Annotated in this window: 48 protein-coding genes and 1 tRNA gene (1 of these 49 running past the window's edge); 28 read left to right on the forward strand and 21 right to left on the reverse strand. The window is 62.7% G+C overall.

From position 1 onward, the window contains the following. Window position 1: 1 nt before the first annotated feature. A tRNA-Arg gene (locus ABNT42_RS00960) sits at window positions 2–78 on the reverse strand. A gap of 215 nt (window positions 79–293) precedes the next feature. After that, window positions 294–509, reverse strand: a complete 216-nt coding sequence (locus tag ABNT42_RS00965) for a hypothetical protein (protein ID WP_348692787.1) — start codon at window positions 507–509, stop codon at window positions 294–296. Window positions 510–827: 318 nt separating this feature from the next. On the opposite strand from ABNT42_RS00965, the gene ABNT42_RS00970 reads away from it, so the two are divergent. Together ABNT42_RS00970 and ABNT42_RS00975 are read left to right on the forward strand one after the other, a co-directional pair. Beyond that, on the forward strand, window positions 828–1,931 hold the full coding sequence (locus ABNT42_RS00970) for a PAS domain-containing sensor histidine kinase (protein ID WP_348692789.1): 1,104 nt from the start codon (window positions 828–830) through the stop codon (window positions 1,929–1,931). A gap of 190 nt (window positions 1,932–2,121) precedes the next feature. After that, window positions 2,122–3,081 carry a diguanylate cyclase gene (locus ABNT42_RS00975; protein ID WP_348692791.1) on the forward strand — a complete coding sequence of 320 codons (960 nt, stop codon included), beginning with the start codon at window positions 2,122–2,124 and terminating at the stop codon, window positions 3,079–3,081. Between the two features lie 15 nt (window positions 3,082–3,096). On the opposite strand, the gene ABNT42_RS00980 is transcribed toward ABNT42_RS00975, so the two are convergent. Next, window positions 3,097–3,549 carry a hypothetical protein gene (locus ABNT42_RS00980; RefSeq protein ID WP_348692794.1) on the reverse strand — a complete coding sequence of 151 codons (453 nt, stop codon included), beginning with the start codon at window positions 3,547–3,549 and terminating at the stop codon, window positions 3,097–3,099. A gap of 169 nt (window positions 3,550–3,718) precedes the next feature. Between ABNT42_RS00980 and ABNT42_RS00985 the strand changes: the two genes are divergently transcribed. Continuing rightward, entirely contained in the window at window positions 3,719–4,438 is a 720-nt protein-coding gene (locus ABNT42_RS00985) for an ATP-binding protein (protein ID WP_348692796.1), read from the forward strand. 1 nt (window position 4,439) lies between these two features. On the opposite strand, the gene ABNT42_RS00990 is transcribed toward ABNT42_RS00985, so the two are convergent. Next, window positions 4,440–5,192: a transporter gene (locus tag ABNT42_RS00990; protein WP_348692799.1), complete on the reverse strand. Its 753-nt coding sequence runs from the start codon at window positions 5,190–5,192 to the stop codon at window positions 4,440–4,442. 116 nt (window positions 5,193–5,308) lie between these two features. Then, window positions 5,309–5,821: an Lrp/AsnC ligand binding domain-containing protein gene (locus ABNT42_RS00995; RefSeq protein ID WP_348692801.1), complete on the reverse strand. Its 513-nt coding sequence runs from the start codon at window positions 5,819–5,821 to the stop codon at window positions 5,309–5,311. 101 nt (window positions 5,822–5,922) lie between these two features. On the opposite strand from ABNT42_RS00995, the gene ABNT42_RS01000 reads away from it, so the two are divergent. Together ABNT42_RS01000 and ABNT42_RS01005 are read left to right on the forward strand one after the other, a co-directional pair. Further along, complete coding sequence (locus tag ABNT42_RS01000; RefSeq protein WP_348692803.1) at window positions 5,923–7,206, forward strand: D-amino acid dehydrogenase; 1,284 nt, start codon at window positions 5,923–5,925, stop codon at window positions 7,204–7,206. A 161-nt stretch (window positions 7,207–7,367) separates the two neighbouring features. Beyond that, window positions 7,368–8,225, forward strand: a complete 858-nt coding sequence (locus ABNT42_RS01005) for an HDOD domain-containing protein (RefSeq protein ID WP_348692806.1) — start codon at window positions 7,368–7,370, stop codon at window positions 8,223–8,225. Between the two features lie 58 nt (window positions 8,226–8,283). Here the strand turns inward: ABNT42_RS01005 and ABNT42_RS01010 are convergent, their stop codons facing one another. The 4 genes from ABNT42_RS01010 to ABNT42_RS01025 all read right to left on the reverse strand — a co-directional run bounded on the left by ABNT42_RS01010 (window position 8,284) and on the right by ABNT42_RS01025 (window position 13,262). Continuing rightward, a complete protein-coding gene (locus ABNT42_RS01010) occupies window positions 8,284–8,796 on the reverse strand; it encodes a hypothetical protein (protein WP_348692808.1) in 513 nt (170 codons plus the stop codon). Window positions 8,797–8,914: 118 nt separating this feature from the next. Further along, entirely contained in the window at window positions 8,915–11,557 is a 2,643-nt protein-coding gene (locus tag ABNT42_RS01015) for an EAL domain-containing protein (protein WP_348692811.1), read from the reverse strand. Beyond that, window positions 11,554–11,997, reverse strand: coding sequence for a phosphate ABC transporter substrate-binding protein (locus ABNT42_RS01020; RefSeq protein WP_348692814.1), 444 nt, complete (start codon window positions 11,995–11,997; stop codon window positions 11,554–11,556). The genes ABNT42_RS01015 and ABNT42_RS01020 overlap by 4 nt, the downstream gene beginning before the upstream one ends. Window positions 11,998–12,008: 11 nt before the next feature. Further along, window positions 12,009–13,262 (reverse strand): hypothetical protein, encoded by a 1,254-nt coding sequence (locus ABNT42_RS01025; RefSeq protein ID WP_348692816.1) that lies wholly within the window; start codon window positions 13,260–13,262, stop codon window positions 12,009–12,011. A gap of 360 nt (window positions 13,263–13,622) precedes the next feature. Between ABNT42_RS01025 and ABNT42_RS01030 the strand changes: the two genes are divergently transcribed. The 3 genes from ABNT42_RS01030 to ABNT42_RS01040 all read left to right on the forward strand — a co-directional run bounded on the left by ABNT42_RS01030 (window position 13,623) and on the right by ABNT42_RS01040 (window position 16,953). Further along, window positions 13,623–15,212 carry a methyl-accepting chemotaxis protein gene (locus tag ABNT42_RS01030; protein WP_348692819.1) on the forward strand — a complete coding sequence of 530 codons (1,590 nt, stop codon included), beginning with the start codon at window positions 13,623–13,625 and terminating at the stop codon, window positions 15,210–15,212. Window positions 15,213–15,346: 134 nt separating this feature from the next. Next, entirely contained in the window at window positions 15,347–16,297 is a 951-nt protein-coding gene (locus tag ABNT42_RS01035) for a 5'/3'-nucleotidase SurE (protein WP_348692822.1), read from the forward strand. Between the two features lie 8 nt (window positions 16,298–16,305). Next, window positions 16,306–16,953, forward strand: a complete 648-nt coding sequence (locus ABNT42_RS01040) for a hypothetical protein (protein WP_348692825.1) — start codon at window positions 16,306–16,308, stop codon at window positions 16,951–16,953. Here the strand turns inward: ABNT42_RS01040 and ABNT42_RS01045 are convergent. The 3 genes from ABNT42_RS01045 to ABNT42_RS01055 form a co-directional block, all read right to left on the reverse strand. Next, entirely contained in the window at window positions 16,941–18,125 is a 1,185-nt protein-coding gene (locus tag ABNT42_RS01045) for a hypothetical protein (protein ID WP_348692828.1), read from the reverse strand. The two genes, ABNT42_RS01040 and ABNT42_RS01045, sit on opposite strands and share 13 nt — an antisense overlap. Before the next feature lie 218 nt (window positions 18,126–18,343). Beyond that, on the reverse strand, window positions 18,344–18,604 hold the full coding sequence (locus ABNT42_RS01050; RefSeq protein WP_348692831.1) for a helix-turn-helix transcriptional regulator: 261 nt from the start codon (window positions 18,602–18,604) through the stop codon (window positions 18,344–18,346). Further along, the gene (locus ABNT42_RS01055; RefSeq protein ID WP_348692834.1) at window positions 18,601–19,662 is read right to left on the reverse strand and encodes an HD domain-containing phosphohydrolase; all 1,062 of its coding nucleotides are present in this window, start codon (window positions 19,660–19,662) and stop codon (window positions 18,601–18,603) included. The genes ABNT42_RS01050 and ABNT42_RS01055 overlap by 4 nt, the downstream gene beginning before the upstream one ends. Before the next feature lie 215 nt (window positions 19,663–19,877). On the opposite strand from ABNT42_RS01055, the gene ABNT42_RS01060 reads away from it, so the two are divergent. The 4 genes from ABNT42_RS01060 (at window position 19,878) to ABNT42_RS01075 (ending at window position 24,994) form a co-directional block, all read left to right on the forward strand. Continuing rightward, window positions 19,878–20,507, forward strand: coding sequence for a response regulator (locus tag ABNT42_RS01060; protein WP_348692836.1), 630 nt, complete (start codon window positions 19,878–19,880; stop codon window positions 20,505–20,507). Window positions 20,508–20,616: 109 nt separating this feature from the next. Continuing rightward, a complete protein-coding gene (locus tag ABNT42_RS01065) occupies window positions 20,617–22,311 on the forward strand; it encodes an ATP-binding protein (protein ID WP_348692839.1) in 1,695 nt (564 codons plus the stop codon). Further along, entirely contained in the window at window positions 22,308–22,688 is a 381-nt protein-coding gene (locus ABNT42_RS01070) for an Hpt domain-containing protein (RefSeq protein WP_348692841.1), read from the forward strand. Before ABNT42_RS01065 ends, ABNT42_RS01070 begins: the two co-directional genes overlap by 4 nt. Beyond that, the gene (locus ABNT42_RS01075) at window positions 22,685–24,994 is read left to right on the forward strand and encodes an ATP-binding protein (RefSeq protein ID WP_348692844.1); all 2,310 of its coding nucleotides are present in this window, start codon (window positions 22,685–22,687) and stop codon (window positions 24,992–24,994) included. Before ABNT42_RS01070 ends, ABNT42_RS01075 begins: the two co-directional genes overlap by 4 nt. Before the next feature lie 26 nt (window positions 24,995–25,020). Here the strand turns inward: ABNT42_RS01075 and ABNT42_RS01080 are convergent, their stop codons facing one another. Further along, window positions 25,021–26,775: an alpha/beta fold hydrolase gene (locus ABNT42_RS01080; RefSeq protein ID WP_348692846.1), complete on the reverse strand. Its 1,755-nt coding sequence runs from the start codon at window positions 26,773–26,775 to the stop codon at window positions 25,021–25,023. A gap of 171 nt (window positions 26,776–26,946) precedes the next feature. On the opposite strand from ABNT42_RS01080, the gene ABNT42_RS01085 reads away from it, so the two are divergent. From ABNT42_RS01085 to ABNT42_RS01110, 6 genes are all read left to right on the forward strand, one after another. Beyond that, window positions 26,947–28,482: an efflux transporter outer membrane subunit gene (locus ABNT42_RS01085; protein ID WP_348692849.1), complete on the forward strand. Its 1,536-nt coding sequence runs from the start codon at window positions 26,947–26,949 to the stop codon at window positions 28,480–28,482. Then, on the forward strand, window positions 28,479–29,552 hold the full coding sequence (locus tag ABNT42_RS01090; protein WP_348692852.1) for an efflux RND transporter periplasmic adaptor subunit: 1,074 nt from the start codon (window positions 28,479–28,481) through the stop codon (window positions 29,550–29,552). The genes ABNT42_RS01085 and ABNT42_RS01090 overlap by 4 nt, the downstream gene beginning before the upstream one ends. Continuing rightward, complete coding sequence (gene rbbA, locus ABNT42_RS01095; RefSeq protein WP_348692854.1) at window positions 29,549–32,365, forward strand: ribosome-associated ATPase/putative transporter RbbA; 2,817 nt, start codon at window positions 29,549–29,551, stop codon at window positions 32,363–32,365. The genes ABNT42_RS01090 and rbbA overlap by 4 nt, the downstream gene beginning before the upstream one ends. Further along, window positions 32,365–33,492 carry an ABC transporter permease gene (locus tag ABNT42_RS01100; RefSeq protein WP_348692856.1) on the forward strand — a complete coding sequence of 376 codons (1,128 nt, stop codon included), beginning with the start codon at window positions 32,365–32,367 and terminating at the stop codon, window positions 33,490–33,492. Before rbbA ends, ABNT42_RS01100 begins: the two co-directional genes overlap by 1 nt. Window positions 33,493–33,615: 123 nt before the next feature. Beyond that, window positions 33,616–34,443, forward strand: coding sequence for a universal stress protein (locus ABNT42_RS01105; protein ID WP_348692858.1), 828 nt, complete (start codon window positions 33,616–33,618; stop codon window positions 34,441–34,443). A 25-nt stretch (window positions 34,444–34,468) separates the two neighbouring features. Further along, complete coding sequence (locus ABNT42_RS01110) at window positions 34,469–35,890, forward strand: bifunctional enoyl-CoA hydratase/phosphate acetyltransferase (protein ID WP_348692860.1); 1,422 nt, start codon at window positions 34,469–34,471, stop codon at window positions 35,888–35,890. 10 nt (window positions 35,891–35,900) lie between these two features. Here the strand turns inward: ABNT42_RS01110 and ABNT42_RS01115 are convergent, their stop codons facing one another. After that, complete coding sequence (locus ABNT42_RS01115; protein ID WP_348692863.1) at window positions 35,901–36,956, reverse strand: sodium-dependent bicarbonate transport family permease; 1,056 nt, start codon at window positions 36,954–36,956, stop codon at window positions 35,901–35,903. Window positions 36,957–37,040: 84 nt separating this feature from the next. Here ABNT42_RS01115 and ABNT42_RS01120 point away from each other — a divergent pair, with 84 nt between their 5' ends. Further along, the gene (locus ABNT42_RS01120) at window positions 37,041–37,937 is read left to right on the forward strand and encodes a LysR family transcriptional regulator (protein ID WP_348692866.1); all 897 of its coding nucleotides are present in this window, start codon (window positions 37,041–37,043) and stop codon (window positions 37,935–37,937) included. Here ABNT42_RS01120 and ABNT42_RS01125 read toward each other — a convergent pair. Genes ABNT42_RS01125 through ABNT42_RS01135 form a run of 3 tightly spaced genes read right to left on the reverse strand, consistent with a single transcriptional unit; the run spans window position 37,934 to window position 40,422 of the window. Continuing rightward, entirely contained in the window at window positions 37,934–38,425 is a 492-nt protein-coding gene (locus ABNT42_RS01125; protein WP_348692870.1) for a hypothetical protein, read from the reverse strand. The genes ABNT42_RS01120 and ABNT42_RS01125 overlap by 4 nt on opposite strands. 48 nt (window positions 38,426–38,473) lie before the next feature. Beyond that, window positions 38,474–39,622, reverse strand: a complete 1,149-nt coding sequence (locus tag ABNT42_RS01130) for an MFS transporter (protein ID WP_348692872.1) — start codon at window positions 39,620–39,622, stop codon at window positions 38,474–38,476. A gap of 17 nt (window positions 39,623–39,639) precedes the next feature. Then, a complete protein-coding gene (locus tag ABNT42_RS01135; RefSeq protein WP_348692875.1) occupies window positions 39,640–40,422 on the reverse strand; it encodes a DeoR/GlpR family DNA-binding transcription regulator in 783 nt (260 codons plus the stop codon). Window positions 40,423–40,683: 261 nt separating this feature from the next. On the opposite strand from ABNT42_RS01135, the gene ABNT42_RS01140 reads away from it, so the two are divergent. From ABNT42_RS01140 to ABNT42_RS01160, 5 genes are all read left to right on the forward strand, one after another. Further along, window positions 40,684–43,131, forward strand: a complete 2,448-nt coding sequence (locus ABNT42_RS01140; RefSeq protein WP_348692878.1) for a PAS domain S-box protein — start codon at window positions 40,684–40,686, stop codon at window positions 43,129–43,131. After that, entirely contained in the window at window positions 43,128–43,754 is a 627-nt protein-coding gene (locus tag ABNT42_RS01145; RefSeq protein ID WP_348692881.1) for a response regulator, read from the forward strand. Before ABNT42_RS01140 ends, ABNT42_RS01145 begins: the two co-directional genes overlap by 4 nt. 174 nt (window positions 43,755–43,928) lie before the next feature. Further along, the gene (locus ABNT42_RS01150; RefSeq protein WP_348692885.1) at window positions 43,929–45,545 is read left to right on the forward strand and encodes a methyl-accepting chemotaxis protein; all 1,617 of its coding nucleotides are present in this window, start codon (window positions 43,929–43,931) and stop codon (window positions 45,543–45,545) included. Window positions 45,546–45,553: 8 nt separating this feature from the next. Beyond that, window positions 45,554–45,715 (forward strand): hypothetical protein, encoded by a 162-nt coding sequence (locus tag ABNT42_RS01155; RefSeq protein WP_348692887.1) that lies wholly within the window; start codon window positions 45,554–45,556, stop codon window positions 45,713–45,715. Between the two features lie 14 nt (window positions 45,716–45,729). Continuing rightward, window positions 45,730–47,454, forward strand: coding sequence for an EAL domain-containing protein (locus tag ABNT42_RS01160; protein WP_348692890.1), 1,725 nt, complete (start codon window positions 45,730–45,732; stop codon window positions 47,452–47,454). Here ABNT42_RS01160 and ABNT42_RS01165 read toward each other — a convergent pair. After that, a complete protein-coding gene (locus ABNT42_RS01165; protein WP_348692893.1) occupies window positions 47,445–49,415 on the reverse strand; it encodes a methyl-accepting chemotaxis protein in 1,971 nt (656 codons plus the stop codon). The two genes, ABNT42_RS01160 and ABNT42_RS01165, sit on opposite strands and share 10 nt — an antisense overlap. A gap of 302 nt (window positions 49,416–49,717) precedes the next feature. Between ABNT42_RS01165 and ABNT42_RS01170 the strand changes: the two genes are divergently transcribed. Then, on the forward strand, window positions 49,718–50,737 hold the full coding sequence (locus ABNT42_RS01170) for a sensor domain-containing diguanylate cyclase (protein ID WP_348692895.1): 1,020 nt from the start codon (window positions 49,718–49,720) through the stop codon (window positions 50,735–50,737). 74 nt (window positions 50,738–50,811) lie between these two features. Here the strand turns inward: ABNT42_RS01170 and ABNT42_RS01175 are convergent, their stop codons facing one another. Beyond that, complete coding sequence (locus ABNT42_RS01175; protein ID WP_348693281.1) at window positions 50,812–51,588, reverse strand: sulfite exporter TauE/SafE family protein; 777 nt, start codon at window positions 51,586–51,588, stop codon at window positions 50,812–50,814. Between the two features lie 97 nt (window positions 51,589–51,685). Between ABNT42_RS01175 and ABNT42_RS01180 the strand changes: the two genes are divergently transcribed. After that, window positions 51,686–52,588: a LysR family transcriptional regulator gene (locus tag ABNT42_RS01180; protein ID WP_348692898.1), complete on the forward strand. Its 903-nt coding sequence runs from the start codon at window positions 51,686–51,688 to the stop codon at window positions 52,586–52,588. 6 nt (window positions 52,589–52,594) lie between these two features. Here the strand turns inward: ABNT42_RS01180 and ABNT42_RS01185 are convergent, their stop codons facing one another. Then, window positions 52,595–53,827, reverse strand: coding sequence for an NADH:flavin oxidoreductase/NADH oxidase family protein (locus tag ABNT42_RS01185; protein WP_348692901.1), 1,233 nt, complete (start codon window positions 53,825–53,827; stop codon window positions 52,595–52,597). A 132-nt stretch (window positions 53,828–53,959) separates the two neighbouring features. Between ABNT42_RS01185 and ABNT42_RS01190 the strand changes: the two genes are divergently transcribed. Beyond that, window positions 53,960–54,373, forward strand: a complete 414-nt coding sequence (locus ABNT42_RS01190; RefSeq protein ID WP_348692904.1) for a MerR family transcriptional regulator — start codon at window positions 53,960–53,962, stop codon at window positions 54,371–54,373. Here ABNT42_RS01190 and ccoG read toward each other — a convergent pair. Then, window positions 54,357–55,775, reverse strand: a complete 1,419-nt coding sequence (gene ccoG / locus ABNT42_RS01195) for a cytochrome c oxidase accessory protein CcoG (protein WP_348692906.1) — start codon at window positions 55,773–55,775, stop codon at window positions 54,357–54,359. The two genes, ABNT42_RS01190 and ccoG, sit on opposite strands and share 17 nt — an antisense overlap. A gap of 110 nt (window positions 55,776–55,885) precedes the next feature. Here ccoG and ABNT42_RS01200 point away from each other — a divergent pair, with 110 nt between their 5' ends. Beyond that, a protein-coding gene (locus ABNT42_RS01200; protein ID WP_348692908.1) for a PLP-dependent aminotransferase family protein crosses the window boundary here: on the forward strand, window positions 55,886–56,849 show its 5' portion. The gene runs 461 nt beyond the window's last position; 964 of the gene's 1,425 nt are visible here — the first part of the coding sequence; the start codon lies at window positions 55,886–55,888; the stop codon falls past the right edge of the window.

Consider the following 56,849-nt stretch of genomic DNA (forward strand, 5'->3'; position numbering starts at 1 on the left):
TTGGTGCGGCTGGCAGGAATCGAACCCACGACCCCTTGGTTCGTAGCCAAGTACTCTATCCAGCTGAGCTACAGCCGCGTTGTAGTTCACATTATAAAGCATTAATTTCGTTTTGCAAAGCTTGATATTTCTATCATTTTATTCGCTCGTTACAAAAAGTGCCGAATGAACTATTTGCAAAACTGTTGACTGCCTTATTAACTACATGCTTTTGCACAGCATGCCGTGCGAAAGAAGCAGCATTATAGGGAGCGCGGGGAGACTTGTCTAGTGCTGCATAGCAAGCGCCAGACTCACACGCCGAATTCGGCCGCGGCCTTGGACGACCACAGCGCTTCGTTATACGACGCAAACGGTTCACCATAACAGTCCACCTGCCCGCCCTCGCCGACGAACTTGATCCACCAGCCTTCCTGGTCATTGAGGATGGCGATATCGCCAGCCTTGCAATGCTCGGTCAGTTGTTCGTCGTCTTCCAGCACCACGATATTCACTTTTCTGTGCCGCACCACTGTCACCATATCCGCTTCCCTCCCTGCCAATTATGGGCGCCACGCCCCTTAACCCTAGTGTACTGCAGAGCTTCATTCATGCCAGTGATTTCACTCATCACAACATAGAATTTGCAAACGTTTGCGCAATGCAGCATCATTCACCTGTCTCCTCTATTCTCCTCCAAGGAAATAGATTTAGCCCGCTCCCGTAGCGGGCTTTTTTTTATCCGCAGTTTGCCTGTGTCTATCGTGCGCGGGTATCCTCGCGGCCAGTCATAGAATGGCGCCATAGACGAATTTCATGTGTGCCTCGCCACGCCCGTAATACTCCCGATGAAACCCGTGTTTTGCAACGCTCACGAGTCCAGCCAGCAAACGCTGCATGCGCTGCTGGATTCCATGTCCCAGCCGGCCTGGATTACCGAGCACGATGGCGGTGCAATCTGGCATAACCAGCCATGGTATCGCTACACGGGAGCCAGTCCCGCCCCCACCCATGCCGATAGCTGGCGTCAGGTGTGCGCACCGGAAGCGCTGGATGCGCTGCTGGCACGCTGGGAACAGGCACGCCGCACAGGCCAGCCGTATGAACTGGAAGTCCCCATGCGCAGCGCTAGCGGCGAGTTCCACTGGTTTCTGACCAGAGCACAGCCCGTCATGCTGCCCAATGGCCGTGTGCTGCGCTGGCTGGGCACCTGCACCGATATCGACCAGCTACGCCGACTGCGTAGCGAAGCTGCCGGCTATGCCCGTATCAAAGACCAATTGCTCACTAGCCTGTCGCACGAACTGCGTACACCGCTGAGCGCAATTCTGGGCTGGGCCCAGTTATTGCGCCGTGGCGGGCGCGAAGCGGCCGACCTGCAACGAGGACTGCAGACCATCGAGCGCAATGCCCGCCTGCAAGCCCAGCTAATTGAAGACTTGCTGGACATGAGCAGCCTGTCCGGTGGCCGCCTGCCACTGCAATTGCGAACCATGGCCGTGCTACCCATGCTGACCACCGTGCTGGGCAAGCTGGCCAGTCAGGCGAGCAGCGCCAGCGTCGAGCTGGAACTGCTAGCGGTCGACGACAAGCTGAAAGTGCTGGGCGACAGCACCCGCCTGCAGCAATTGCTGGGCAAACTGCTGCACAACGCCATCAAGTTCAGCACGCCCGGCTCGCACGTCCGGCTACAGGCGCAACGCGAAGGCAGCACGGTCTGCATCAGCGTGAGCGACCAAGGCATAGGCATCATGCCGAGCGCACTGCCCCACCTGTTCGAACCTTTCCGTCAGGCCGACGACGGCATGGCGCGCCGCCATGGCGGGCTGGGACTGGGGCTGGCCATTGCGCGCCAGCTGGCCGAACTCCATCACGGCATGCTGAGCGCCGAAAGTGCCGGCCTGGGCCAGGGGGCACGCTTCACCCTGCGCCTGCCCGCCTTGCCGGCGTGAGCAGAAAAACAAGCCTATTCATTGCAGATTAATTTCTTTGGATAAACTACCAAATCTCGCCAGAAACATGTACAATAAATTTCCATGCGGCAATATATTGCATGTGTGCGACGTGCAAAATCACCTTGCGCTAACATGGTTTTAACTGAAGTGGCCTGCGGGCCAGCAGAACTTATCGACCGGGATCCTTATGCCAAGCCGAGAAGACATCCTCAACGCCCGAATACTGGTGGTGGATGATAACGCTGACAACCTAGAACTGATGTGCGAAATCCTGCACGACGGCGGCTATCGCGACGTCAGTGCCACTTCACAGCCGCAGCAGGTGTGCGCCATGCACCGCCAGCATAGCTATGACCTGATCCTGCTGGACCTGCAGATGCCTGAATTTAACGGCTTTCAAGTCATGCAGGGTCTGAAGGAAATCGAACAGGGCGGCTATCTGCCCGTGCTGGCACTAACGGCCCAGCCCAGCTTCAAAATCGCTGCGCTGGAAGCCGGTGCGCGCGACTTCATCAGCAAGCCTTTCGATCTGATGGAAGTCTACAAACGCATCCACAACATGCTGGAAGTGCGCCTGCTCTACCGCGAACTGGCCCAGTACAGCCGCCAGCAGCAGGCACTGGCCCTGCACGATCCCCTCACGGGCCTGCCCAACCGGCGCCTGCTGGAAGACCGCATCGGCCATGTGCTGCAACATGCCAGCCGCCAGCAGAACAAGGCTGCCGTCATGTATCTGGACCTCGATGGTTTCAAAGCCATCAACGACACGCACGGTCACGCGGCCGGCGACGCCGTGCTCAAGCAGGTAGCCCAGCGCCTGACGGGCAGCGCTCGCAAGGAAGACACGGTGGCCCGTGTGGGCGGCGATGAATTCGTCATCGTCATGGGCAGCCTGAACCAGCTAGACGATACCCGCGAGCCCGCCGCCAAACTGATCGAAGCGGTGGCCCGCCCGTATCTGGTGGACGGGCTGGAACTGAAACTCTCAACCAGCATCGGCATCGCCCTGTATCCCGACGATGCAACGGAAGTCAGCCCGCTGATCGCCGCAGCCGACGCTGCCCTGTACACGGCCAAACGTAGCGGCAAGAACTGTTGCTGCACCGCCCAGAAAGTCCGGACGCACGAGGCCGTACCCCATCTCTAGCACGGACTGGCCTGCCTAGTGCGGGCGGGCTGTGCCACGCTTGCCGCTGCGGGGCGGCTGCGCCGCATCACGCAAGCCCGTTTCCGTACTTTCCGCTACCTGTCCCGCATGCTGGTGGTCATCGTGGGCATCCACCATTTCCGGCGCCACCTCGATACGGGTGACACCGGCATCGATGGCCACTGGATCGCTGGCGGGAAAAGTCATTTCCAGCCCGTCGTCTATCAGGTGTTCCTGCGCCTGCGCCAGCGGCTCCGGCAATTCCTGATCCGCCAATGTGACGATGGCCTGCGCCCATTGCACCAGCCTCAGTGCCGCCAGATCGCGCACGCTATGCACGTTAAACGCCTGTGCCAGCAAGCGTGCATCGCGCCGGCTCAGACCGCGCAAGGCGCTGACGGGGGCTGCGGCCAGCGCGCGGAAACTCAGATCGGCATATTCCTTGTCGACGATGCTATCGATATTCATGGCTGGCTCTCCTGCGCTGCGCTCGAACAGCTAGTGTGGCGTGCCGGCCCGCAGCCGTCTGTACGCTAGCCAACGCTGGTGAGGGGGTGACGCACGCACGCCACAGTGCGCCACATTTGCGCTGGCTCGGGTATGATCGGCGCAACCTGTCTCTGCCCGCGAGTCCGTCATGTCCGCCCATCCCGCTCCTGCGTCGCCACCACCACCGGCCCAGCACCCTGCTGCCCTGCGCAATGCCGAGTTGAGCGATCTGCTAGGCCATCTGCATAACTGCTGGGATAACGAGCGGCGTTCGCTATCGCGCCAGTTGCACGACAGTCTAGGTTCTACCCTGACCGCCCTGACCATGCATCTGGGTCTGCTGACCCAGAAGATGCCCCCCGATCCGGCCCTGCAGGAGCGCGCCGCGCAAATGAAACAGCTGCTACTGCAAGTGGTGGAAACCAATCGCCAGATGCAGATGCGGCTGTGGAACGACAGGCTGGAGTTTCTCGGCGTGCGCGTCGCCCTGTGCGAAGCCGTGGAACAGTTCGGCGCCCAGCAGCACATCAGCGTGCGCTGCCGCCTGCCCGAACAGGAACTGCAATGTCCGCGCAGTCATAGCGTGGTGCTGCTGCATGCACTGGAAGAAGGCTTGCGCAATATTGCCACCCATGCCCATGCCAGTGCCATCGACGTACAGGTTGACGAGACGCCCGATCGCATCACACTGCGGCTGAAAGATAATGGTGTGGGGCTGGTCGACGGTAACGACCAGAGTAGCGGCAAATTCGGCTTACGCACGGTGCGCGAACGGGCGGCCTATCTGGGCGGCACGCTCAGCCTGACCAGCCACCCGGATGGCGGTACGCTGCTGACAGTAGCACTACCGAAACAGGTCGCCAGCTAGTTCACCACAGCCGCGCCAGCGGCAGCACGGCACCGCTGAATACTGACCAGTGTGGCGTGGCGGAGGTCAGGCCATGTGCCACCCCCAGATCGAGCGTGACGAGCTTGCTAGGGCTGTAGCTCAGGGCCAGCAGCACTTGCGCCGTGCTTGCGCTGCCGCGACGACGGCTGCCCGACCATTCAGCCGTCACGCCCCAGCGCTCATCGAGCGCGCTGGAAAATGCAGTGGATATGCCGGTCTGATGGCGTCCGCTGCCCGCCTCGATGGCACCGATGCGTGTCAGGTTCAGGTTGGCATCCAGATGGAGCGCCCCCAGATCCTGACTGACGATGCCGTTGAGGCTGTAATCAGCCTTGCCGCTGCCGATGCCACGCCGCGCCGTCGGTGCTTTGGCACCCAGTTCCAGCCCCAGTGCACTGTCGTCGCTCAGTACGAAGGCGCGCTTGAGCACCAGCTGGGTGTCGCCCATGCCACGCTGGCGGCCATGCTCCAGCGGGGCCCAGACCAGCCCCTCACCGCCCAGCACCAGCCCCCACTCGCTATCGAGCGCCAGCTTCAGGCTGTAGGGCAAGCTATGGCGGCGCGCGCCATCGCTACTGGCCGATAGAGCGCCCAGTTCTAGTTCCAGCTGACCGGCAGCGGGCAACTGGGCAGGACTCGATACAGATGGGCGGTAAGGCGTGACAGGCGCCAGTTCCTCGCTGTGCGCGCTGGGCGCCAGCAAGCTAGCCAACAGCAGTATCAATGCTTTCATGGTTCGCTTCCGGTGGAATGCTACGGCCTTACAAAGAGTTTTTGCCAGCCTAGCAGCTTCATGCCGCCACGCCTAGTCTACCCGCCACCGCGCGACTCTCCTGCGCAACAGGGGCGCTAGCGCGCGCCCGACTGGCCGCTGGGCAGCTCGGTCGGCAGGCTCAGGGTTTCCTTGATTTCTTCCATCACCACATAGCTTTTCGACTGCGCGGCACCGGGCAGACTAAGCAGCATATCGCCCAGCAGCTTGCGGTATTCCGCCATTTCATGGATGCGCGCCTTGATCAGGTAATCGAAATCGCCCGATACCAGATGGCATTCCAGCACTTCCGGTATGCGCAGCACTTCGCGCCGGAACTGCTCGAAGGCGGGGCCGGACTTCTGGTTCAGAGTGATTTCCACGAACACCAGCAGCTTGGCGCCCAGCGCCGGCGGGTGGATGCGCGCATGGTAGCCGGTGATCACACCATCACGCTCCATGCGCTTGACGCGCTCGATCGCGGGCGTGATCGACAGCCCCACCTGTTCACTCAGGTCTTTCATGGAGATACGCCCGTCATCCTGCAGGATGCGCAGTATCTTCCTGTCAAGCTTGTCAAGTGTACGTACCGATTCTTTTTGAATTCTCATGAAAATCCACTGAAATATGCAAGTTATACAGTAACAAATGCTAGTTAAGTGAGAATACCATAGCGGAATATCTGGCATGAACAAATAATGGGGAGACTGCAATGCGCGTTGTTATCTTGGGTAGCGGTGTTATCGGCGTCACCAGTGCTTACTATCTGGCCCGCGCCGGCCACGAAGTCACCGTGCTCGACCGTCAACCCGGTCCCGCACTGGAAACCAGCTTTGCCAATGCCGGCCAGATTTCGCCCGGCTATGCCTCGCCATGGGCGGCGCCCGGCATTCCCCTGAAAGCCATGAAATGGATGTTGCAACGCCACGCCCCACTGTCCATCACGCCGGACGGCACCCTGTTCCAGCTGCAATGGATGTGGCAGATGCTGCAAAACTGCAACGCCGAACGCTATGGCGTGAACAAGGAACGCATGGTGCGACTGGCTGAATACAGCCGCGACTGCTTCAAAGCCTTGCGCGCCAGCACCGGCATCGAATACGAAGGCCGCCAGCAAGGCACCACCCAGCTGTTCCGCACCCAGAAGCAGCTCGACGATGCGGCCAAGGATATCCGCGTACTGGAAGAAACGGGCGTGCCCTACGAACTGCTGACGCGCGAGCAGCTGGTGGCCGCCGAACCGGGTCTGGACCAGAATAAACTGGTGGGCGGTCTGCGCCTGCCGAACGATGAAACGGGCGATTGCCAGCTGTTCACTACGCGCCTGACGGCCATGGCCGAAGAACTGGGCGTGAAGTTCCGCTACAACGTCGACATCAACCGCCTGATCACAGCCGGCGACGAAATCCGCGGCGTGCAGTGCGGCGCCGAGGTGGTCACGGCCGATTCCTACGTGGTGGCACTGGGCGCCTATTCCACCGCCTTCCTCAAGGATCTGGTGAAGATCCCCGTGTATCCGCTCAAGGGTTATTCCATCACCGTGCCGATCGTGAATGCGGCCAATGCGCCCGTCTCCACGATTCTGGACGAAACCTACAAGATCGCCGTGACCCGCTTTGATGACCGTATCCGCGTAGGTGGCATGGCGGAAATCGCCGGTTTCGATCTGCGTCTGAATCCGCGCCGCCGCGAAACGCTGGAAATGGTGGTCAACGACCTGTTCCCCGGCGCCGGCAATACGGCCGAAGCCAGCTTCTGGACGGGCCTGCGCCCGATGACGCCGGACGGCACCCCTGTGGTCGGTCGCACCGGCGTGCGCAACCTGTTCATCAACACCGGCCACGGTACGCTGGGCTGGACCATGTCCTGCGGCTCGGCCCAGCTGCTGGCCGATCTGATCTCATCGCGCCGTCCCGCCATCATGGCCGACGACCTGTCGGTAGCCCGCTACCAGCAACAGCACGCCAGCGGCCGTCCGCAACTGGCCAATGCCTGATCTCCGGCTGCCTGCCGCGGCCTGAATGCCGTGGCGCCAGCTTTCTGACGACGGCGCCCTAGCGGCGCCGTCGCATTTTGTCCAGTTCAGATCGATACAAAAGCGATATTGTCGTTTTGTAATGCACGATTGCTACGCCGTCGTTGAGTATGGCGTGCTGCATGCGTATAATTTTGACCATGAACAAACTCGAAGCCTACGGCCACATCGCAGCAATGGCCATCCGTGGCGAACTGGTCTTTCCGACCAGCGTCAACGCGGCACTGCGCGTCCAACTGGCGCTGGATGATCCCGAATGTCCGATCGATAAAGCCATCAGTCTGGTACTGGCCGAGCCGCAACTGGCGGCCCGCACCGTGGCCATTTCCAATTCGGCCATGTTCAACCGCGCCGGCGCACCGCTGATCACCAATGTGCGCGGCGCCATCATGCGCATCGGCTACCAGAATCTGTTCGCGCTGGCCGCCGCCATGGTGGTGCGCTCGTTCGGCAGCAAGATCAGCGATCCCGTACTGCGCGCCAAAGCCGAGAAGCTGTGGGATCACACCATCGCCGTCGCAGCGCTGGCCCGCATCATCGCGCGCAAAGTCACGGGCGTAAATCCGGATACGGCCTTGTTCGCCTCCATCGTGCACGAAGTCAGCGGCTTCTATCTGTTGTCGCGCGCCGAGGAGTTCCCTGGCCTGCTGGAAGAAGATACGGAAAACTGGCATGCCGCCAGCGAAGAAATCATCACACGCGAAGTACTGCGCAAGCTATGCATACCGGAGCCAGTGTCGGAAGCCATCGAAAGCCTGCGCGACGGCTTCCTGTCGATACCGCCGGAAACCCTGTTCGACACCCTGCTGCTGGCCAATCTGCTCACGCCCGTCAAATCGCCGCTGCAGGAGCCGGAGCGGGAACTACCGCCCCATTCGGAATCGGCGATCGAACTGTTTATCGATGACGAGAAGCTGGAAGCCATGCTGGCCGAAGCCAAGATACACGCCATCGAAATGAATGCGGCACTGCTAGTCTGAGTAAAGGCTAGCTGGCTGGCCCCCTGCCCCGAGAGACGTAGCCTAACCGGCGTCCTGTTTATTCCAGCTGATCGAGCGGATAGCGCCGGATTGCGGTTGCACACTGGTAGGTGCGCCAGCCGCCGGCCAGCATGAACAGCAGCCCTAGGCCTAGCGCCACCAGATTATCGTCGGTGTAGTAGCCCCGCACCGTTGCCAGTGCCACCACCGGCTTGCCACCCACACTCACGCCGTACACGGGATAGAACTGGCCGGATAGCAGCATGGCGCCGCCGCGCTGCTGGGGATCAAAACTGACCCGGGCCGGATAGGCCACGGCATCATGCAGGGCAGCCTGCAGCTTCTGTTCGGGATCGCCTTTACGGTAGAGCACAAACATGCGCTCCTCGCCCTGCAGGCCGAAGTAATAGCTGTCGTAAGTGCTGCGCTCCCATGCCAGCCGGCCGCTGGCCGTCTGCAATTGCTGCTCGCTAGGAAAACGCCATTCCAGCACTGCAAACAGCAGCACCAGTCCGATTCCCAGCAACAGTACGAAGTGCGCACCGCGCTCACTGGCCAACCAATATCTCATCTTCGCTCACGATCAGGGCAAGGCTGCCATCATACATGGCCGGCGTGCTACGTGCGAGCGTACGCACAGCAGCCTGGCCAGCAGCACACCGGTACGATGATTCGGCGCAGGCGCGCTGTCAGGCGGCTACCGCGGCCAGCTGCAGCGCAGCGGGCGACTGGCGCAGCAGCAGCTGGCGCAGCTGTTCCGGTGCCAGCGGCCGGCTGAACAGATAGCCCTGCATCTCGTCGCAACCGTTATGACGCAGGAAGGCGCGCTGCTCCTCGGTCTCCACCCCTTCGGCAATCACGCGCAAGCGTAACTGGTGCGCCAGCCCGATGATGGAACTGGCAATCGCCTCATCGCCGGCATTGCTGCCCAGATCGCGCACAAACGATTTATCGATTTTCAGCGTGCTGATAGGGAAGGACTTGAGCGCCGACAGGCTGGAATAGCCGGTGCCGAAATCATCGATCGAGAGCGAAATCCCCATCGCGCGCAGTTCGCCCATCTTGGCCACAGCCTGCTGCAGATCGCGCATGATCACGCCTTCCGTCACTTCCAGTTCCAGCCATTCCGGCGCCAGCCCGCTCTCTTCCAGCGCCTGCGCCACGCGCTGTACCAGCCGCTGTTCTTCAAACTGGCGCGGCGACACATTCACCGAAATCCGCAACGGCGACAGACCTGCCTCTTGCCACGCCTGATTCTGCCGGCAAGCCGTCTGCAGCACCCATTCGCCCAGTGCGAAAATAATCCCGCTTTCCTCGGCCAGCGGAATGAAACGGTCCGGCCCCAGCACACCGTAATCAGGATGGGCCCAGCGCACCAGCGCTTCTACCCCGAACACATGGCCCGTGCGCAAATCGACCTTGGGCTGGTACACCAGCTGGAACTGGCCGTCATCGACCGCATTGCGCAGCCCTTCCAGCATGTGCAGCTTGCGTTCGATGGAGGCATTCATTTCGCGCGTGTAGAACTGGCAGTTATTTTTCCCCGTATCCTTGGCGCGGTACATGGCGGTATCGGCATGCATCAGCAGGGTCTCCGCATCGGCGCCGTCGTCCGGATACACGGCCACGCCGATACTGCAGCTGACCTGCACTTCCTGATCGCATAGCAGAATAGCTTCCAGCACCGCTTCGCGCACCCGCTCCAGCACGGGCGCCGCTTCCACTCCGTGGCTTTCGTTCAGCAGCAGCACGAATTCGTCACCGCCGAAACGCCCCACCACATCGCCCGCGCGCAGACAGCCGGCCATGCGCTCGGCCACCACCTTGAGCAGTTCATCGCCGGCGTTGTGGCCCAGACTGTCGTTAACCAGCTTGAAGCCATCCAGATCGATGAAGGCCACCAGCAGTGCACTGTCGTGCCGGTGCGCCTGGGCGATAGCCTGTTCCAGCCGCGCACCGATCATGCTGCGGTTGGGCAGCCCCGTCAGCGTATCGTGGTGCGCCAGATGCAGCATGCGTTCTTCATCGAGCTTGCGTTCGCTGATGTCGCGCACGATCGCCACCACGCCGCCTTCCACCGCCACCATCTGCTGGTGCAGCCAGCGTGCCTTCAGTTGCGGCAGATTGTTTTCCCATTCCTGTTCGTGCACACCGCCCAGCTGCATCACCCTTACCATGCCAGCAAACATGGCGCTGTGGCGCGCCTGCGGCGACAGCCCGCACAGCGTCATGCCGCGCAGTTCGTCCTTGCTGTGGCCTATCATTTTCTCGGCACGGGAATTGGTATCGAAGAAGGCGAAGTCGCTGATGTCGCCCTTGCTGTCGTAGAGCGCGCGCAGCACAAAGAAGGCATCCATACTGGCCGCCGTGGCAGCCGCGTAGGTCTCCTGCGCCCGTCGCACGTGGGTGCGATGGCGCGCGCCCTGCCACGCCCACAGGCACAGCAAGGTACTGCCCAGCACCAGTACGGCGCTGGCGATCGCGGCCTGCCACAGTTTTTCCTTGCGCTGGCGCTCGAAACCGCTCATGGCTTCCTGTTCCGACAGGCCCACCACCACATTCAGTGCCACGCCGTGCAGCTCGCGCATATCGCTGTAGCGCACCACCCCGTCGAGCTGGCGGAACTGCTGCGCACTCAGGTGCTGGCCGAAGGTCAGCCGGTCGCCCGTGCGCAGCGCGCGCACGATGCCATCCGAGCCCACCAGCCCCAGCATGCCCAGTTCGCCCAGCCGGCTACGTTCGTAACTGCTGGTGAAATAGGCGGGATCCGTTTCGACGATGACGATGCCGGCAAAATTGCCCAGCGCATCATCAAGGCGGCGCGTGAAGTGCACATGCCAGTCGTTATTGGCCACATCGCGCGATACCGGGCTGACATAAGTGCTACCGCTATCGCGCTCCTGATGCACGCTGAAATACGCCTGATCGGCCACCGACATGCCGATCCGGCGCGGCCGGCTGGCCACTACCAGACCATTGCGGTCGACGATGCTGATATTGAACACCACACCGGGCGGCAGCAGCCCTACCCGCTCCAGTTCGGCGAATGCACCCAGTGCGCCCTTGCGTTCGACTGCGTATTTCACTACCCGCAAGGTCTGGTCTATGCTGTCCAGACTGCGCGACACTTGTGCCTCGTAAGTGCCCATCAGCTCGCGCAGCGAATCGCTCACAGCTTCCTGCGCATGCGCCCGTTCGTTATTGATTTCGTGGAAAGTCACCAGCCAGATCGCCAGCAGCAACAGGCCGGCAAACAGCGGCAGCGCCAGATAGGTATCGATGCCGCGACGCAGCCACGGACGCCGGCGGGCAAACAGAGATTTGCGCATCATCGCAGCACCAGCACGGCTTTGACGCTGGCATCGAGCGCACTGCGCTCGAGGTAGGCGATCATGGAAGGATTGTCCGCCACCAGCTTGCGGATCAGCGCCATGGAGCTCAGTTCGCGCGGCGGCTGGCCACGTCCCGTGAAGACCATGCGGGTCCAGTAGGCTTTCATCAGGGCTGGCGATTTGCCCGCTACCCGCGTGTAGAACTCGTCGCGCAGGGCATGGCCTACCGGCAGGTCGAGCGCCTGCACTTCGTCGCCACCGGGCAGGCGTGCCGTGCGGGCCAGGAAGATATCGGCCACCTGCTCGCTAGTGAGCGCTACCACGGGGCTGCGCGCCGAAACGATCACCACCAGTTCGGCGGCGGTGGCGCTGGCACCATCGGCCAGCAGTATCAGCAGGCCGAGACCGAAGGCGCAGCATTGCTGCCAGAATTTAGCCATGCACGCCCCCATCAGAACACCAGATCCAGTGCCACACTGAACACGCCGATGGCGCGACCGGCACGGAATCCGGGCTGGGTATGGATCAGGGTACCGCGCGTCCCGGTGACCGGCATCAGCCGCTCGTACTGCAGCTTGAGCGCGGTGTTGCTGGCCACATCCCAGCGCCCCCCCGCCATCACACTGTGCTGATAGGGAATCGAGGATAGCAGGTAGTTCAGACCGGCATTCAACTGGACGTTGCGCGCCTGCGCCACTGGGTCCAGACCTGCCAGCGGCAGGCCGGCATCATAGGTGGGAGTATCGGGACGGGCACTGGCATAGCCCAGATACGGGGTCCAGTCGCCCAGCCGTACGCCGCCACTCAGATAGGCGGCACTACGCCGACCAAGGAAGGAATGGCTGCTCATGCTGGCCGCTTCGCCTGTCAGAAACCAGTCGCAGGTATCGTAGCTGACGCCCAGTGCGACAGTACCGGTGCGGGCGTTATCGAGCGCATAGCGCTGCTCCAGCAGCATGCCGGCCGAGCCGGACTGCTGCAGACCGGAGAACAGTTCCGGCGCCAGATTGGCCGAAACGCGGGTGGTCATGGCGCTCAGACGCACGCTCAGCGGCCCCATCGTGGCGCTGTGCGACAGTCCCGTCATGGCCTGCGCCTTGGCACGCGCCTGCGGTTTGAACGGCACATCGGCATGGCCATAGAACAGCTGGGTAATGTGGGTGATTTCGCCGCTGGCCCAGCGGTAGTTGGCATCGATGCCGTCACTATTGGTAATCGGGATGGAACCATACAGTTCTACCGGCGGACGTACCCACGGCAGCGCGTAGCCGGCCTTGCGATAGTCGCCCACCAGCAATAGCGGCAGCGCAATTCGCCCTAGCCGCAGATCGAGTTCGGGACTGACACGGTATTTCAGATTGGCCCATTCAAGCTGTGGCGCATAGCCGTTCTGCAGGCTGCGCTCGGCCACTAGCTGCACCACCACCGACCATTGCGGGTTGAGTTGCCAGTCGGCCTGCACGCCAACGCGGCTATCCACATCGGGACTCCATGCCTTGGTCGCGCCGGCCGTGCCGGGATTGAGCGCGCTGGCGCTGTAATCGGCCTGCGACTCATTGCTATGAACATAACCCAGCGTGGCGAAACCGCTGATGCGCAGCGGCACCTCGTCCGCCCGCGCGCCGGCGCCAGCGAACAAATTCGACAGCACAAACAACAACGGCAACGCCAGACTGCGGCGCAGAATCAGGGGGGCTAACGCCATGTCATATCCAGAGTGAAGGGAGCAGCGCCGTAACGGGCCGCATGCGGCCGGCCAGATCAGCGTGGTGGGAAACGCCTGAAAAGTGACGCCAGAAAAACCGGAAGGCGAACTTTATACTTCCAAATGGAAACTGTCGATGAATTAGAGCAATATACCAAAAATCAAAATCAGGATTGCAGGAAAAGCGCGTTTATCCTGAACAAATCCGCCAAATCGCTGGACAAAAAGCATAGAAATAATTAATTGAATCGATAGAAAATCAATTTTCGTATTTTTATGTAATATTCGGTAAAATTGTCCAATCTGAAGATCATTCACAAATCTATCCAATTATCACGCTATTCGCTTTAGGGGGAGATGATGAAACTGCAACAGCTGCGCATCTCGCACAAACTTGCCTTGGGCTTCGGCATGCTGCTCGCGCTCACGACCATCATGGCCGTCGTGGCCCAGATGAAAGTGCGCGCGATTAACCAGGATCTGAATATCCTGCTGGAGAACCGCTATCCGAAAATCGTCGCCCTGCACGACATCAAGGACACACTCAATAGCAGCACCATCAACCTGATTTCGTTGGCGCTGCATCAGGATGCCGAGCAACGCCACCGGGCTGAACAACGCCTGTTCAACGACAGCAAACTGATCTCTGAGCGTATCGAACAGCTGGATCTGTCCATGAAGTTGCCCCGTGCCCGAGAAATTTTTCAGGTAGTGCAGCACCAGCGGGCCCAATATCTGACGCTGCGCACCCGCTATATCGATCTGATTGAAGGTGGCGAGCAGGCCAGTGCGCTGCAATTGCTGCTCGGAGAACTGCATGCAACCCAGCTGCGCTATTTCGCTGCACTGGAAGACCTGATCAGCTTCCAGGCCGGGCTGATGCAGCAAGCGGGCGATACCGCAGAACAGGACGCCCGGTACACCATCCAGCTGCTGCTGGTGCTGGGCCTGCTGACGCTGGTAAGCGGCGGCTTGATTGCCTACCGCATCGCGCGCGCCATTACGACGCCACTCAAGCAAGCCATCAGCATTGCGGAAAAAATTGCCGAAGGCGACCTGACCCAGCAGATTCACCCATCCGGAGGCGACGAGACTACCCAGCTGCTACAGGCTTTGCAGGGCATGAGCGAGCATCTGCATGACATCGTGCAACGCGTGGAGGCCAGTAGCAGCTGTATTGCCGGCAGCGCTAGCGAAATTGCCGCCGGCAATCTCGATCTATCCTCACGCACCGAGCATCAGGCCGGGGCACTGGAGGAAACCGCCGCTTCGCTGGATGCCGTGACGGATGCCGCACGCCAGAGTGCCGAGCATGCACAGCAGGCCAACCAGATGGCCGATCAGGCGGCCGAGGCAGCACGCGCCGGGGGCGCGGTGGTAGGCCAGCTGGTGCAGCAGATGGGCGTCATCGATCAGGCCTCGCAGCAGATTGCCGATATCACCAGCATGATAGACAGCATCGCCTTCCAGACCAATATTCTGGCCCTGAATGCGGCCGTGGAGGCGGCACGGGCCGGTGAACAGGGGCGCGGCTTCGCCGTAGTGGCGACGGAAGTGCGCAGCCTGGCCCAGCGCGCCGCCAGCGCCGCCAAAGATATCAAGCAGCTCACCAGCGTGGCTAGTGCACGGATTGCCGACGGTGTGGAAATGGCGCAGCGCACCGGTAGCGGCATGGACAACATCGTCCAGCGGGTGCAGAACGTCAGCACGGTGATGAGCGAGATACTCGATGCCAGCATGCAGCAGAGTACGGGGCTGAACCAGATCCAGCAGGCTGTCACGGAAATGGACCAGATGACCCAGCAGAACGCGGCGCTGGTTGAACAGGCGGCGGCGGCAGCAGCTGCCATGCAGGAACAGGGCAGCGAACTCGTCAAAGCGGTCGGCGTCTTCCGCCTCCACCGCCGCACTGCCCTGGCGCGCCCCAGCCCCCGCCCGGCGCTCGCCTGAAAGATCGATCAATTTCCGCACATTCGTCTTACAAAGATAAAATTCTTCCTATTTCAACCCAGTACAGTTGTCATATTAACGTCACATCCACAGCATACACTCAGGCTCCCCGATAACTTCAATGTAAGGAAGCCATGAACTCCCGTATGCTGATCGGCGCCGGACTGGCCGTCTGTGCCAGCCCCGCGTTTGCCCTGAATATTCTGCTCTCCAACGATGATGGACTGACCAGCAACCTGAAAGCGCTGTACGACGAACTGCGCGCCGCCGGCCATTCCGTGATCGTTTCCGTGCCGTGCAGTGGCCAGAGTGGCCGCAGTGCTGCCATCGTGATGTACAGCACCACCAACATTATTCCCGACAACGACAAAACCCAGATCGAAGCGGAAGGCGGCTGCCATAACGGCGCCGCCCCTACCGGCGCACCGGCCGTGGGCGCCTTTACCAAAAGCGGCTACACGGGCGGCGACTATCACTATGTGCATGGCACACCCGTAATGGCCACCATGTACGGTCTCGACGTACTGGCAACGGCACGCTGGGGCAAGGCGCCAGATCTGGTGCTGTCCGGCCCGAACGAAGGCCAGAACGTGGGCAAGGTGGTGATCAACTCCGGCACCATAGGCAATGCCCAGTTTGCTGCCGGCCGCGGCATTCCTGCCATCGCCCTCAGTGCCGGCACCAATACCGTCGATAACAAGGAACTGGCCAATGCCAATTCCCGCGTGGTGGCCCAGCAGACGCTGAAGCTGATCGCTGCACTGCAGGCCAAGGCCGGCAGCTCGGCCCTGCTGCCAGGCGGTGTGGCGCTCAATGTCAACTTCCCCGATAGCGTGAATGCCAGCAGCAGCTGGGCATTTTCCCGCATCGGCAGCTACGACACCTATGCCCTGAAATTCAGCAGTGCTGCACCGTGGGGCCTGAGCGGTTCGCTGCCACCGGCCGCCACTGCCGAGCAGGCCGAAGACGAGGCGGTGGTCTACAAGACCCGCATCGCCGTCACCGCCATGCAGATCGGTTACGAGCAGCGTCCTGCCGCCCAGCAATGGCTGCGTCTGCGTCTGCGCGATCTGTTCAGCAAGTGAGTTGCCGCATGAAACAACTTAATCTGACACTGACGCTGATCACGGCTGCGGCCAGTGCCTTGCTGCTGAGCGCCTGCGGTAGCAATAACCAAGCTGCGGCACCGCAGATCAGGGTCACCGATCTGGCGGCGGGCGTGTATGCCGTGAGCAGCGGCGATGCTGCCGGCCTGAGCGAAGGTAAATACTATGCGGCGGCCGATGGTAGCCGTTTGCTGGTACTGAATGATGCCAGCCAGAAGGCCAGCGCGCTGTACCGCCGCACGGGCAACGGTCAGTGGAGCATGACGCCGCCACCATCGGCCGATACCACGCTGGAACTGGCTAACAGCAATGCCGTGACGGCACCGCAGGCCAGTCTGAGCACGCTGGCGCGCAGCTATACTCTGCGCCTGAGTTCGGGGGAGATGGCTAGTTTCAGCATCGCCAGCAGTGGCGATATCGTGGCCGGCAGTTCGACCTGCAAGCTGAGCGGCAAGCTGACGACCAGCCCCCTGCCCGGCACGCTCAAAGCCAGCCTCACCAGCGCCGCCTGCGGCGACTTGCCGGCCCAGTCGGACGGCTATCTGGTGGTGGACAGCGATTATGCGCCGGCCAGCTTCCGCCTGCTCGCCACGTCGGGCACCACGCTGGTCGATCTGTGGGCTTACGCCGAGTGATGGGTCAGCTGGCTATTCCCCTGTAGCCATTGCGCCGCCGCGCCGAATGCGGCGGCCTGTTCGGCCTCGGCGGCCGGCATATTGCCCAGTCCCAGCAGGCCCAGCGACACCACATGGGCGCTCAGGCAATCGATGCGGGAATCAGGGGGCAAGGTTTTCGCCAGTACATGCACCAGATTGCTACCGCGCCAGGCACGCATGCTGGCATTGCGCGCCTGCAATTCCGTCAGGCGCGGTGCCGCCAGCGCCACCGCGAAGCTGGCACGCGCCAGATCCAGCTTGTGGCCCGCATCGGCCATGCGCCGGCGTTCCAGTTCCGGCAAGCTATCGGCCTTCACGGCGGCCATGATATGGGCCGTAATATAGTCGAGTCCCAGCAGCACCAGCGCATGCTGGCTAGGATAGCGGTAGCTGAGCGAGGTATGCGGTATGCCTATCGCGGCTGCCACCGCGCGGTGCGTCAACCCGGCCACGCCTTGTGCCGCCAGTAATTCGCCGCAACAGCGCGCCGCCGCCTGCAGCCACGCAGGCGCGCGCAGGGACGGAACCGGCACTGGCTCGGGCACCAGCATTTCTTGCTGCAGGCGGGCAAACCAGCCGGCATCCACTGGCAAGGCCGCTGCCACACCGCCAGCCAGCACTCTCTGCAAGCTCAGCCGGCGCAGCAGACGGTAGCTGGGCAGTGTGCTCAGGCTCAGACCATATGCCAGTTCCGCCATCACATAACCGAACCACCAGCCGCTCTCGAGCAGCGTATCGGGCAGTCCCGCCTGCCGTCCCAGCGCATTCCAGAATTGCTCGAGCGGAGTACGCCAGCGCTGCCAGCCGGCACACCAGCCCGTATCATGCTGACTGCCATGCATGACTTCCAGTTGCAGCAGGGTCAGCGACCGGTGCTGATCCACGAGATGTTCCAGTAGAGTGAGCAGCAGATCGGCCGCCAGCGGGGCCGGCAGTAGCGCCTGCCCGGCCTGCGGCCAGTTGCGCCATGGCGCCAGTAGAGCTAGTTGCGCCGCGCAAGCGCTGCGGCAGATCGCATCCTGCACCTCGGCACGGAGGCCAAAGTGATGGCTGAGCACGGTAACGGATACACCCAGTTGGCGCGCCAGCGGCCGCAAGGCTAGCGCGGCCAGTCCGGCCTGATCTACCAGATGGCAGCTAGCTGCGAGCAAGGCCTGCGCTGACGGGGCCTTGCTGTGACGTTTGACAGCGGCGGTGGAATTCAACAGCAACCCGGGGGCGAAAGTTCAAACAGTCATTCTACACGCCGCCCGCTATGCCATGTGGCAAGCATGATCCAGGGACTGCAGCAGCCATTCGCCCGTCAAGCACCTTGATCTAGCTTAAAGGTGTGCAGTGCATGTCCGAATGACAGATCTGACCCCGAAGTTTAATGGGTGGTGGTGCCGCTGCTCTGGCGCCGCTTCAGCTCGGCAATGGGGGTGCCGAAGGCTTCGTGTACGCGCAGTAGCACTTCGGCGCTCACTTCGGCGCGGCCGTGGCGGATCTTGCTGATGCTGGAGGGCGCCAGTTGCAGTACGCGGCTTAACTCGGCGTCATTTTTCAGGTGCTGTTCGCGTATCACGCTGTCGAGAAAGCCATTGGGGTAGTTCTCGGGCAAGGCGCCCCGTCCACGTGGAATTTTCATCATGCTGCTCTCCGGATGGCCCTGTGGGCCTGTTGTTCATAATGGGTATGGATAATCCGTAGCCCGACCATGTCGCTCAGCAGAGCGTCGACACACTCGGGATCAAACTGGCTACCGCGGCCTTCGCGCAGGTATTGCACGGCAGCGCTAAGGTCCCAGCCAGATCGGTAAGGTTTGTCGCTGGTCAAGGCATCGAATACGTCGGCGACGGCGACGATGCGGGCCACCAGCGGAATGGCACTGCCAGCCAGCCCTTGCGGGTAGCCCGTGCCATCGTAGTGTTCATGGTGGCTGTGCGCCATCAGGGCGGCCATCTGCAGCAGCGGCACATCGCTGTCGGCCAGAATGGCGGCGCCTTTTTCGGCATGGGTGCGCATCAGCGCCAGTTCGGCCTGATCCAGCACGCCCTGTTTGCGCAGCAGTTCATCCGGCAGCGCCAGCTTGCCTACATCATGCAGCGGGGCGGCGTCGGCAATTAGCTGACACTGATTGTCGTCCAGCCGCAGCTGGCGGGCGATCAGCAGCGCGTAATCGGCAATACGGGTCATGTGGGCGGCCGTGTGGGGATCGCGCCGCTGGGTCGCTTCCAGCAGGCGCTGCACCAGTTCGGTGGTGCGCGCACTGGCCTTGGCTTCGGCCTGCTGCACGGCATAGCCCAGCCGTTCGGCATGCTCGGCCAGCCGGTTCTGCCCCAGCCGCCACACCAGCAGGTTACCGATGCGGGCGTGCAGTTCCGTGTGGTTGAACGGACGGGTGAGGAAATCATTGGCGCCCAGCCGCAAGGCTTCGTGCCGCACCGCCTGGGCACTATCGGCCGTCAGCATCATGATGGGCACGTTCTGCAGGCCCGGCAGCACGCGCAAGCGGCGCAGACATTCCAGTCCATCCATCTGCGGCATCTGGTAGTCCAGCAGTATCAGGTCGGGTACTTCGGCGGCACACCAGCGCAGCGCCGCTTCGGGATCGGCAAACGGCACGGGCTGGGCCACGGCGATCGTTCCCAGCACATGGGTGAGCAATTCCAGATTCAGCGGATTGTCGTCTACGATCAGTACTTTCATCATTCCTCCTGGCCTCGCCTGCCACTGGCGGATTTGCGGTATTTGCGTCCTTCCCTGCGCGCCATAGCGCCGCCCCTATGCGGAATAGTGTTTCAGCGGCATAATGCAGTTATGAACGCGATGGCCGATAAAAACAATTATACCGAGCTTTTTGCGAATTCAACAAATTTGGTATATTTAAATTCTACTGTGGCTAATTTGGGACTTTTGTGACAATGAAAAACGCAACGCAAGCCGATGAAGTGTGCACCACCCAGCGCGCCGCCGAAATTCTCGGCGTCTCGGTATCGTCCGTGCAGCAACTGGTGGAAGCGGGCGTGATCGAGGCCTGGAAAACCAAGGGCGGCCACCGCCGCATTCCGCTCGCTGCCGTGCTGGCCTATAAACTGCAACCAGCCGCCGGTTCGCTGGCGGCCCAGCCGCCGGCCGTACTGGCCAACCGCAATAACAATGCCATCCCTACCATCCTGGTGGTGGAAGACAACCCCATGCAGCGCCAGCTGTATGAAACCCAGATCGCCAGCTGGAATCTGCAGGCCAGCCTGACTTTCTGCGAAAACGGTTATCAGGCACTGCTGGAAATCGCCCGCCGCCAGCCCGATATCGTGCTGGCCGACATCGTTATGGACGGTATCGATGGCTATGAACTGATCAACACCATCGTGGCTGATCCTCTGCTGCGACCGATGCACATCGCTATTCTGTCCAGTCTGGATCCGGCCGAACTGCAGGCGCGCGGCGGGGTACCTCGCGGCGTGGTGTTTTTCCCCAAACCTGTCAATTATGATGAACTGCGGGGCTATCTGAAGGCCTGCTGTGCCCAGCATGAGCGTAACCGACAGTAAATTCATCGGTGTTAATGAATTTGACAAATTTTTGTTTCTGAGGCAATCTTAGGGCTTACTCGCGTGGCACGCCACCATTCCGGCTGGCGGCACGTGCAGGGAGAGGGAAATGTTGCAAGCCGTACAAAGGCATCTGGACGCACGCTGGGTACTCGCGCTGTTTGCCCTGTTGCTGGTCAGCGGTATCTGGGGCTCCACGCTGTGGCAACTGGAACAGGACCAGCATCGCTCCATCGCCGTCGCCGAGCGCGAAGCGCAGGATCTGGTGCGCCTGTTCGACGAACATGCCAGTCGCACCATTTCCGCCGCTGATCAGGCCGTTACCTTCCTGCGCCACCGCTATAACAGTCTGGGTACCAAGCTCGACATGAAGCGCGAGCTGGCCGAAGGTCTGGGTCCCAGCGATCTGTACACCCTGTTCACCATCGTCGACGAACATGCCGACGTGGTGCTGTCGACCCAGCCTTTCACCACCATCAATCTGGCCGACCGTCCCCATATCCGCATCCACATGCAGCCCGGCCCGGACACGCTGTTTGTCAGCCAGCCCGTGCTGGGACGGGTCTCGCGCAAATGGTCGATCCAGCTGACCCGCCGCATCGCCAAGCCTGATGGCAGCTTCAATGGGGTGGTGGTGGTTTCGCTCGACCCGCAGTATTTCACCCGACTGTACAGCGACATCAACGTCGGCACGCAAGGTTCGATCGCACTGGTCGGCGAAGATGGCGTGGTGCGCGCCCGCCGCGTCGGCAATGACGATAGCCGTGGTCAGGACATCTTCAACACCCCCCTGTTCGCTGCCATGCAGAAGAACCAGCGCGGTACTCTGCTGCAGTCCGGTCCGATCGACCAGCGCAAGCGCTTCTATGCCTATTCGCATCTGCCCGGCGTGCCCCTGTATGCGCTGGTGGGCATCGATTACGAGGAAGCGCTGGCCGACTATCACGAACGGCGCAAGGTTGCGCTCGCGCTGGCTGGTGTGACCAGTCTGGTGGTACTGGTCTTCACCATCGGCATCATCGTCCTGATCGGTCGTCTGATCGTCAGCCGCGAACAGGCCCATGCCGCCAACCGCGCCAAGTCGCGCTTCCTGTCGAATATGTCGCACGAGCTGCGTACTCCCCTCAACGGCATCCTCGGCTATTCCGAGCTGCTGCAGGCCGAGTTTGCCAACAGCCATGCGGGCGGCTTTGCCGATGCCATCCACAGTTGCGGTATCAAATTACTGGGACTGGTGGAAGCCGTGCTGGAACTGAGCAGTCTGGAATCGGGCCAGACCAAACTGGCCCCGGAGACGGCCGTGCTGAGCGAACTGCTGCACGGCGCGCTGGCGCGCCAGCGTGGTAGCGCGCTGGCCAAGGGACTCAAGCTGGAGCTGGTCAATGCTAACGGCCTACCCAGCCACCTGATCTGCGACCGCATCAAACTGATGCGGGTGATCGATATTCTGCTGCATAACGCCATTCAGGCCACCAGCGAAGGCGGCGTGCAGCTACAGACTGACGTCACGGCCAGCCAGCTACACTTCCGCGTGCGCGACAGTGGCAGCGGCGTGCCGCTGGCACTGCGTCCGCGCCTGTTCGAGCAATTCTCCACTGCCGACGATAGCGCTTCACGGGCGCGCGATAGTGCCGGGCTGGGACTGGCGATTGCCGCCCGGCTGGTCGAACTGATGGGCGGCAGGATAGCCCTAGAACATAGCGACGAGCAGGGTTCGGTATTCCTGTTCAGCATACCGCTTATCCGTCCACCCCAGATCGAAGCGCCTGCCCAGCCGGCCGGCAGCGCCAAGGAAGCCGCATGACTACCGCCCCCGTCTCGCCCGTTTTCCATGTGATTGATCCCGCCGTGCTGCTGGAAGCTGCGGCCGGCAGTCAGGAAGTGGCGCTGCTGCTATCCCACACCTATATCGATAGCGCGCCTGCCACCTATGCGCGTCTGCAGCAGGGCTTGCAGCAGGCGGATTTCAGCGCCATTGCCAGTCAGTGCCATGCGCTCAAGGGCATGACCATGCTGATCGGTGCGCAGGAACTGACTACGCTGCTGCAGCAAATGGAACATGCTGCGCGCCAGCAGCAGCGGCTGGCGCCAGCCGAACAGCGCCTGCCCGTGCTGTATCAGGCCGTATTCGATGAGATGCAGCTGAGCATAGCCCATAGCAGTACAGGAAGTACCCCATGAGCCAGCCAGCCGTCCCTCAGCCTGCCATAGCGCCGGAGCCCAAGTCGCGGCCGTATCGGCTGCTGCACCGTACCGGCCTGAGCGCACACCGCGCCATGCAGCTGATCTGCTTTGCCCTGCTATCGACGCTGACGCTGACGGCGGCCATCTCGGCCTGGTCGCTGCGCCAGCACGAAATTGAAGACTGGCGCGAGAATCTGGACAGTCTGACCCTGGTGCTGGCCGAGAACACTGCCCAGACCATGGCCGCCAGCTACACCCTGCTCGACAGCGTGGTGACACTAGTACAGGACCAGCCAGAACGCAATGGCGACAACCGCCGCACCGCACTGGCCAGCGAAGACATCTACCACAGCCTGCGCGATAAGATGGCCGCGCTGCCGCAAGTGGATGTGGTGTCGCTGCTCGATGTGGACGGCAACGTCATCAACTTCACCCGCAGCTATCCGGCGCCCCCCATCAATCTGGCCACGCGCGACTATTTCCGTTACCACAGCACGCACCGCGGCGATCAGCCCTTCATGAGCGAACCGGTACGCAACAAGGGCAACGGTAACTGGACCTTCTACGTCAGCCGCCGGCTGGAAAATTCCCGTGGCGAATTCGTCGGTGCGGTGCTGGTCGGGGTGTCCTGCCAGTTCTTCGCCGACTTCTTCCACCGCGTCAACCTCGGCACGGATTCCACCATCACCCTGTACAACCGCGACTACGCCATGCTGGCGCGCTGGCCGTATGCGCCGGAGATGATCAGCAAGCAGGTCCGCACCGGTACCACCTATCAGGTGATCAGCCAGGGCAAGCAGCACGATGTAGTCATGACCAGCGCCCCCCGTGCATCGCATGATCTGAAGCCGGAAACCCGCATGGGCGCCGTGCGTCAGGTGCGCGATTTCCCGCTGATCATCAACGCCACCATCAATGAAGACATGCTGCTGCATGGCTGGTGGCGCAATGTGCGCCTGATCACCGGCATTACGCTGGCCAGCATGGTGGCCGTGCTGCTGGCCTTCCGTCTAGTCGAGCAGCTGCTCAAGCGGCGCGAGCATGATGCCCAGCAGGCGCTGCAACTGAAGGCTGCGGCCGATGCCGCCAGCGCTGCCAAGTCGCGCTTCCTCGCCATGATGAGCCACGAGATCCGCACCCCCATGAACGGCATCCTCGGCATGTCGGAGCTGATGCTGGGCACCAAGCTCGACGATACCCAGCGCAACTACGCCCACAACGTCCATCAAGGCACGGTAGAGCTGCTGCACATCATCAACGACGTGCTGGACTTCTCCAAAGTGGAATCCGGCCACCTGACGCTCGATCTGCAGGCTTACGATCCGGCCCAGATGATCCAGCAGGTGCTGGCCCTGCACGAGCCGGTGGCGCTGCGCAAAGGCCTGCAGATCGAGACCGATATCGCCCCACTGCCGGGACCGATGGAAGGCGACCCGCTGCGCATGCGCCAGATCCTCGGCAACCTGCTCAACAACGCGATCAAATTCACCCCGGCCGGTACTATCCGTCTAAGCCTGAATGCCACCCCGCCCGGCGATGCCAGCGGGCGCTGGCGGCTGCACTTCGAAGTGACCGATAGCGGCATCGGCATCAGTCCGGAAGGCCAGCAGCGCCTGTTCGAGCCTTTCAGTCAGGCCGAGCACAGCACCAGCAGCCATTACGGCGGCACCGGTCTGGGACTGGCCATCTGCAAACGTCTGGTCGAACTGATGGGCGGTAGCATTGCCTGCCGTAGTAGCACCGGCTGCGGCGCCACCTTTATCGTCGATGTACCGTCGCAGCATCTGCGGCCCGCAACTGTTACCCAACCTGAAGTGGAAAGTATCACCATGAAGCACACTGCTGTCCCTACCCCCGCCAGCACCACGCCAACTTCCGCCACACCTGCTCCCGCCGCCAGCACCGATAGCGCGGCAGCGCCCAAGCAGGGCCGCATTCTGCTGGTAGAAGATACGGAAATGAACCGCCAGCTGGCGCGCATCCTGCTCACCCGTCTGGGCTGGGAAGTCGATGAAGCCCACGATGGCCAGCAGGCGCTCGATGCGCTGGCCGCACGCCAGTACGACATGGTGCTGATGGATTGCATGATGCCGGTAATGGATGGCTATCAGGCCACCGAAGCACTGCGTGCACGGGAAGCGGCGCAGGGCCTGCCACGCACGCCCGTGGTGGCACTGACGGCGAGCGCCATCGACGGCGACCGCGAGCGCTGTATCAATTCCGGCGCCGACGACTACCTGACCAAGCCCTTCACTTCGGCTGCCTTCGCCGGTGTCATCGAGCGCTGGACCCAGCGCGGCTGATCGACCGCCGCGCCAGCGTTATGCGCTCAGGCGTCCAGCACGAAGTGGCCCGGAGCCGCGCCCAGCGACTGCCCCGATTGCGGCGGCTTGATCCGCTTACTGGTCGAATGCCGCACCAGCCACTGCTGCCAGCACGGCCACCACGAACCATCCACTAGCTCGGACTGTGCCAGCCACTGGTCGGGGCTGCGGTAGCCGGATGGCGCCTGCGTGGACAGCTGGCGGTAGCTGCGGTGGGCATGCCCCGGTTCGGAAACGATGCCGGCATTGTGCCCGCCCGAGGCCAGTACGAAATCAATCGGTGCTGACGACAGCAGGTGCAGCTTGTACACCGAACGCCATGGCGAAACGTGATCGCGCTCGGTGCCGACCACGAACAGCGGCCCCGCCATATCGGCCAGCGCAATGGGCTGGCCACCCACCTGATAGCGTCCTTCCGCCAGATCATTGCGCAGGAACAGGCTATGCAGATATTCGCTATGCATGCGGAATGGCAGACGGGTAGCGTCGGCATTCCATGCCATCAGATCATTGGGGGCGGAACGCTGGCCCAGCAGATATTCCCGCATCATGCGCGACCACACCAGATCGCGTGCATGCAGCAGCTGGAACGAGGCAGCCATCTGGTCACCATCCAGATAACCCTGCTTCCACATCAGCGCGTCGAGGAAGGCCAGTTCGCTGTCATCGATGAACAGGCCCAGTTCACCCGGTTCGCTGAAGTCGGTCTGCGCGGCCAGCAGCGTGACGGAAGCCAGCGCGCCATGTCGGGGCGCATCGGCGGCGCCCAGTGCCGCCGCACCGATCGCCAGTAGCGTGCCGCCCAGACAGTAGCCCACCGTGTGCACGGGCGCGCCGCTGCACGCAGCCGCAACCTGATCGAGCGCCGCATACAGGCCACGCTCCAGATAGTCGTCCATGCCCAGATTGCGTTCGGCAGCGCCGGGGTTATGCCACGACACCATGAACACCGTGTGGCCCTGCTCCACCAGATAGCGCACCATGGAGTTTTCCGGCGACAGATCGAGGATGTAGTACTTCATGATCCACGACGGAATAATCAGCACGGGCTCGCGGTACACGCTGGCCGTCTGCGGGCGGTACTGGATCAGCTCCATCAGTTCATTGCGGAACACCACCTCGCCCTCGGTCAGCGCCACTTCCACGCCGGGACGGTAGCTGGCATCGGCCGGTTCCGGCACCGCCATGCCGGGTGGCGCCAGCTTGCGGCAGACATCCTTGCGCCAGTTCAGCGCGCCCTCGGCCAGACTGCGCCCGCCACTTTCCATGGCGGCACGCTGCACTTCCGGATTGGTCGCCATGAAGTTGGATGGCGCCAGCATATCGAGCAGCTGACGGGCCGTGAAGTTCACCACCTGACTGTGATGGGGCGCCACGCCGCGCACGCCGGTGGTGGCCTGCTCCCAGAATTGCTGGCACTGGAGGAAATTCTGTGCATATTGCTGGAATGGCCAGCGCTGCCACTCGGGGCCGGAAAAACGCCCGTCCGCCAGCTTGCCGTCGGCTGTCACGGGGGCCGCATAGGTCTGCGTCAGCAGTTCCAACTGCTTGCCGGGAGAGGTCAGCAGGTGGCAGGCCCAGTCCATGAAGGCCAGTCCCATACCGATGGGCGACACCCCGCCTGTCAGCTTGGCCATCTGGCTTTGTACAAACAGATCCAGCGTCTGGCTGGGACTGGCGGCCGGTCCGCCAGTCTTGCCGGCGCGGGCCGGCGAACTGCGGGCCGGCGCCTGTGGTCGGGTAGTCGGGGTAGAACTCACATGTCCTCCTAAACATTGAACGGGAAATAGCGGGCAAATTATGAACGACCGTGCGCAAGCCAGTAATTGATCTGCATCAAACTACCCGATAAGACCACTTATCGAGCCAACAAAGTTAATGTTTGATCCACATCAAACAATTTTCTGATACTGCTCAATAAACTGTGGCGCATGACCAACATTACCTCTCACCAAGGGCGACTGCCCGTGCAACTGGCGCCGGTCCTGCTTTGCCTGTTAGGCCTGCTGCCAGCCTGTAGCTCGCTGGCACCGCAGTACAGCCGTCCGGCACTGCCGGTCGCGGCCAGCTATCCGGCCGTCACGGCGGGGTCGGCAGAATCAGCCAAATCGGGCGGCGCGGCGCACGCACCAAATTCGGCCAGCCTGGCCGGGAGTGCGCTTGCCATGCCTTCCGACTGGCAGCACTACTTCACCGATCCGGCCCTTCAGCAGCTACTGACGCAGGCGCTGGCCCACAACCGCGACCTGCGCCTTGCCACGCTGCGGGTGGAACAGGCGCGTGCTGCACTAGGCTACCAGCAAGCCGCGCTGGCACCCGTGATCGGTGCACAGGGCGGCAGCAGCCGCACCCACGTGCCGGCCGATCTGAGCCTGACGCGCCAGCCCATGATTACCAGCCAGTACCAGATCGGTCTAGGCATGGCGGCGTGGGAACTGGATTTCTGGGGCAAGCTGGCCAGCCTGCGCGATGCTGCGCGCGCCGAGTATCTGGCCACTGACGCAGCCCGTCAGGCTGCCACACTGGGACTGATCGCACAGCTAGCCGATGCCTATTATGCGCTGCGTGAAGCCGATCAGCGTCTGCTGCTGGCGCAGCGCACGCTGGTCAGCCGGCAGGAAAGCTTCCGTATCTACAGCCGCCGTGTCGCCGCCGGCTCAGCCTCGCGGCTGAATCTGACGCAGGTAGAGACTCTGCTCACGCAGGCGCAGGCGCTAGCGGCCCAGCTGGAACAGCAGCGCGCCGCCGCCCTGCAGGCGCTACAACTTCTGGTTGGCCAGCCTATCACGTGGCAGGCTGCCAGCAGCGCCGACAGCACGCTGGGCGAACTGCCCGAACTGGCCGCCGGCCTGCCAGCCGCCCTGCTGGAGCGGCGCCCCGACGTGCGCGCCGCCGAACTGCAGCTGCAGGCTGCCTATGCAAATATCGGCGCCGCACGCGCCGCCTACTTCCCCTCCATCAGCCTGACGGCCTCCGGCGGCACCGCCAGCGCCGCACTGGACGGTCTGTTCAAGCCGGGTAGCGGCAGCTGGAACTTTGCTCCCAGCGTCAACCTGCCGCTGTTCGACGGCGGCCGGCGCGAGGCCAATCTGGCGCTGATGCAGGCACGCCGCGATAGCGCCGTGGCCAGCTACGACAAGGCGGTGCAGGCAGCCTTCCGCGACGTCGCCAATGCCCTGTCGGCACGCCACTGGCTGAACCAGCAGGTGGCCATCGCCAGCCACGCGCTGGCGGTGCAGCGCGAACGCGCCCGCCTGACCCAGCTGCGCTTCGATAACGGTGCCGCGCCCTATCTGGACGTGCTGGACGCCCAGCGCGATCTGCTCAGCGCCGAACAGCAACTGGTGCAGACCCGCCGCGCCCTGCTCTCGGCCGGCATCGCTGTATTTGCCGCACTGGGCGGCGCGCCCCAGACTGCGCCGGACGGTGCCGCCCATCCCGTACTCTTACCTACGCCACGCTCATGACACTCACCCTCCGCACCAAACTGATATCCGCCGGCGTGGCCGGTGCTGCCCTGCTGGCCGGCTACTACGGCTGGAGCCACCTGCACAGCAGCGGCCCCGGTGATGCCTTCGCTAGCGGTAACGGCCGTATCGAGGCGACCGAAATCGATGTCGCCGCCAAGCTACCGGGGCGCCTGCAGGACATCCTCGTCAGCGAAGGCGATTTTGTCAGCGCCGGCCAGACGCTGGGCCACATGCAGGTGCTGACGCTGGAAGCCCAGCGCGCCGAAGCCACGGCCAACCTGCGCCACGCCGAAGCGGGCGTGGCCAGCGCACAATCGATGGTGGCGGTGCGCGAAAGCGATTATCAGGCCGCGCTGGCCGTGGTGGCGCTGCGCGAAAGCGAATTCGATGCCGCCGAACGCCGCCTGCGCCGATCGCAGACGCTGGTGACGGAAGGCGCATCGTCTGAGCAGGAGCTCGACGACGACCGCAGCCGCGTACGCAGCAGCACAGCCGCCATCCGCGCCGCACAGGCGCAAGCGGCCGCCGCACGCAGCGCCATCGAAGCAGCGCGCACGCAGGTCACGGGAGCGACCTCCGCTGCCACGGCAGCGCAGGCCACCATCGAGCGCATCGGTGTAGATATCAACGACAGCGCATTGAAAGCACCGCGCGCAGGCCGCGTGCAGTACCGCATCGCCCAGCCAGGAGAAGTGCTGGGTGCGGGCGGCAAGGTGCTCAATCTGGTCGACCTCAGCGATGTCTACATGACCTTCTTCGTACCGGAGCAGATAGCCGGCAAACTGGCGCTGGGCGCCGAAGTGCATGTGCGGCTCGATGCAGCGCCCACGCTGGTGATTCCCGCCAAGGTGTCGTTCGTGGCCAGCACGGCGCAGTTCACACCGAAGACGGTGGAAACCGCCAGCGAGCGGCAAAAGCTGATGTTCCGCGTCAAAGCCCAGATCGACCGCAGCCTGCTGCAACAGCATCTGACGCAAGTGAAAACCGGCCTGCCCGGTGTAGCGTGGGTCAAACTCGATGCGCAGGCAGCGTGGCCTAGCGAACTGCAGGTCAAGGTGAACAAGTGAAGCTAGCGGCGCAACAGCCGCCGGTGGCTCGGGTCGAAGGCGTCAGCCTGCATTACGGGGCGGCCGTCGGACTCGATCACGTCGATCTGAGCATACCGGCTAACTGCATGGTGGGTCTGATCGGCCCCGATGGCGTGGGCAAATCCAGCCTGCTGTCGCTGCTGGCCGGCGCCCGTGCCGTGCAGCAGGGACTGGTGCAGGTGCTCGACGGCGATATGGCACAGCGACGCCACCGCGATGCCGTCTGCCCGCGCATCGCCTATATGCCGCAAGGGCTGGGACGCAACCTCTACCCCACCCTGTCGGTGGAAGAAAACCTGCAGTTCTTCGGCCGTCTATTCGGCCATGACGCTGCCGAACGCCGACGCCGCATCGACCAGCTGACCGATAGTACGGGCTTGCGACCGTTTCTGGCGCGTCCGGCCGGCAAACTGTCGGGCGGGATGAAACAGAAGCTGGGGCTGTGCTGCGCGCTGATCCACGATCCCGATCTGCTGATTCTCGACGAACCGACCACCGGCGTGGACCCGCTATCGCGCGCCCAGTTCTGGGATCTGATTGCACGCATCCGCATCGAACGCCCCGCCATGAGCGTGCTGGTGGCGACCGCCTACATGGAAGAAGCCGACCGCTTCGACTGGCTGGTCGCCATGGATAGTGGCCGCATACTGGCCACCGGTACACCGGCCGAACTGCGCCAGCAAGGCGGCAGCAACATACTGGAAGAAGCTTTCATCGCCCTGCTGCCGGAAGAAAAACGCCGTGGCCATCACCAGCTGGTGGTGCCGCCATTCGTCCAGAGCACGCAGGATGCGCAGGACGATATCGCCATCGAAGCACAGGGACTCACTATGCGCTTCGGTGACTTCACGGCCGTGGACGGGGTGGATTTCCGCATCCGTCGCGGCGAGATTTTCGGCTTCCTCGGCTCGAATGGCTGCGGCAAATCCACCACCATGAAAATGCTGACTGGCCTGCTGCCTGCCACGGCAGGAACGGCGCGCCTGTTCGGCCACGAAGTCGATCCGAACGACATGGCCACGCGACGCAAAGTCGGCTATATGTCGCAAGCCTTCTCGCTCTACACCGAGCTGACGGTGGCGCAAAATCTGGAACTGCATGCTCGCCTGTTCAGTGTACCGGAGGCAGAAATCGCCGCACGTGTAGCGGATATGGCCAGCCGCTTCGGCCTCGATAGCGTGCTCGATGCCATGCCCGAACAACTGCCGCTGGGTGTGCGCCAGCGCCTGTCGCTGGCCGTGGCGATGGTGCACCGGCCGGAACTGCTGATCCTTGACGAACCCACTTCCGGTGTCGATCCGGTGGCGCGCGATATGTTCTGGGAACTGATGATAGAGCTGGCGCGGCGCGACCGCGTCACCATCTTCATTTCCACCCATTTCATGAACGAAGCGGAGCGCTGCGACCGCATCTCGCTGATGCACGCGGGCCGAGTGCTCGTAAGCGCCGCACCGCAGGAACTGGTGCGCCTGCGCGGCAGCGCTACGCTGGAACAGGCATTCATCGCCTATCTGCAGGATGCCACCAACGCCAGCGCAGCCGCACTTCCGGCCGCCACATCAACAGCGGCATCGGCAACCGCACCGGCAGCGGCGGAAACGCCAGCGACCACTGCAAGCGTCACGGCCAGCGCAGCGCCGCCACATGCTACGGCCACCCGTGGCTGGCGTGCCAGTCTGGCACGCGCCTACAGCTACACGCTGCGTGAAACGCTGGAACTACGGCGCGATCCTGTGCGCGCCACGCTCGCCCTGCTGGGGACAGCGATCCTGATGTTCATTATCGGCTACGGCATCAACCTCGACGTAGAACACCTGTCCTACGCCGTACTCGATCACGACCAGAGTGGCCTGAGCCAGAACTACACGCTCAATCTGGCCGGCTCGCGCTACTTCATCGAGCGCCCGCCCATCAAGGACTACAACGATCTGGATCAGCGCATGCGCAATGGCGAACTGGCCATGGCGATCGAAATACCAGCCGGCTTCGGCCGGGATCTGCAGCGCGGCGCGCCCGTGCAGCTAGGCGCCTGGATCGATGGCGCCATGCCGCTGCGGGCCGAAACCACCCGCGGCTACCTGCTGTCGCTGCATCAGAGCTGGCTGGCCGATATGGCCGTGCACCGGCTCGGCATGCATCCGGCCAGCGCGGGCGGCATCGAAACCCGCTACCGCTACAACCCCGATGTCAAAAGCCTGCCCGCCATGATACCGGCCGTGATTCCCATGCTGCTGATGATGATACCGGCCATGCTGAGTGCTCTGTCCGTGGTGCGCGAAAAGGAACTGGGTTCTATCCTCAACCTGTACGTCACGCCCGTCACGCGCGCCGAATTCCTGCTGGGGAAACAGCTACCCTACATCGCACTGGGCATGTTCAACTTCGCCCTGATGACGCTACTGGCGGTAACGGCTTTCGGCGTACCGCTCAAAGGCAGCCTGCTGACCATCACGCTGGGCGCACTGCTGTACGTGATCTGCGCCACCGGTCTGGGTCTGCTGGCGTCTAGCTTCACACGCAGCCAGATCGCCGCGCTATTCGTCACCATGATAGGCACCATCATCCCCTGCGTACAGTTCTCCGGCCTGCTCAATCCCGTCTCGGGACTGGAGGGGCCGGGTCGCCTGATCGGCAAAATCTATCCGGCTACCCACTTCCTCACCATCAGCCGCGGCGTCTTCAACAAAGCGCTCGATCTGGCCCACCTCGGCAACGCCTTCCTGCCGCTGGCCGTGGCCGTGCCCGTGATCGTGCTGCTGTCCGTGCTACTGCTGCGCAAACAGGAACGCTAATGTACACCCGCCTGCAACATATCTACCGGCTCGGCATCAAGGAACTCTGGAGCCTGCTGCGCGACCCCATGATGCTGGTGCTGATCGTCTACACCTTCAGCTTCTCCATCTACATCGCCGCTACCGCCATGCCGGAAAGCCTGCATAACGCTGCGATTGCCATCATCGATCAGGATGCCTCGCCACTGTCGGCGCGCATCGCCTCGGCGTTTTACCCGCCCCACTTCAAGCCGCCGCAGATGATAGATCCGGCACGTGCCGACGCGGGACTGGATCAGGGTGACTACACCTTCGTGCTGGACATCCCGCCCAACTACCAGCGCGATACGCTGGCCGGCCGCCAGCCTGCGCTGCAACTGAATGTCGATGCCACCCGCATGAGTCAGGCCTTTACGGGCAATGGCTACATCCAGCAGATTATCGCGGGCGAAGTGGGCGACTTCCTGCGCCGTCAGCAGGAAGCAGCCGCGCCGCCGGTGGATCTGGCGCTGCGCATGCGCTTCAATCCGAATCTGGAACAGGCGTGGTTTGGCTCGCTAATGGAAATCATCAACAACGTCACGATGCTGTCCATCGTGCTGACGGGCGCCGCCCTGATCCGCGAACGCGAACACGGCACCATCGAGCACTTGCTGGTCATGCCCGTCACGCCGCTGGAAATCATGCTGTCTAAAATCTGGGCCATGGGTCTGGTGGTGCTGATCGCGGCACTGGGGGCGCTGCTGTTCATCGTGCAAGGCGCGCTGCAGGTGCCGGTGCGCGGCTCGGTGGCACTGTTTGCCCTGCTGGCTGCGCTGCACCTGTTCTCGACGACTGCCATGGGTATCTTCCTCGCCACGCTGGCGCGCAGCATGCCGCAGTTCGGCATGCTGCTGGTACTGGTACTACTGCCGCTGCAACTGCTGTCGGGCGGCAGCACACCGCGCGAAAGTATGCCGCAACTGGTGCAGGATCTGATGCTGGCCGCACCCACCACACACTTCGTTGCTGCAGGCCAAGCATTGCTGTATCGCGGTGCCGGCCTCGATGTGATCTGGCCGCAACTGCTGGCCATCGCGGCGATCGGCATCGTGCTGTTCGGTACGGCGCTGGCACGCTTCCGCAAGACCATTACACTGATGGCGTAGAGCAATTCGAAACTGAAAATATTTGATCTGAATCAATCATTTTTTTGTGCTAAATCCATACGATAGTGGCATGTGATCGGAGCGTCCCGCTTCCATCCATACCCACTCACGGAAGGAAATGTCATGTCTTACAAGACCATCTTGGTACAAGCCGACTTACCCGACGCAGTAGCCAATGGCGTCCGCCTGGCGTCCCAGCTTGCCAACGACAATGAAGCACATCTGGTAGGTTTTGCTCTGAGCGGTGCCGATCAGGCTATCGCCCAGTGCAATGCTGCCGTTGCGGGCATGGTCGCCCTGCCCACCGATATGGGCGCACTGACGGAAAAGGCCGACGCACTGCTGGCCGACTTCACCAAACAGGCCCAGGCTAATGGCGTTTCCTCCTACGAAGCCCGCCGCATCGACGACACGCCGGACTACGCGCTGGTGATGCAGGCCCGTTATGCCGACTTGCTGGTCATGCCACAAGGCGATGCCAGCGGTACGCCATCGGCCGTACTACAATACGTCATGCTGCATGGTGGCAAACCAGTGCTGATCGTACCGACCGCTACCAAAGTCGAGCAGGTCGGTAAAGCACCGCTGCTGGCATGGGATGGTGGCCAGCAAGCTGCACGTGCCATCAACGCTGCCCTGCCGCTGTTGCAGCGCGCCGGTAAAGCCACGCTGGCCGTGTTCAACGGTACCGAGCATTACGCGGCACATGGCCAGCAACCGGGTGCCGATATGGCCACCTATCTGGCCCGTCAGGGTGTGAAAGTGGAAGTGGTGCAGAAATCCACCAAACAGCCTATCGGTACGGCGCTGCTGGAACTGGCCGCCGAGCTGAATGCAGACCTGCTGGTGATGGGCGGCTATGGCCACTCGCGCCTGCGTGAAATTGCACTGGGCGGCGCTACGCGCGATGTGCTCAAACATATGAACCTGCCGGTTCTGATGACCCACTGATCCGGCTTAACCGAAAGGCCTAGCAATGACCGACGTCGTACGTGATGCCCACCCTGAACCAGACTTCATCGAGAACATCACTTACGCTGAACTGAGCGTCGGTCAGAGCGCGCGGCTCTGCCGCACCCTGACGGAAAACGATATCGCTGCCTTCGCAGCGGTATCGGGCGATATCAACCCCGCCCACGTGGATACCGAATATGCCGATCACACCCTGTTCCATGGCGTGATCGCGCACGGCATGTGGGGCGCGGCGCTGATCTCGCGCCTGCTGGGTACCGTGCTGCCCGGTCCCGGCACCATCTATCTGGGCCAGACCCTGAAGTTTCTCAAGCCCGTACGCATCGGCGACGAACTGCGCATCACGGCTACCGTAGCCAGCAAGGAAGACGAAAAGAAGCACGTCACGCTGGACTGCGAAATCAAGAATCAGAATGGCGCAGTGGTGCTGTCCGGCCTCGCCACAGTGATCGCGCCGACGGAAAAAGTACGCCGTCCGCGCACCCAGTTGCCGCCGCTGTACATGCCGTCGCGCCACCAGTACACCAGCCTGCTGGCCAGCGTGGCCAGCCTGCCTGCCGTGCGCTGCGCCGTAGTACATCCATGCGATGCCGCCTCGCTGCGCGGTGCGCTGGAAGCGGGCCATAAAGGCCTGATCGTGCCCGTGCTGATCGGCCCGCAGCAGAAGATACAGGCGGTGGCGGCCGACAACGGCCTGTCGCTGCAGGATGTGGAACTGGTGGATGTCCCCTACAGCCACGCTGCCGCAGCACGCGCGGTAAAACTGGCGGCCAGCGGCGACGTGGAAATGCTGATGAAGGGCAGCCTGCACACGGATGAACTGATCAGCGCCGTGCTGGCCGAACCGGCGCTGCGTACCAAATCGCGCCTGTCGCACGTGTTCCGGCTGGAAGTGCCGATGTACGACAAAGTGCTGCTGATCTCCGATGGCGCGCTGCACATCCAGCCTGACCTGAACGAGAAAGTCGACATTGTCCGCAACGCCATCACGCTGGCACATGCACTAGGTACGCCCTCGCCCAAAGTGGCGATTCTGTCGGCAGTGGAAACCGTCACGCCGAAAATCCCCTCCACGCTCGATGCCGCAGCCCTGTGCAAGATGGCCGAACGGGGACAGATCACGGGCGGCGAACTGGATGGCCCGCTGGCCTTCGATAATGCCATTTCGCCTGCGGCTGCCCGTGCCAAAGGCATTACTTCGGGCGTGGCCGGCCATGCCGACATTCTGATCGCGCCTGATCTGGAAGCGGGCAATCTGCTGGCCAAACAGCTGGAGTATCTGGCCGGCGCCGCTGCCTGCGGCGTGGTGCTGGGCGCTACCGTACCAATCGCCCTGACCAGTCGCGCCGATCCGGCCGAAGCGCGCACGGCCTCGGCCGCGCTGGCGCTGCTGCTGGCGCACAGCTATCGCCAGCAGCGCCCTTAACACCTGCGCGCTAGCCCAGCACGGCGCGGGCTACTGCCACATACAGGGGAATCCCGAACAGGATATTCAGCGGGAAGGTCACCCCCAGACTCAGGCCGAAATACAGCGAGGGCGTGGCTTCCGGCATGGCATAACGCAGCACGGCTGGCACGGCGATGTAGGACGCGCTGGCGGCCAGCACCATCAACAGCGCCGCGTCGCCAGTCGGCAGATGCAGCAGTACGGCCAGCGTCAGTGCCAGCGTGGCATGCAGCAGCGGCCCCAGTACGGCATACGCAACCAGCACGGGCGATTTGCCGCGAATCTGCATCAGATTACGTGCCGCCATCAGGCCCATATCCAGCAGGAAGAACGACAGCATGCCTTTGAACAGGTCGCCCGAGAACGGCTGCATGGCGGCCTTGCCGGCGTCGCCAGTGACGATACCCACCACCATTGCACCTAGCAGCAGCAACTGCGCACCGTCCGTGAACGATTCGTGCAGGATCTTGCCGACCGAAACACCGTGCTTGCCGCCCGTAGCACTGCCGGCACCAGCCGCCAGCGTCGCGCCGGGGCCGCTCAGTACCGCCGCGCCGCCCGGCGGCATGACAGCGCTGACCGTAGCCGTGGCACTGGCCTGCTGGCGCAGGCTATTCGCGAACACGATGGCCATGATGATGGCGGGCGACTCCATCAGCGCCATCGCTGCAGCCATGTGACCACCATACGCCACCTGCTGATTTTCCAGATACTGCACCGCCGTGACGAAGGTCACCGCGCTGACGGAACCGTAAGTGGCGGCAACAGCGGCCGCATCAAAGCCGGACACAAAGCGGCGCAAGATGTTATAGCCGATCAGCGGCACGGCAATCGCCAGCGCCACCGCCGCCGCCAGACTGAGACCCACTGACGCCGTCAGGCCGGAATGAGACAAGGCAAAGCCGCCCTTCAGGCCCAGCGCCATCAGCAGATACAACGACAGGAAGCGCGAGATAGCGGGCGGAATTTCAAGATTGGAGCGTACGGCACCGGCCAGCACGCCGAAGACAAAGAACAGAATGGCGGGATCGAGGATGTTTTGCATGGTTTTCTCCTTGGCCTGCATTCTAGGAAAACTCTAATATCATGTAAAATCGATTCTTACATTCACATCCATAGATAAAACTCTATGAATATCACTTTCCGGCAATTGCGGCTGTTTCTGGCACTGGCTGAAACGGGCAGCGTCAGTGCGGCTGCCCGTGCCATGCATGTGACCCAGCCGACTGCTTCCATGCAGTTGCGCGAAATTAGCGATTCGGTCGGCCTGCCGCTATACGACGTGATCGGCAAAAAAGTCCATCTGACGCAGGTGGGACAGGAACTCGCCGAAACAGCGCGCGCCATCGCCCGCACGTGGGACGACTTCGAGCAGCAGGTAGATGGCATCAAGGGACTATCGCGCGGCAAGCTGCGGGTGGCCGTGGTGAGCACCGCCAAATACTTCATGCCACGCCTGATCGGCAGCTTCTGCAACCGCCATCCGGCCATTGACGTTTCGCTGGAGATCCTCAACCGTGACGGCGTGGTGCAGCGCCTGCGTGACAATCTGGACGACCTGTACATCATGTCCATGCCGCCAGCGGAAATGGATCTGGCCGACCAGAGCTTCCTGCCCAACCCTATCGTGGTAATCGTCGCCAGCGATGACGCGCTGGCGCGCCAGCGCAAGGTCACGCTGCAGGATCTGGCCGAGCGCCGCTTTATCCTGCGCGAATCCGGTTCCGGCACGCGCATGGCGGCCGACCAGTTTTTCCGCGCCGAGAAATTCCGTCCGAATATACGGCTGGAACTAGGCAGCAACGAAGCGGTGAAAGAATCTGTCGCCGGTGGACTGGGCATCGGCGTGGTGTCGCGCCATGCGCTGCATGGGCATCAGAAGGAGCACGGCGTCAGCGTGATCAATGTCGCAGGCTTTCCGCTACCTTCGGCGTGGCACATCGTCCATCCTGCCAGCAAAAAACTCTCGCCACTGGCCGCCGCCTTCAAGCAGCACGTGCTATCGAGTATCGCGGACTACAGCTAGGCTGGCAGGAATGCCAGTTCCAGTGTGCTGAAGTAGGCTAGCTGCTGCCAGCGCTGCGCCATCACTAGCGCGGCATCGTAGAGTGCCTGCGCGCCGCCCGCATTGCCCAGTACAGGCGCAGCACAGCCACGCATGGCGCAGGCACTTTCCAGTCCCGCATCAAACATGGCCTGATCGAACGCCCCGCTCCACAACTGTGCCTGCAGGCTCTCGACGATGGCTTCGGCATGGGTGGCCTGCTGCGCCAGCGCCGGATTATCGTAGGCATGGCTTTGCTCCATGGCGAAGCTGATATCCGCCCCTGCGGCCACCATGCCCAGAAAGCCGTGACGGTAGGCCAGCGCAGTCTCGACCACATAATGAATCAGATCGTGCGGCAGCACACCCTGCCGCGGCATCATGGTACTGGTCGTGCTGCCATCGCTGCGCACGCAGCGTAGCTGGTCGTATTTATCGTACTTGCCCTGCTTGCTGGCGATCAGTTGCATCGTATGTCTCCGCTCGGTCTCGGCGCTGGCCGGAATCTCGTGCACCGATTATGCCGCAGCCGGCCGCCCCCTGACCAGCCACAGCGCGGAAGCGGGCACACATGCCAGCAGAGCTGCCAGCAGCCAGAACGCGTGCGTCAGCCCGACCTGCTGGGCAATGAAGCCGATGCAGGCTGGCCCCACCAGTATGCCCGCATAGGCCGTGGTAGAAATCGCGGCAATTGCCAGGCCGGCCGGCATCACCTGCTGGTTAGCGCCACGGCGGAACAGCACGGGCACGATGTTGGCGCAACCCAGTCCGATCAGGCCGAAGCCTGTCAGTGCCAGCGGCGCCGTTACCGCCGTGAGCAGCACGGCGAAACCGGCCAGCGCAATCACGCCGCCCACCAGCAAGGTGCGCTGATCGCCGAGACGGGTGGCCACAAAGTCGCCGCTGAAGCGGGCAATCGTCATGGCAATCGAAAACACAATGTAACCGCTACCAGCCTGCTCGAGCGCGAACAGGCCTTGCTGCGTCAGCAGCAGCGCGCCCCAGTCCAGCAGCGCGCCCTCCACCAGAAAGGTGATGCAGGTTAGCAGTGCGATGCCCAGCACCACGCCGCGCGGCAACGCAAACATGGTGCCCCCCACGCCACCGCCATCGCGCAGGATGCGCGGTGTGGCCAGCAGCATGGCCAGCACCATCACTGCGCCGCACAGCAGGCTGGCCGACAGCGTTGCCAGTTGCTGCGACAGCAGCAGCGTCATCACGGCAGAACCGGCAAAGCCGCCCACGCTGAATAGCGCATGGAAGCCCGACATCAGCGCCACACCGGCACGCTTCTCCACTTCTACGGCATGCATGTTCATGGCGACATCGAGCGCCCCCAGCGTGGCACCAAAAGCGAGCAGATTGATGCCCAGCGCCAGCACGGACGGTGCCAGCGGCAAGGCCGCCAGTGCCCCGGCAAAGCCGAAGCCACTGACGATCAGCAGCGGCCGCGTGCCATAGCGTACGGCCAGCGCGCCCGTTAGCGCCATGGCCAGTATCGAACCTACGCCTATGCACAGCAGCAGCAAGCCCAGTAGGTGTTCATCGAGCCCCAACCGCGCTTTGGTCAGCGGAATCAACGGGGCCCAGCAGGAATAGCCGAAACCAGCCACGAGAAATAACACACGGGTAGCGAGCCGCGCAGCGGCATCGGATACAGGAGCCACGAAATATCCTTGTTAGTCTAGGTTGATATAGGCAGTGCAGCGGCGCGCCGCACCATGCTGCCGCCCTGCTCCAGCGCCTGCGCACTGACGTCCGGCGCATCGGCCTCCAGCACGTAGCACTCGATTGCCGCGCTGGCACACACACGGAATGGCGCACGGGTCTGCAATTTCTCGCTGGTGAGCAGCACCACACTGTGGCGGGCAGCCGCCAGCGCGGCCTGCTTAAACTGAGCATCGGCCAGATGGAAGGCGCTGATACCCTGCTCGGCCGAGAAAGCGCAGGCGCCAAGGAAACAGCGATCCGGATTCAGGTCGGCCAGCTGGCGCAAGGCGATCGCGTCGATGCAGCCGCCCACGTGGGCGTCCACGCTCCCGCCCAGCATTAGCAGTTGCAGATCGGAGCGCTGCAGCACGGCAGCCGCAATGGTGATTGAATTAGTGACCACGGTGATGGCACTGGCGGCGGGCAGCAGTGGCACCAGCGCCAGATTGCTGCTGCCATTATCAAGCAGCACCAGTTCGCCGGGCTGCACCAGCGCAGCCCCCACCCGTGCCAGCGCAGCTTTGCGTTGCGGTACATGGTGGATGCGCTCGGCCATGGGCGCAACGGCCGGCGACAGCGGCAGCGCACCACCATATACGCGCCGGCACAGCCCCAGCGTCGCCAGCGCGCGCAGATCGCGCCGGATAGCGTCTTCGGAAACGGCAAATTCAGCCGCCAGCGCGGCAGCGTTCACAGACTGCCCCTGCTCCAGCCGGTGCAGGATGTGTTCACGTCGGGTAGCGGGAATCTCATTCATGAAGCGATGATAACGTGCACAAACAAGAAAGTAAACGCAAAAATAATCTATATTTCCGTGAAAATTTGAAAGATCATGCACAAACAAGAAGCCGTAGCCACACTTACGCCCACGCTGTCACATTTAAACGGCAATCAGCAGATCATGTTTGCACTACGTCCTGTATATTTGAGTTGGGTCAAATTATTTCCAAAAAATAAAGCCCATTATTTATAAAGAATCAAACCACGCGCCCCCTACCTGCCGTGGCTCCGTTAAACAATGCAAAGGCACACGCTCAAAACCCGTCTGACCGTCACCATGCTCGCGCTCAGCCTGCTGGGACTGTGGTCGCTATCCTACTTTTCCATCCAGGTACTGCAACAGGATATGGAACGCATGCTGGGCATGCAGCAACTTTCGGCCGTGAAAGTGGTCGCCGCTTCGCTCGATGGCGCCATCAACGAACAAGGTAACAGCCTCGGCCACATTGCCCTCAGCATAGAGCCGGCCATGCTGGCCCGTCCGGAGCAACTGCGCCAGTTACTGGAACAACTAGACAAGGGCAATCTGTTCGACGGGGGACTGCAGATCCATGACCTGCAGGGGAAAATGCTGCTCAGCGCGGCTGCTAGCCCCGGCGCCCACCCGCCGCCACCGGTTCAGTTACCAGCCTCGCTGAACCAGCGCCGCGTCGCCGTGCATGCCACCAGCATGCTAACTGGACTGCTACCCATGTCGGTCCCGCTGCTGAACGACGACGGCCAGCGCTATGCCACACTGACGGGCTTTACTAATCTGCGCAACAGCAACTTTCTCAGCCGCCTGCTGGCAGCCGGCTATGGCGGTAGTGGTGGCTATATGGTGGTGGAGCCGGAACAGCGACTGGTCATCGCCGCCACCAATCCCGCCTATGTGCTGGGTCATGTGCCGCCAGCGGGACAAAGCAAGCTGATCGACAGCTTCGTCGGCGGCGCACAAGGCTCGGGCGTGACCCGCAACAGCAGCGGCACGGAAGTGCTGGCGTCGGCCCAGCGCAGTGTACTGGCGCACTGGTATGTCGCGGCGGCTTTGCCCACCAGCGATGCTTTCGCGCCTGTCGCCAGCATGCAGCGCCATTTGTTACTGGCCACCGTGGTGTTCGCCCTGATGCTGGGCGCGCTCACCTGGTGGACCTTGCGGCGCCAGCTGGCACCCTTGATGGACGCCATCAGCACACTGACCCAGATGCGCGCCAGTGCTGCTCCGCTGCAGGCACTGAGCGTGCAGCGCGACGACGAAATTGGCCGCCTGTTCATCGCCTTCAACGGCCTGCTGAGCGCCATCAATCAGCGTGAAACGGCTTTACAGCAGAGCGAACGCAAACTGGCCGACATCCTCGACCATGCCGACAGCTATGTGTACCTGAAAGACCGTGAAGGCCGCTACCTGTATGCCAACCGGCGCGTGCGCACACTGTTCCAGTGCAGCCTGGCGCAGGTACCGAGTCTGCGCGATGAAGATTTTTTCAGCTCGGCCAGTGTCGCCATGTTACGCCAGCACGAGCAGACAGTCTGGCAGCATGGCACCACCTTACGGGTGGAAGAACCGACAGTGGACCGGCGCAATGGCCGCGCCGCGATTTACCAGAGCGTCAAACTGCCGCTACGCAATCAGGCCGGCGACATCTATGCCATGTGCGGGATTTCCATCGATATCACCGAGCGCAAACAGACCGAAGAGGCGCTGCGCATTGCTGCCATCGCGTTCGAAGCGCAGGCCGGCATCGCCGTGCTCGACGCCGGCCTGCGCATCCTGCGCGTCAATCAGGCTTTCGCCGAGATCACCGGCTGGCCGCAAAGCGAAGCCTGCGGCCAGCCCATCAACCTGCTGCGCTCACCGCGACAGCCGCAAGGCTATTACGAAGCCATGTGGCGCACCACCCGCAAGGACGGGGTGTGCCGCGACGATGTTTGGCTACGCCGGCGCGACGGCCAGGACTTCTATGCGCGCGGCACCACCAGTGCCGTCTACAGCCAGCGCGGCGAAGTCACCCACTACGTCTGCCACCTGATCGATGTCACCGAAAGCTACCAGCGCGAAACTCTGCGCCTGCAGCAGGAAGCGGCGCACCGCGATGTGCTGGTACGGGAAGTGCACCACCGCATCAAGAACAATCTGCAGGGCATTACCGGCATCCTGCGCCAGTTCACCTACAAGCATCCGCAACTGGAAGAACCCATCACCCATGCCATCTCGCAGGTTAAAGGCATGTCCGTGGTACACGGTCTGCGCGGCCGCGCGGCCGATGGCACCATCCACCTGTGCGAACTGTGCAGCGAAATTGCCGCCGAAGTCGGCGCCCTGTGGCAGACCGCCATCCGGGTTGACCTGCCCGCCCACTGGCAGACCACCGCAGTGGCTGACGACGAAGCCGTGCCCCTCGCCCTGATCCTCAACGAACTGATACTCAATGCGGCCAAACACAGCGGTCGCAGCCACGGCGGCGTCGAACTGGCACTGCGCTACGGCGAACAGAGCGGACAGGTGATCATCACCATCAGCAACCACGGCCAGCTACCCGAGCTGCCAGCCAGCACGCCCGACCCCTATAGCGGTCTGCAACTGGTGCACGCGCTGATGCCGCGCGCCGGTGCCAGCCTGACCCTCAGCCAGCAGCAGCAACAGGTGCTCACCACCCTGCAGCTGGCGCCGCCCGTACTCCATTCCACTACGATGCAACCATCATGAACTCACACCACCATAAAGCTACCCTGCTGCTGGTCGAAGATGACCGGCTGGTACTCAGCACCACAGCGGCCGGCCTACGCCATGCCGGCTATCAGGTCGATTGCGCCGAATCGGCCGAACAGGCCGAGGCCTGGCTAGCCACGGGCGCGCGGCCCGATCTGGCCATCCTCGACGTCCGTATGCAGGGTCAAGGAGGACTGGCACTGGCCGAACGGCTGTCGCAATTAGACCACATCCCCTTCCTCATGCTCAGTGCCTATGGCGAAGCGGCCATGGTCGAGCAGGCCACCCGCAGCGGCGCGCTAGCCTATCTGGTCAAGCCGCAGGATGTCCAGCAGTTGCTACCCGTGATCGAATCGGCACTGGCGCGCGCCAGCGAGCTGGACGAGCTGCGGCGTAGCCAGCGCCAGTTGCAGACGGCGCTAGATAGCGAGCGCAGCGTGAATGTCGCCACCGGCATTGTCATGATGGAATACAAGCTCAGCCGCACCGCCGCCTTCCATCTGCTGCGCGATGCCGCCCGGCGCCAGCGGCGCAAGCTGACCGAACTCGCAGACGAGGTGGTCAACGCCCGCAATCTGCTCAGTCTTGGTGCAGATGATTTACGTACAGCATCAAAATAATTGACCTGTGCGCCACATTACGGTACAACTAGCTTAACGGAACCGTCCCTACCCCTGACGGTCCTGCCTGAGGCCCTGAACACGCCTCGTTAGCCAGCTGCAGCGCATTGAGCCTGCCGCTCGATAACTACTGCCCTAAAACTCAGCGGCAGTGCGTGTTCACTGGAGCTTCACATGCAACTCAACCATTTCAAAGTCGGTACCCGTCTGACAGCAGGCTATGGCCTGATCGTCGCTTTCCTGATCGCTATAACCCTGCTGGCCCAGTTCCGTCTCAGCACCCTCGATGACAGCATCCGCCTGATCGTGGAAGACCGCTATCCCAAAGTGGTGTATGCCAACCAGATTCTGGAAGGCATCAGCGACAATGCCATCCGTCTGCGCAACCTGCTACTGCTGAGCGATCCGGCTGCGCAGCAGCGCGATCTGGATGCCATCAAAGCCACCAGCGAGCGCGTCGGCGGCTACATTGCCCAGCTCGACCGCTTGCTGACCACCCCCAAAGGACGGGCCATCCTGACCGAACTGCAGGAAGCCCGCACCAGCTATCTGCAAAGCCAGCAACGCTTCCTCAGCCTGTACGAAAGCGGCGACCGTGCGGCCGCGCACGCCGTCCTGCTGGGCCCCATGGCACAACAGCGCCAGATCTACTTCGAGCGCGTGCAGGGACTGGTACAACTGGGCGGCAAGCTGATGGAACTCGGTGGTAGCGATGCCCATCAGGCCAGCGCCGATGGCGCCCGTATGATGCTGCTACTGGCCGGCGCTGCCGCCCTGCTCGCCATTGCTAGCGCGTGGATGATCACGCGCAGCATTACCGCCCCGCTCAGCACGGCGGTCAACAGCGCGGATCTCGTGGCCGACGGTGATCTGAGCCAGCGTATCGAGGCCAGTCAGGGCCGCGATGAAACGGCTCACCTGATCAATGCCATGCAGCGCATGAATGTCAATCTGGCCGACATCGTGCAGCAGGTACGCCGGGGCACGGTCAGCATCAGCGCAGCGGCGGCGCGGATTGCGGCCGACACGGTGGATCTGTCCGCCCGCACCGAACATCAGGCCAGCGCCCTGCAGCAGACTGCTACCTCGATGGAGGAACTAACCGCCACCGTACAGCAGAACGCCGCCCACACGGCACAGGCCAGCGCACTGGTGGCGGATAGCCGCACGCTGGCCGACCGTGGCGGCAGCGTGGTACAGCGCGTGGTGCAGACCATGGAGAGCATCAATGATTCGTCGCGCCGGATTGCCGATATTACCGGCGTGATCGACGGCATCGCCTTCCAGACCAATCTGCTGGCGCTGAATGCGGCCGTGGAAGCGGCCCGTGCCGGCGAGCAGGGACGCGGCTTTGCCGTGGTGGCCGGCGAAGTGCGTAGTCTGGCGCAGCGCTCGGCGGCAGCCGCCAGCGAGATCAAACAGCTGATTGCCACCTCGGTGGCGCAAGTGGAAGCTGGCTCGCAGCTGGTGAGCGAAGCCGGCACGGCCATGCAAGCCATCGTGCAGAGCGTGCAGCAGGTCAGCAGCGTGATCCGCGACATTGCCATTGCCAGCGATGAGCAGCGCGCCGGTATCGAGCAGATCAATCAGGCCATCGTGGAAATGGATGGCGTGACCCAGCAAAATGCCCATCTGGTCGACCAGACCACCCATGCCTCGGCCCAGCTCGACCAGCTGGCCAGCGCCCTGAGCGCAGTGGTCGCCCGCTTCCGGCTCGACAGCAGCGGGCGCAGTCCGGCACTGGCACGGGCCGCCCACGCACCACTGCAACTGGCCGACGCCAGCACATGAAGCAGCCCATGAACCAGCAAATTAAGCAGCACAGCCGCCCGGCCGTACGCCGGCGCACGCTGTGGCACCGCCTAGCGCTGGGGGTGACGCCGCTGCTGCTCGCACTGCTAGCTGCGCTGGCGCTGCAGCAGCGGCACCTGATGCTGGCAACTGGCTGGCCCTGCTGCTGATGCTGCTGGTGAGTATGGCAATACGTCAGCTGGTGCTGCTGCCGCGGCGCCGCCTCGCCATCCAGCAGCGGCGCGAACAGGTGACCTTCGATGCAGCACCGGATGGCATCGTCAGAGTTGACCAGAGCGGCATCATCCAGATGGTCAATCCGGCCATGCTCAGACTCAGCGGCTACCAGCAAGAGCAGCTTGTGGGCCAGAACGTGGCCATGCTGCTGCCGCCCGCCGTGCGGGCGCGCCACAGCGTGTCCATGGCCGGTTATTTTGCCCAGCCGCGCACACGCGCCATGGGCGAAGCGGCACTGGAACTGCTGTGTAGCAACGGCAGCCTGCGCCCCGTCGAGATTTCGCTTGGGCACTGGCAGGAAGGCAGCCAGCGCCATGCCATCGCCTATGTGCACGACCTTAGCGAACGGCATGCGTTCGAACGCTCGCTGCAGCACCGGGCCACCCATGACGACCTGACCGGCCTGCCCAACCGGCGCCTGTTCAAGGCGCTGCTGCTACAGGCGGCACAGCGCAGCGGACGCCAGGCCAGCCGGCTCAGCTTGCTGTTTCTCGACCTCGATCACTTCAAGACCATCAACGACAATTTCGGCCACGGCGTGGGCGATGCGGTGCTGATCGAAGCTGGCAAGCGCATCCAGTCAGCGCTGCGTAGCGGCGATGTACTGGCGCGGCTGGGCGGCGACGAGTTCGCCGTGCTGCTGAGCGAACTGGGTAGCCCTGACGATGCCATGCGGGTCGCCGCCAAGCTACTGGAAGTGCTGAAAGCGCCCTACATCTTGCGCCATCAGCAGATCTATTCGGGCGCCAGCATAGGTATCGCCTTCCTGCCCGATGATGCCGCCAATGCCGATACCCTGCTGCGCTATGCCGACATGGCCATGTATCAGGCCAAGCAGAATGGCCGTGGCCATTTCGCCTGCTATTCGCACGAACTGAATGCGCGCGCCCACGAAGACATGCTGATCCACACCCGCCTGAAAGAAGCGCTGGCACAGAACCGGCTGCAACTGCATTACCAGCCGCAGGTCGATGTGCACAGCGGCGCGCTGCAGGGCGCAGAAGCGCTACTGCGCTGGCAGGACGAACAACTGGGCACCGTTGCGCCCGAGCGCTTTGTGGCCGTGGCCGAAGCCACCGGACTGATCTTGCCGCTCTCGGACTGGGTGCTGGAACAGGCCTGCCGCCAGATCTGCCAGTGGCAGCAGGCCGGCACGCCGCTACGCGTGGCGGTGAATTTTTCCGCCCACCAGTTCAATCAGCCCGATCTGGCCCGGCAGGTGGCCGACGTACTGCAGCGCACGGGGGCGCCGGCCGCCTTGCTGGATATCGAAATTACCGAAACCGTCGTGATGGCCCGTCCCGATCAGGCGCGCGACCAGATCGCCGCGCTGGTGGCGCTGGGTTGCAGTGTCGCGCTCGATGATTTCGGCACCGGCTATTCCTCGCTGACCCGCCTCAAGGATCTGCCTGTCAGCAAGCTCAAGATAGACCGCAGCTTCGTGCAGGGCTTACCCGGCGACTGCAATGACTGCACCATCGCCCAGGCCATCATCGGGCTGGCGCGCAGCTTCAATCTGAAAATGGTGGCCGAGGGAGTGGAAAATGCAGCCCAGCTGGCCTACCTTCGCGAACAGGGCTGCGAGCTGTATCAAGGCTGGTGGTACGCCCGTGCCATGCCGGCCGCAGCACTAAGCGAATTGCTGCAGGCACCGCAGCCGGTTCAGGCGTAGCTCAATGCTGCGCGCTGTGGCCGTACACGTTCCAGCGTGAACACCGCCACGGCATCGCTGAGTGCACCGGCCTGCTCTTTGAGCGATTCCGATGCTGCTGCCGATTGTTCCACCAGCGCGGCATTCTGCTGGGTCATTTCATCGATCTGGGCAATGGCCAGATTCACCTGCTCGATGCCCGTGCTCTGCTCCTGCGCTGCCAGCACCATCTGCGACATGATGGCGTTGATGCGCTGCACGCTGCCCACCACTTCCGTCATGGCCTGCCCCGCATGTTCGGCCAGCGCATTCCCCGCTTCGATACGCTGCACGCTGTTATCGATCAGCAGTTTGATATCGCGTGCCGCTGCCGCCGAGCGCTGCGCCAGATTACGCACTTCGCCTGCCACCACGGCAAAACCACGTCCCTGTTCACCCGCACGGGCCGCTTCCACCGCCGCATTCAGCGCCAGCAGATTGGTCTGGAAGGCAATCCCATCGATCACGCTGGTGATATCGACGATGCGGCGCGCCGCCTGATTGATCTCGCCCATGGTGCCCACTACCTGCTGCACCACAGCACCGCCGCGCCCTGCTACACCGGCCGCTGCGCTGATCAGCTGATCCACTTCGCGCGCATGGTCCACGCTCTGGCGCACCGTGGCCGTGATCTGTTCCATCGACGCCGCCGTCTGCTGCAGATTGGAAGCCTGGGTTTCCGTGCGGCTGGACAGATCCAGATTACCGCTGGAGATATCGCACGACGCCGTATCGATGTTACCGACACTACTACGCACACTCGAAACGATGTTCAGCAAGCCCTGATTCATTTCCTGCAGCGCGTGCATCAGCTGCGCGGTTTCGCTCTGGCCGCCCGGCTGGAAGCGCGACGTCAGATCACCGCGTGCGATACGCCGCGTGATTTCCACTGCCTGCACCAGCGGCTGGCTGACGGAACGGGCGATCAGACGGGCAAACAGTCCGGCTGCAGTGATCAGCCCGGCCATGGCAGCGAACAGCATCCAGCGACGCGCATGCAGCGCATCGATACGCTGTTGCAGCAAGGTGGTCAGCGCCGTCGCCGCCGCGCCGTTAATCGCGAACTGGGCATCGATGGTGCTGGTGGCGCGTTCCAGATAGGCGCCCGAGGCATAGTCCAGCGTGGCGGCCTGCGCGATCCGTTCGCTCGCCAGTGCCATGATGGCACGGGTCTGCTGCTCGGCATTTTCCCAAGGCGCGGCCAGCGCACTGGCCAGCGCAGAATTGGCCGCGCCCGCTTTACGCAATGCGGCACCGGTCTGCTCCAGCCGGTCCTGCACACGCGCAATCGCACCAGCGAACGCAGCGCGCTGTTCCGGGCTGGCTTCATGCTGGTTCAGCAGCGCCGTTCCCATGGCGCGCAGCCGGCCAGTTTCCTCTGCCAGAAACGGCATCTGGTAATACACGGCCTGAATCAGCTGATGGCTATCGACATTGGCATCGAGTTGCAACCCGTACTGGTCGGCCACCATATCGTTCACTGCGAGCAGGCCCGAAATCAGGCTGGTGTGCAGCAGGTAGCTTTGCGCCACCGTCACCTGAGCGCCGTCTATGGTCGTGCGCAGGCTTTGCCAGCGCTGCTGCAACTGTTCCCATTGCGTCGCCAGTTGCGGATCGCGCATGCTGCTGATCAGCTCGCCCATGCGCGCATAAGCCTGATCCACCTGCTGCTGTTTGGCGCTGCGTTTGGCCCCCGCTTCATTGCCACCGCCAAGCGCTAGCGCGGCTAGCCCGCGGTGCTGCTGGGTCAGCTGGATGACCTTGAAAATCGCTGCAGCCGGTTGCGTGCCTTCGATTTCCGTCTGCGCCGCTTCAATCGTCGCAGTGGTCTGTTGCAGATACAGCGTGGCGGGGATCAGCGCCACCACCAGCGCTATCAGTGCCAGCAAAACAAATTTCTGCCAGAGCAGCAGACGATCCAGAAATGTATCGATGGTTTCCATAGTCATTTTCGAGGAACAGCGCGGGCGCAGGAGCGGGGCGCACGCCGGAGGCAATCAGCCCGTGCAGGTAGGCACAGGCTTTAAACATGCAAAAACAATACATGTTCAAAAAAATGACGTCAAGCAACCTAAATCAAGGAAATCGCAGTTGGGTCAGCATCCCGCGACGCAACAAAGTTACAAATCCCCAATAAAACTAGAGCAATATATAGCCTAAAATGGCTACAATCTGGACAGACTCATCAGAATCTTTTCTGCCCCACAATTGCCAAATTGCCCACATAGTGGGCAAACAACCTGACATGGATCACATTTATCCACCACAACAACTGGATTCGGCCACGCTGCTGGACATTATTCAGGTCCAGACGGAAATCGCCCGTTGCGGACTCGATCTGGGACAGGTCATCAATCTGGTATGCCAGCACAGCCAGCAGCTCACGCAGGGCTGCGGCGCCGTGGTGGAAATTGCCGAAGGCAGTTTCATGGTGTACCGCGCTGCCAGCGGCACGGCGACCGGCCAGCTGGGCATGCGCATTCCGCTCGAAGGCAGTCTGTCCGGTCTGTGCGTAAAGGGCAATCAGGCGCTGATCTGCCATGATGCCCTGCAAGATCCGCGCGTCGATCAGCGCGCCTGTCAGGCCGTGGGACTGCGCTCGATGGTGGTGGTGCCGCTCAGTCACGGCGATCAGGCCGTGGGCGTGCTGAAGGTGATCGCCACCCAGCCTCAGCGCTTCGCGCCGCGCGATATCGCCATTCTGCAGCTCATGTCGGGCGTGATTGCGGCCGCCATGTACCACGCCAGCAAATACGATATCGACCAGCTCTACCATCAGGCCACGCACGATGCCATGACCAACCTGCCCAACCGGGCGCACTATTTCGACCGTCTGCGCAGCACGCTGGCACTGGCTGAACGGCAGCGCCACAAGGTCGGCATACTGGGCGTGGACATGGATGGTCTGAAGTTCATCAACGATACCTACGGCCACCGCGCTGGCGACGCGGCCATCCGTGAAATCGGCCAGCGCCTGCGCAGCGAAATCCGTCAGGCCGATCTAGTGGCACGCATAGGCGGCGACGAATTCATGGTGCTGCTGACCGATATCGGCAACCAGCAACAGATCGAAGCCAAGGTCGAGCATCTGGTACAGCAGGCTTGCCGCAGCTACCATTTCGAAGGCAATGTCCTGCCACTCTCGGTCAGCATCGGCAGTGCCCTCTATCCCGACGATGGCCACCACATCGACACGCTGACGGAACGCGCCGATCAGGCCATGTACCAGCGCAAGCGCTCGCGCCAGAAGGTAACGCAGGATTAGCACCGCGCCGCACTAGCGCCAGTGCCTTGGCCTTGCCTTGGCGTCAAGCGCGACAAGCGCCCTCGCTGCCCCGCTTACAGCAAGACTTTCAGCAGCAGCCACACGGCAGTCAGCAGCACCATCACCCCGAACGCCCGTTTCACGCTACGTTCGGGCAGGCGGTGTGCCAGCGCCACACCGGCCGACACTGTCAGCAGGCCGCCCAGTGCCATCGGCAGGCCCACCGCCCACTGCACATGGCCGGCCTCGGCGTAGGTGATCAGTGCCACCAGCGAACATGGCGTGACCAGCGCCAGCGACAGGCTTTGCGCGACCGTCTGGCGCTGACCGAATACTCCCGTGAAGACGGGCGTGGCCACCAGACCGCCCCCCACACCGAGCAGCCCCATACAGCAACCGCCCAGCAAACCTACCAGCGGCATCAGGCGCAGGCTGCGCGCGGGACGCGCAGGCTGGAGCGCAACCGGACTGCGCCGCAGCAGACGCGCCGCCAGCCACAGCAAGAACAGCGCGAATAGCACCCGCAAGGCCAGCGGCGGCAAACCGGTGGCATAACGGGCAATCAACACGGTAGCGAGCACAGCAAGCACGCCGATGGGCAGGCTAACGCGCCAGTCAAACGGGTGATGGCGGCTATAGCGCCACCATCCCAGCAGCAGTATCGGCACCATCATGGCCAGCGAAGTGCCCTGTGCGAGCGCCTGTTCCATACCGAACGCCAGCGCCAGCACGGGGATCGCGATGATGCCGCCGCCGATGCCGAACATTCCACCCAGAAAACCCAGCATGCCTCCCAGCAGCGCCAGACCGGCCAGCGCTGGCAGAGTGGCCAGATTAATCGCCAGTTCCATCGTGTTCAATTGTGTGCCACCGTGTCTAAAACGGCTAGCATAGCGTCTACGTTATTCTTTACAATCCCTGCAAATGTGAACTTTGAGAACACGATTCGTGGACACCAGACCCCAACTCGACGACCTGCGCCTATTCTGCGTGGTGGTACGCCACCGCAGCTTTGCCGAGACGGCGCGCCAGCTAGGCATCTCCAAAGCGGTGGTCAGCAAGCGTATGGCACTACTTGAAGCTGCGGTGAAGGCACAGCTACTGCATCGCAGCACACGCCAGCTAACACTCACGGCACAGGGCGAGATCGTGCACCAGTGGGCCCAGCGCATTGGCGAAGATGTCGATCTGATGGGACAGGCCATCTCGCACGAGAAAGCTGCGCCCGAAGGCGTGTTGCGGCTGTGCAGCAGCGCGGGTTTCGGCCGCAGCCAGCTGGCACCTGCCCTGTCGGCGCTGGCCAGCCGCTACCCGCAACTGGAAATCCAGCTGGAACTGTTCGACCGCCCCGTCGATCTGGTGGAGGAAGGTTTTCAGCTCGACATCCGTATCGGCCATGTGCATGAAAACCATGTCATCAAGCGCCGTATCGCCGCCAACCGGCGCGTGCTATGCGCAGCGCCCGCCTATCTGGCCGCGCACGGTACGCCGGCGACGCTGGAGGATCTGCAGCAGCACCGTTGCATCACCATCCGGGAACGCGATCAGGATTTTGGCCGTTGGGAATTGCAAGGTCCGCACGGCCTGCAAAGCGTCAAAGTACACGGCCAGCTCTCGGCCAACAATGGCGAGATCGTGCGCCAGTGGGCTATCGATGGACACGGCATCATCCTGCGCTCGCACTGGGATATCGCGGGGGATCTGGCCTCTGGCCAGCTCGTGGCGGTGCTAGCGGACTACAGCCAGCCGGCGGATATCTGGGCGGTCTACCCGTCGCGCCTTTCCGTATCGGCGCGCGTACGGGTGTGCGTGGAATTTCTGGCCGACTGGTTCGCCCGTCATCCGCGCTAGCGCCGCTTATGCCTGGCGCAGCTGCATGCGCTGGCGATAACGCCGGTTCTGCAGCTTGCCCGCTAGCTGCTGCGAAATCAGCGCATACACGGGCGACACCTGCGGCGCGCTGGCCTTGCCGCGACTGATGCGGCGCAACTGGTGCTTGACCATGGCCATATGCGCGGCCGACGCCATTACCTTGTCCTGCCACGTCACCGCGCGCAATTGCGGATGCACAGCCGGATCGCTCTGCCAGCGCTTGGGCAGATCCGGTGCAATCGACAGCGCCGTCGCCATGCCGGCCAGCGCCACGCCACTGGCCAGCACCTGCTGCACCACGGCCAGCCGGCGGATGCCACCCGTGACCATCAGCGGCATGCGCGCCACCTGCGTGAGTGCCTTGGCAAATTCGAGGAAATACGCTTCGCGCGCCAGCGTACGGTCGTCGCGCGCCGGCCCCATCATGGCCGGTGCTTCATAACTGCCACCGGACAGTTCCAGCAGATCGATGCCGAGCGGGTTGAGCATCTCCACCACGGCGCGTGCATCATCGGCGCTGAAGCCGCCGCGCTGGAAATCGGCCGAATTGAGTTTTACCGCCACGCCGAAATCCGTCGCTACCGCGGCCCGCACTGCCGTCACCACCTCGATCAGCAGACGCGCCCGTCCCGCAATCGAACCGCCCCACTCGTCGCTGCGCTGATTGGCCAGCGGCGACAGGAACTGGCTCAGCAGATAGCCATGCGCAGCGTGAATCTGCACGCCGTTAAAGCCGAACTGCTGCGCCAGCAAGGCGCTCTGTACGAAGCGCTGCTTGACGTCGGCAATATCGGCCGCCGTCATCGCACGCGGCGTGGCGAACTCGCCGCTGAACTTACCCAGATCCATTGCCAGTGCCGACGGCGCCAGCGTAGGCTGGCCCAGTGCAGCGGGCATCTGCCGGCCCGGATGGTTGAGCTGCATCCAGATCTGGCCACCGTGGGCGCGTGCCACACTGGCCCAGCGCCGGAAGCGTTCGCCATGGTCGGCATTTTCCAGCACCACCCCGCCCGCCCCCGTCATGGCGCGCCGGTCTATCATCACATTCCCCGTGATCATCAGACCCACGCCGCCTTCGGCCCAGCGCTCATACAGATGGATCAGCGCATCGGACGGCGCCTGTGCGGCATCGGCCATATTCTCTTCCATGGCGGCCTTGGCCAGACGGTTGGGCAGCACGCTACCGTTAGGCAGCCTGAGTTGGCTAAACACTTGCATCATCACTCCCGTGGTTACAGTTCCGTCACGATAAGTTTAAAGCGCACTTGAAGGTCAAGCAGTTTTTTCAGGCTTGACCTTCAAGTCTAGTTTAAGGTTATAGTGCAGCCATCCGCAACGTGGGAGTAGGTGATGAAGATCGGCGAACTGGCCAGACGCACGGGCATGGCTGCCTCGGCCATCCGTTTTTACGAAGCACAGGGTTTGCTCAAGGGCGTGCAACGCTTGGCCAACGGCTACCGCGACTATCCGCCCGAAGCTGCCACGCTGCTATCCATTCTGCATGGCGCCCAGCGCGCCGGTTTCACGCTCGAGGAAATCCGCCAGCTACTGCCGCAGGATCTGCGCCACTGGCAGCATGAGGAACTGATCACGGCCCTACAGCAGAAAGTGGCCGAAATCGAAGCGCTGCAGCAGCGCCTCGAACACAACCGCCTGCATCTACTGCAGCTAATTTCCCTGATTAATGACCGCCCCGACGATATCGACTGTCAGGACAATGCGGCACGGGTACTGGCCAGCATGGGCATCACGAGCGCGGGATAAAGAACATGGCGCTTTCTTCCACCAGCACAGGAGCGTCCAACGCATCCATCGCCTCCAGCCGGAAACGTATACGGTTGGCGCCCGGGCGTCCCTGCCCGGCGGCCAGCCGCACGGTAACGGCAACGGCGCGCGTGCTGGCTCCGTCCAGTATCAGTTCTGCCGGCAATGCCAGCACGAGGCCGTCCAGACCATGCACGGAGATGCGGTAGCGCCGCGCCTGTTCCTGCGCATGCATGAACTGCAGACGGAAGCTATTCTCGATCTGCCCCTGATCCACTTCGCGCGCCATCACACCACGGTCGCGTATCACATCGAACCGGAGCGGGCTGCGCTGCGCCATGGTCCAGCCCAGCGCCGCCGTAATGAGCGCCAGCAGCGCCACATACAGCAGCACACGCGGGCGCTGTAGACGCGCCGCCAGCGACTGTGGCGCGGCTTGCTGCTGCAGGTTACGGCTGGTGGTGAAGCGCACCAGCCCGCGCGGCGCAGCGATCTTGTCCATCACGCTGTCACAGGCATCCACACAGGCGGCACAACTGATGCAGTCATATTGCAGGCCATTGCGAATATCGATGCCGGTCGGGCACACCTGCACGCACAGCGAACAGTCGATGCAACTGCCGCTCTGCGCCGCCTGCGTTACCGCGCCGCGTGCCTGTTTTCCCAGTGGTGCGCGCGGTTCGCCGCGCTGCGCATCGTAACTGACGATCAGCGTATCCTGATCGAACATGGAACTCTGGAAGCGCGCATACGGGCACATATAGCGGCACACCTGCTCGCGCATCCAGCCTGCATTGCCATAGGTGGCGAAACTGTAGAACAGCACCCAGAAACTCTCCCATGGCCCCAGCGCGAACGACAGCGTGCTGGCGGCCAGTGTCGGCAGCGGGGTGAAGTAAGCCACAAAGGTAAAGCCCGTCCACAGCGCAAACAGCAGCCATGCCAGATGCTTGCCGCCCTTGCGCCATAGCTTGGCAAAGCGCCATGGCTGGCGATCGAGCCGGATGCGCGCACTGCGTTCGCCTTCGAACTGGCGTTCTATCCACATGAAGATTTCCGTGTACACCGTCTGCGGACAGGCAAAGCCGCACCACACCCGTCCTGCCACGGCAGTGAACAGGAACAGCGACAGCGCGCAGACGATTAATAGCGCCGCCAGATAGATCAGATCCTGCGGCCACAGCACCAGCCCCCACAGATAGAACTTGCGCGCGCCCAGATCGAACAGTACCGCCTGACGGCCATTCCAGTGCAGCCATGGCAGGCCGTAGAACACGGCCTGCGTGAGCCACACGCATAGCCAGCGCCAGCGCGCGAAACGGCCGCGTGCCTCGCGCGCATAAATCTGTTCGCGCGGCGCGTACATGCGGATCACCGCAACATCAGGGGAAGACTGGCTCATGGTAGGTCTCGCTGGCAGGTGGTGCAGGCCATGGACAGCCCGCTCATGTATGGATAAAGTAATGGTATGCCGCCATGTTACGGCGCAACAAAATCCATACATGGAATAAAATGTCGCAGACCAGATCCATACAAGATGAGCAACATTCCCTGGCATGGGTGGGCCAGTTCGCCCAGCATGCGGGGCCGCGCTACCTGCAGATCGCCGGCTTCATCGAACAGGCGCTAGCCGGCGGCGTGCTGCGACCGGGCGACCGCCTGCCCGCCCAGCGCCGGCTGGCTAGCCTGCTGCAGGTCGATCTGACCACCGTCACACGCGCCTACGATGTGGCGCGCCAGCGCCATTTGCTGGAAGGCCGTGGCGCACGCGGCACCTATGTGGCCGCGCCTAAAGTCGAACTGGGGCAGTTGCTGGATCTGGGCATGGTGATCCCGCCGCCGCCCGCCGGTCTGGACTTCGACGAACTGCTCCGACAGGGGCTGGCGCAGGTGCTGCTGCACACCGATAGCCGCATGCTGATGAACTACCATCTGGGTGGCGGCAGCGCGGCCGACCGTGCGGCGGGGGCGCTATGGCTGGCGCCTCTGTTCGGCCAGATCGAGCACGACTGCATCAGCGTCTGCGCAGGCGCCCAGTCGGCACTGGCCGCGCTGATCATGGCACTGAGCCCTGCCGGTGCCACCCTACTGGCCGAACCGCTGGCCTATCCGGGCTTGCTGAATGCTGCCCAGGCGCTGGGGCGTCAGGTGCAAGCAGTGGCCAGCGATGCCGACGGCATGCGCCCCGACGCGCTGGAACAGGCCTGCCATGAGCACGGCGCCAGCCTGCTGTATCTGAATCCCACGCTACAGAATCCCACCACCCACACCATGTCCGCGGCGCGCCGGCTCGAACTGCTGCGCGTTTGCCAGCGCCATGACGTGATGATCATCGAAGACGATCCATATTCGCTGCTGGCGGACAGCGCCCCACCACCGCTGGCTGCCAGTGCACCCGCACAGGTGGCACACATCGCCACGCTGTCGAAATGTCTGGCACCGGGTTTGCGCACCGCCTTCGTGCTACTGCACTCGG

It is taken from the genome of Duganella fentianensis (genome assembly GCF_964031615.1).
In the GTDB taxonomy this organism is placed as follows: domain Bacteria; phylum Pseudomonadota; class Gammaproteobacteria; order Burkholderiales; family Burkholderiaceae_D; genus Rugamonas; species Rugamonas fentianensis_A.

What these genes read in the sequence shown, in the direction of transcription:
- ABNT42_RS01160 (WP_348692890.1), top strand. Translation starts at nt 45,730, where the DNA reads ATGGCAATACGTCAGCTGGTGCTGCTGCCGCGGCGCCGCCTCGCCATC.
- ABNT42_RS01150 (WP_348692885.1), top strand. Translation starts at nt 43,929, where the DNA reads ATGCAACTCAACCATTTCAAAGTCGGTACCCGTCTGACAGCAGGCTAT.
- ABNT42_RS01065 (WP_348692839.1), top strand. Translation starts at nt 20,617, where the DNA reads ATGTTGCAAGCCGTACAAAGGCATCTGGACGCACGCTGGGTACTCGCG.
- ABNT42_RS01075 (WP_348692844.1), top strand. Translation starts at nt 22,685, where the DNA reads ATGAGCCAGCCAGCCGTCCCTCAGCCTGCCATAGCGCCGGAGCCCAAG.
- ABNT42_RS00985 (WP_348692796.1), top strand. Translation starts at nt 3,719, where the DNA reads ATGTCCGCCCATCCCGCTCCTGCGTCGCCACCACCACCGGCCCAGCAC.
- ABNT42_RS01040 (WP_348692825.1), top strand. Translation starts at nt 16,306, where the DNA reads ATGAAACAACTTAATCTGACACTGACGCTGATCACGGCTGCGGCCAGT.
- ABNT42_RS01035 (WP_348692822.1), top strand. Translation starts at nt 15,347, where the DNA reads ATGAACTCCCGTATGCTGATCGGCGCCGGACTGGCCGTCTGTGCCAGC.
- ABNT42_RS01020 (WP_348692814.1), bottom strand. Translation starts at nt 11,997, where the DNA reads ATGGCTAAATTCTGGCAGCAATGCTGCGCCTTCGGTCTCGGCCTGCTG.
- ABNT42_RS01115 (WP_348692863.1), bottom strand. Translation starts at nt 36,956, where the DNA reads ATGCAAAACATCCTCGATCCCGCCATTCTGTTCTTTGTCTTCGGCGTG.
- ABNT42_RS01145 (WP_348692881.1), top strand. Translation starts at nt 43,128, where the DNA reads ATGAACTCACACCACCATAAAGCTACCCTGCTGCTGGTCGAAGATGAC.
- ABNT42_RS01190 (WP_348692904.1), top strand. Translation starts at nt 53,960, where the DNA reads ATGAAGATCGGCGAACTGGCCAGACGCACGGGCATGGCTGCCTCGGCC.
- ABNT42_RS01155 (WP_348692887.1), top strand. Translation starts at nt 45,554, where the DNA reads ATGAACCAGCAAATTAAGCAGCACAGCCGCCCGGCCGTACGCCGGCGC.
- ABNT42_RS01055 (WP_348692834.1), bottom strand. Translation starts at nt 19,662, where the DNA reads ATGAAAGTACTGATCGTAGACGACAATCCGCTGAATCTGGAATTGCTC.
- ABNT42_RS01135 (WP_348692875.1), bottom strand. Translation starts at nt 40,422, where the DNA reads ATGAATGAGATTCCCGCTACCCGACGTGAACACATCCTGCACCGGCTG.
- ABNT42_RS00970 (WP_348692789.1), top strand. Translation starts at nt 828, where the DNA reads ATGAAACCCGTGTTTTGCAACGCTCACGAGTCCAGCCAGCAAACGCTG.
- ABNT42_RS00990 (WP_348692799.1), bottom strand. Translation starts at nt 5,192, where the DNA reads ATGAAAGCATTGATACTGCTGTTGGCTAGCTTGCTGGCGCCCAGCGCG.
- ABNT42_RS01060 (WP_348692836.1), top strand. Translation starts at nt 19,878, where the DNA reads ATGAAAAACGCAACGCAAGCCGATGAAGTGTGCACCACCCAGCGCGCC.
- ABNT42_RS01120 (WP_348692866.1), top strand. Translation starts at nt 37,041, where the DNA reads ATGAATATCACTTTCCGGCAATTGCGGCTGTTTCTGGCACTGGCTGAA.
- ABNT42_RS01140 (WP_348692878.1), top strand. Translation starts at nt 40,684, where the DNA reads ATGCAAAGGCACACGCTCAAAACCCGTCTGACCGTCACCATGCTCGCG.
- ABNT42_RS01090 (WP_348692852.1), top strand. Translation starts at nt 28,479, where the DNA reads ATGACACTCACCCTCCGCACCAAACTGATATCCGCCGGCGTGGCCGGT.
- ABNT42_RS01110 (WP_348692860.1), top strand. Translation starts at nt 34,469, where the DNA reads ATGACCGACGTCGTACGTGATGCCCACCCTGAACCAGACTTCATCGAG.
- ABNT42_RS01125 (WP_348692870.1), bottom strand. Translation starts at nt 38,425, where the DNA reads ATGCAACTGATCGCCAGCAAGCAGGGCAAGTACGATAAATACGACCAG.
- ABNT42_RS01015 (WP_348692811.1), bottom strand. Translation starts at nt 11,557, where the DNA reads ATGATGCGCAAATCTCTGTTTGCCCGCCGGCGTCCGTGGCTGCGTCGC.
- ABNT42_RS01005 (WP_348692806.1), top strand. Translation starts at nt 7,368, where the DNA reads ATGCGTATAATTTTGACCATGAACAAACTCGAAGCCTACGGCCACATC.
- ABNT42_RS01000 (WP_348692803.1), top strand. Translation starts at nt 5,923, where the DNA reads ATGCGCGTTGTTATCTTGGGTAGCGGTGTTATCGGCGTCACCAGTGCT.
- ABNT42_RS01165 (WP_348692893.1), bottom strand. Translation starts at nt 49,415, where the DNA reads ATGGAAACCATCGATACATTTCTGGATCGTCTGCTGCTCTGGCAGAAA.
- ABNT42_RS01070 (WP_348692841.1), top strand. Translation starts at nt 22,308, where the DNA reads ATGACTACCGCCCCCGTCTCGCCCGTTTTCCATGTGATTGATCCCGCC.
- ccoG (WP_348692906.1), bottom strand. Translation starts at nt 55,775, where the DNA reads ATGAGCCAGTCTTCCCCTGATGTTGCGGTGATCCGCATGTACGCGCCG.
- ABNT42_RS01025 (WP_348692816.1), bottom strand. Translation starts at nt 13,262, where the DNA reads ATGGCGTTAGCCCCCCTGATTCTGCGCCGCAGTCTGGCGTTGCCGTTG.
- ABNT42_RS01030 (WP_348692819.1), top strand. Translation starts at nt 13,623, where the DNA reads ATGAAACTGCAACAGCTGCGCATCTCGCACAAACTTGCCTTGGGCTTC.
- ABNT42_RS01050 (WP_348692831.1), bottom strand. Translation starts at nt 18,604, where the DNA reads ATGATGAAAATTCCACGTGGACGGGGCGCCTTGCCCGAGAACTACCCC.
- ABNT42_RS01105 (WP_348692858.1), top strand. Translation starts at nt 33,616, where the DNA reads ATGTCTTACAAGACCATCTTGGTACAAGCCGACTTACCCGACGCAGTA.
- ABNT42_RS01185 (WP_348692901.1), bottom strand. Translation starts at nt 53,827, where the DNA reads ATGCAAGTGTTTAGCCAACTCAGGCTGCCTAACGGTAGCGTGCTGCCC.
- ABNT42_RS00980 (WP_348692794.1), bottom strand. Translation starts at nt 3,549, where the DNA reads ATGAATATCGATAGCATCGTCGACAAGGAATATGCCGATCTGAGTTTC.
- ABNT42_RS01100 (WP_348692856.1), top strand. Translation starts at nt 32,365, where the DNA reads ATGTACACCCGCCTGCAACATATCTACCGGCTCGGCATCAAGGAACTC.
- ABNT42_RS01170 (WP_348692895.1), top strand. Translation starts at nt 49,718, where the DNA reads ATGGATCACATTTATCCACCACAACAACTGGATTCGGCCACGCTGCTG.
- ABNT42_RS01085 (WP_348692849.1), top strand. Translation starts at nt 26,947, where the DNA reads ATGACCAACATTACCTCTCACCAAGGGCGACTGCCCGTGCAACTGGCG.
- ABNT42_RS00975 (WP_348692791.1), top strand. Translation starts at nt 2,122, where the DNA reads ATGCCAAGCCGAGAAGACATCCTCAACGCCCGAATACTGGTGGTGGAT.
- ABNT42_RS01175 (WP_348693281.1), bottom strand. Translation starts at nt 51,588, where the DNA reads ATGGAACTGGCGATTAATCTGGCCACTCTGCCAGCGCTGGCCGGTCTG.
- ABNT42_RS00995 (WP_348692801.1), bottom strand. Translation starts at nt 5,821, where the DNA reads ATGAGAATTCAAAAAGAATCGGTACGTACACTTGACAAGCTTGACAGG.
- ABNT42_RS01010 (WP_348692808.1), bottom strand. Translation starts at nt 8,796, where the DNA reads ATGAGATATTGGTTGGCCAGTGAGCGCGGTGCGCACTTCGTACTGTTG.